Genomic DNA, 57,100 nt, shown 5'->3' with positions numbered 1-57,100 from the left:
TCGAGCAGGTCATCAATCGACTGCTCGGCCAGGTCTTCGCGGGTAACTACGCCGCGCACCGCCAGTTCCATCGCCAAATCCTTGTCCATACCCTCAAGCGAGAGCAGGTCTTCGGCCGGATGGGCGTCTGCCAGCTTTTCCTCAGTAGCGATGGCTTTGGTCAACAGGCGATCCTTGGCGCGAGCACGAAGCTCGTTGACGATGTCTTCGTCAAAGCCGTCGATGTTGAGCATTTCTTCCAGCGGTACGTAGGCAATCTCTTCCAGGCTGGTGAAGCCTTCATCGACCAGCACCTGTGCCAGCTCTTCGTCGACTTCCAGCTCGTCGATGAAGTTGCGCAGGATGTCACCGGTTTCAGCTTGCTGCTTGGCCTGGATGTCCGATTCGGTCATCACGTTCAGGGTCCAGCCGGTCAACTGACTGGCCAGGCGTACGTTCTGGCCACCACGGCCAATAGCCTGGGCCAGGTTGTCGGCACCCACGGCGATGTCCATGGCGTGGGCGTCTTCATCGACGATGATCGCCGCGACTTCAGCCGGCGACATGGCGTTGATGACGAACTGTGCAGGGTTGTCATCCCAAAGGACGATATCCACACGCTCGCCACCCAGTTCGCCGGACACTGCCTGGACACGCGAACCGCGCATGCCGATACAGGCACCTTGCGGGTCAATGCGTTTGTCCTTGGAGCGTACGGCGATCTTGGCGCGCGAACCCGGATCACGGGACGCGGCCATGACTTCGATCAGGCCCTCGGCGATTTCCGGCACTTCGATGCGGAACAGTTCGATCAGCATCTGTGGCGCGGTACGCGACAGGATCAACTGCGGGCCGCGGTTCTCGGTGCGGATTTCCTTGAGCAGTGCACGCAGGCGCACACCGACGCGGAAAGTCTCGCGGGAGATGATGTCTTCACGGGCCAGCAACGCTTCGGCGTTGTTGCCCAGGTCAACGATGACGTTGTCACGGGTGACCTTCTTGACGGTACCGGAGATGATCTCGCCCAGACGCTCGCGGTAGGCATCTACCACTTGAGCGCGCTCGGCTTCACGGACCTTCTGGACAATGACTTGCTTGGCGGTCTGGGCGGCAATGCGGCCGAACTCGATCGACTCGATCTTCTCTTCGATCACGTCACCGACCTTGGCTTCAGGATGAGTGTCCTGAATCTTCGCTGGCCACACTTCGATCGCCGGATCGTCCAGATCCTTTTCTTCGACGACAGTCCAGCGACGGAAGGTTTCGTAGCTACCGGTGTGGCGGTTGATTTCCACACGCAGGTCGACTTCGTCGTCAAAACGTTTTTTGGTTGCAGTGGCCAGGGCCACTTCCAGCGCTTCAAAAATTACGCCGGCCGGTACGCCCTTTTCGTTGGATACCGACTCAACAACCAGCAGTACTTCTTTGCTCATCGTACGCCTCGCCTTTCGCAAGCCATTGGATCCGCGCAGTCCGCGGGATCCGGCACGTCTCAGTCAAAACTGGGAATAATGTTGGCCTTGTCGATCGAATCGATCGGCAACAGGAATTCGTTGTTATCCACCTGGACCACAACATCCTGCTCCTCCACGCCACGGAGAAGGCCCTGAAAGTTACGACGACCTTCAAAGGGCGTACGCAGCTTGATCTTCACTTGTTCGCCGGCATGCGAAGCAAACTGTTCCAAGGTGAACAGTGGGCGATCCATGCCAGGAGAGGACACTTCAAGGGTATATTCGGAAGTGATCGGGTCTTCGACATCGAGAATCGCGCTAGCCTGGTGACTGACTTTTGCGCAGTCATCAACCAGCACGCCATCTTCTTTATCGATATAAATCCGCAGGACCGAATGTTTGCCTTGAGAGATGAATTCGATCCCCCAGCATTGATAGCCAAGAGCCTCGACCACCGGGGCCAACAAGGCCTGCAACTGTTCTAGCTTGCTCGACACCTGAACCCCCTCGTGCATGCTATGCAAATAAAAAATGGGCAAAGCGCCCATCCCTGATACGCCGTTGAATACCGGCGTTATGACTGTTCAGCCAAGAAAAAGCCCCTGCAAAAGGGGCTCCGCTGAAACTGGTTGCGGGGGCTGGATTTGAACCAACGACCTTCGGGTTATGAGCCCGACGAGCTACCAGACTGCTCCACCCCGCGACAAAGCTGGGGCGAAAGTATACGACCGAACCCCGACAGGGTCAATCTAACCTCCACCTACAAGAAAGCCCGCTGTAGCGGGCTGTCTTGTTTCAATTGGTACCGAGAAGGGGACTCGAACCCCTACACCCTATGGGCACAACCACCTCAAGGTTGCGTGTCTACCAATTCCACCACCTCGGCAATACTACTTTGAAACCCGTTACTTCTGCTCTTGAGCGGGAGGAACATCGCCAGTGTTAGTGGCTTCGCTCTTCTGCTCCTGGAGCACCGGTACATCATCTGTTGCCGGCTTTTGCTGCTTCACTTCCAAGACCGCTGGATCTGGCAACCCTACTTGAGTCAGCTCGTGAGCTTTCTCCTTAGCAAAGTATCCTAACCCAAGAGCAGTTAAGAAGAAAGAGGCAGCTAGTATAGCAGTAAACTTACTCAGAAAGGTAGCAGAACCTTGGCTTCCGAACACAGTATTTGAAGCACCTGCGCCGAAAGATGCACCCGCTTCCGCACCTTTACCCTGTTGCAGCAACACCAGCACTACCAAACCCAGCGCGCCCAACAGATGCAAAACAACGATCACTGTTTCCAGCATTTTTCAGTTTCCTGCGGCGCGACAAATTGCACCGAATTCGTCTGCGTTCAGGGAAGCCCCACCAATCAGGCCCCCATCGATATCCGGCATGCCGAACAGTTCAGCCGCATTGGCCGCCTTCACGCTGCCGCCGTATAGAAGCCGCACATTCGCTGCGACTTCCGGGTTCTTTGCCGCCAGCTGCTCGCGAATGGCCTTATGCACATCCTGAGCCTGCTGTGGCGAGGCCGTCAGCCCTGTACCGATGGCCCATACAGGCTCATAGGCAATCACCGCTTGGGCGAAGACTTCGACACCGAACGCTTCGATGACGCTGTCCAGCTGACGCCCGACAATCTCAAGCGTTTTACCCGCTTCGCGCTCTTCGAGGGTTTCCCCTACACAGAGCACCGGCTTCAAACCACAAGCCTGTGCCGCAGCGAACTTGCGATTGAGGACTTCGTCGTTCTCGCCAATGATTTGGCGGCGCTCGGAGTGCCCAATCAGTACCAGCTCGCAACCTGCCTCGGCCAGTTGACTCGGTGCAATTTCACCGGTCAGTGCGCCTTGCTCAGGCTGTACCGCAGAATTCTGAGCGCCGACAGCGATCGCCTTGCCTTGTACGCCATCAATTACCTGATTGATGTACAGGGCGGGGGGAAACACCGCGACCTCAACACCGCTCGGCAGGGCGAGATTACTCAAGCCCTTGATCAGCTCAGCGACGCTGGCGCGGGTACCGTGCATCTTCCAGTTACCAGCTACCATAGGGCGACGCATGCTGTACCTCGTCGGTCAAAGAGGGCGCAGATGTTACCCAACCCGATCATCTCTGGCAAGCGTAAATCAAACGCAAACGTCACTTACCAGTTTTGCCAGGGTTTCGGCATGGCTACGGACCTGACTTTCGTCCTCGCCTTCGACCATTACCCGCACCAGAGGCTCTGTCCCGGACTTGCGCAGCAGCACACGGCCACGACCCGCCAGGGCCTCGGTAACCTTGGCACTGGCCTCCTGGACAGCCGGATGCTCCAGCGGGTCGACCTTGCTCGCGCCGAAGCGCACATTGATCAATACCTGCGGGCATTTGCGCAGGGCCTGGCGGGCCTGGGCCAGGGTTTCCTCACGGCGCTTGAGGGCCATGAGCACCTGCAGCGCGGCGATGATCGCATCACCCGTGGTGGTGTGGTTGCAGCACACCACGTGCCCGGAGTTCTCGCCACCGATCACCCAGTCGCGAGCCAGCAACTCGGCCATCACGTAGCGGTCACCGACCTTGGCGCGTACGAACGGGATGTCGAGGTCCTTCAAGGCCAGTTCCAGGCCCAGGTTGCTCATCAGGGTGCCTACCACCCCGCCCTGCAGCTTGCCGCGCTCATGCAGATCACGAGCGATGATGAACAACAGTTCGTCGCCATCGACGATGGCACCGGTGTGATCGACCATCAGTACGCGATCGCCGTCACCATCGAAGGCGATACCGAGGTCGGCATGACCAACCAGCACCGCCGCCTGCAGCGATTCGATGTGGGTCGAACCGCAATTTTCGTTGATGTTCAGGCCATCAGGTTGCGCCGACAGCACAGTGACGTCAGCACCTAGCTCGCGGAACACGCTTGGCGCCACCTTGTAGGTTGCACCATGGGCGCAGTCGACCACCAGTTTGAGGCCGGCGAAATCAGTGCTGCTCGGCACGCTGCTCTTGCAGAATTCGATGTAACGCCCAGCCGCATCGTTGATGCGCGAAACCTTGCCCAGCTTGCTCGATTCGACCACGGTCATGGGCTGATCAAGCAACTCTTCGATCATCAGCTCGATTTCGTCCGGCAGCTTGGTGCCTTGGCCAGAGAAGAACTTGATGCCGTTGTCGTCATGAGGATTGTGCGACGCACTGATGACGATGCCCGCTTCGGCATGGAAGGTGCGAGTCAGGTAAGCGATGGCCGGGGTCGGCATCGGCCCGAGCAGCATCACATCGGCGCCGGCGGCAGACAGGCCAGCCTCCAGAGCCGACTCGAACATGTAACCGGAAATTCGCGTGTCTTTACCCACCAGCACCCGGCAGGCACCCTGCTTGCGAAAGGCCATGCCTGCCGCCCAGCCGAGCTTGAGCATGAAGTCAGGGGTGATGGGGTATTCGCCGACACGGCCACGAATACCGTCGGTACCAAAATATTTTCTGCTCATAGATGCTCCATCACTCTTATTCGGCGGCTTGCACCGCAGCAATCATCCGCACTACATCGGCGGTTTCGGCGACATCGTGAACGCGCAATATGCTCGCGCCCTTGGTCATCGCCAGCGCAGCCAGGGCAAGGCTGCCATAGAGCCGCTCACCGACCGGACGGCCCAGGGCCAGGCCGATCATGCTCTTGCGTGAAACGCCCACCAGCAAGGGACGCCCCAAACGGTAAAGCGCTTCCATATGCTTGAACAGGCTGAGATTGTGCTCCAGGGTCTTGGCAAAGCCGAAGCCCGGATCAAGGATGATCCGTTCAGCCTCGATACCGACCACCGCACACGCCGCCATTCGCTGTTCAAGATAGCTCGCCACCTCGGCAGTGACATCCTCGTAGTGAGGATTGTCCTGCATGTCGCCCGGCTCGCCGCGCATATGCATCAGGCACACCGGTAACCCGGTGGCTGCGGCGGCATCCAGGGCGCCATCGCGACTGAGCGAGCGCACATCGTTGATCAGCCCGGCACCGAGCCTGGCCGACTCACGGATCACCGCTGGCGTCGAAGTATCGACCGAGATGATCACATCGAGTTCGCGATTGATGGCTTCGACGATCGGCGCAACGCGCTCCAGCTCTTCAAGCGCGGACACCACGCGTGCGCCAGGGCGAGTGGACTCACCACCGACATCGATCAGGGTCGCGCCGGCATCCACCATCGCCCCGGCGTGGCGCAAGGCCGCATCACGCTGGGTGAAGCGACCGCCATCGGAGAAGGAATCGGGGGTGATATTGAGGATACCCATGACATGGGTACGGGACAAATCAAGAACCCGGTTGCCGCAAGGCAACCGGGTCGGGTACTGCTGCAAAGTCATAGATGCCCTTAGACTTGTGCCGCCGGACCGCCGATCGGCGACTCTGGACGTGGAGCAGAGGCGTCTGGAGTGCCTGACCCACCTTCCCAGTCACGCGGCTCGCGTGGCTCGCGACCGGCCATGATGTCGTCGATCTGATCGGCATCGATGGTCTCGTACTTCATCAGCGCATCGGCCATGGCGTCGAGTTTGTCGCGGTTTTCGGTCAGGATCTGCTTGGCCGTGGCATAGCACTGGTCAATGATGCTGCGTACTTCGGAATCGATCAGCTTGGCGGTTTCACCAGAGACGCTGGCGTGCTGGGAACCGGCACTGCGACCCAGGAACACCTCGCCCTCTTCCTCGGCATACATCAGTGGACCGAGTTTTTCCGACAGGCCCCACTTGGTGACCATGTTACGGGCAATCTGGCTGGCACGCATGATGTCGTTGGAAGCACCGGTGGTAACACCATCGAAGCCCAAGGTCATTTCTTCGGCGATACGGCCACCGTACAGCGAGCAGATCTGGCTGATCAGTGCGCGCTTGGACAGGCTGTAGCGGTCTTCCTCGGGCAGGAACATGGTCACACCCAGGGCCCGGCCGCGAGGAATGATCGAAACCTTGTAGACCGGATCGTGCTCGGGCACGACGCGACCGACGATGGCATGACCGGCTTCGTGATAAGCGGTGTTCTGCTTCTCTTTCTCGGACATGACCATGGTCTTGCGCTCGGCGCCCATCATGATCTTGTCTTTGGCCAGCTCGAACTCTTTCATCTCGACGACGCGCTTGCCGCCACGGGCAGCGAACAGCGATGCTTCGTTGACCAGGTTGGCCAGGTCCGCACCGGAGAAGCCTGGAGTACCACGGGCAATGACCGCTGGATTGACGTTGTCGCCAATCGGCACCTTGCGCATGTGCACCTTGAGGATCTGCTCACGGCCACGGATATCCGGCAGGCCAACGACAACCTGACGGTCGAAACGGCCAGGACGCAGCAGCGCCGGGTCGAGTACGTCCGGACGGTTGGTCGCGGCGATGACGATGATGCCGTCGTTCATTTCAAAGCCGTCCATCTCCACCAGCAACTGGTTGAGGGTCTGCTCGCGCTCATCGTGACCGCCACCCATGCCGGCGCCACGATGGCGACCAACGGCGTCGATCTCGTCGATGAAGATGATGCACGGTGCGTGCTTCTTGGCCTGTTCGAACATGTCGCGAACACGGCTGGCGCCGACACCGACGAACATTTCGACGAAGTCGGAACCGGAGATGGTGAAGAACGGCACCTTGGCTTCGCCGGCGATGGCTTTGGCCAGCAGGGTTTTACCCGTACCTGGCGGGCCAACCATCAGCACGCCGCGCGGAATCCGACCGCCCAGACGCTGGAACTTGCCCGGGTCACGCAGGAATTCGACCAACTCGCCCACTTCTTCCTTGGCTTCGTCGCAACCGGCAACGTCGGCCAGGGTGGTTTTCACCTGGTCTTCGGAGAGCAGGCGTGCCTTACTCTTGCCGAAGCTCATCGGCCCGCCCTTGCCACCGGCGCCGCCTTGCATCTGGCGCATGAAGAACATGAATACGGCAATGATGACCAGGATCGGGAAGCTGGCGACCAGCAGTTGGGTCCAGATGCTCTGCTGCTCTGGCTGCTTGCCTTCGACCACGACGTGGTTGTCGACCAGGTCGCCGATCAGGCCGTTGTCCTGAATGGCCGGACGGATGGTCTTGAAGCTGTCGCCATCGGTACGTTTACCGGTAATGACGTAGCCGTCGACCGCAACGCGCTCGACCTTGCCATCCTTGACCTGCTGAATGAAGTCGGAATAGTTGAGGGTCTGCGGCTCATTCGGGCTGGAGAAGTTGTTCATCACCGTCACCAGGACAGCTGCGATGATCAACCACAGGATCAAGTTCTTTGCCATATCGTTCAATTAGCTACCCTCTGAAGCCGGCTGACGGCGCAGCCGTGCCTCGCATGATATTCACCGGCTTAACTTACTACATAACCTACACATCTGCAGGCGCCGTCTGTAACCCTTTGTGAAACCTAGACTACACGAAGTACATCCAGGTCAGGCAGGACAGCCGATTGGAAAAAACTATCGGACACCCTGGAAGCCGCCGGCCTGACGCCCCTACTCGCCGCGATAACCCCGCGCCAGCAAGTACTGCTCGCGGGAGCGGTCCCGCGAAGAATCGGGCTTGAGCATCTGGACCTTGTCGAATTTCTGACGAGCGTCCTTGAGGTATACGTCAAACCCTTCGCCCTGGAAAATCTTGATCAGGAAATCACCGCCCGGCTTGAGTACCCGGGTCGCCAGATCAAGGGCCAGCTCACAGAGAAACATGGCCTTGGGAATATCCACGGCAGGCGTACCACTCATATTGGGGGCCATATCGGAAATCACAAGGTCCACGTGCGAATTACCCACCGCCTCGAGAATCTGCGCCAGCACTTCGTCCTGGGTAAAGTCGCCCTGGATGAAGGTAACGTCGGGAATACTGTCCATTTCGAGGATGTCGGAAGCGATCAAGCGGCCCTGACCGCCGATCAGACGACTGGTCACCTGCGACCAGCCACCGGGCGCCGCGCCGAGGTCGACGACGCTCATGCCTGGACGGATAATCCGGTACTTTTCCTGAATTTCCAGCAATTTATAGCTCGCACGCGAGCGGTAACCATCCTTTTGCGCCTTTTTAACGTAAGGATCGTTGAAGTGTTCTTTCAGCCAGCCAAGGCTTGTCTTGGAACGCGCCATTGGGCACCTCGATGATAAGGGTCGTGATTAACTGGGCGGATCCACGGGCCCTCGGGTAAAATGGCCGCCATTTTTACAGAATCAGACAAAGGGTCAGATTATGCCGCTCAATAACGAGCAGAAGAAACAGTACAAATCCATTGGCCACGATCTGAAACCAGTTCTGATTGTGGCAGGCAATGGGCTGACTGAAGGGGTTATCGCCGAACTCGAACGCGCCCTGGTCGATCACGAACTGATCAAGGTCGAGATTCGCTCCGAAGACCGTGAAGAACGTGCCGCCGCAATTGCCGCGCTGTGCAAGGCCGGCCGCGCCGAACTGGTACAGACCATTGGCAAGAAGGCGCTGATCTATCGCAAGAACCCACAGCCGAACAAACAGCTGTCGAACATCCACCGCTACAAGTGATGTTCGCCGCGGTCAGTGGCGCGCATGGCGCGCCCTGCCCGGCACGGGTTGCATGACCAGCAGCAAGCCGGTCAGGCCCAGCACCAGGTAGCAGAACAGCTGCCAGCGCAATTCTTCCGGCATGCCCACGCGCAAGGCGAAATACACCACGCACGCCAACATCGCCATCGACAGCAACTGCCCCCGCATGTCCCGCCACACACTGGCCAGGCCCTGAGCCTGGATCAGCACCAGTGCCTGCACGCCTGCGCAAAACGCCGCAAACGCTACCAGCAAAGATGCCATCAGACTGCCGATATCCTCGATCAGCAGCGGCGCCAGGCCAATCTTGCCCAACGCCGGCAGCAAACCGAAATGCAACATCCACAGGCCACCGACCCAGAACACCTGGGTCAGTTGCCAGATCACCTGGGCCGCAGCAAAGCCGCGGCGTCGGTCAGATGTGTTTGACTTCGACAATCTCGTACTCGACCGTACCGCTTGGCGTCTTGATCACCACGGTATCACCCTCTTCCTTACCAATGATGGCACGGGCGATCGGCGCACCGACCGAGAGCTTGCCATTCTTCACGTCGGCTTCGTCCTCGCCAACGATCTGGTAGGTTACCTGGTCACCGGTCTCGGTGTTTTCCAGGTCCACGGTGGTACCGAAGATCACCTTGCCGGTATGGGCAATAGTGGTGACGTCGATCACCACCGAGTTCTGCAGACGGCCTTCGATATCGCGGATACGCGCCTCGACCATGCCCTGCTCTTCACGGGCAGCATGGTACTCGGCGTTTTCCTTGAGATCGCCCAGCTCGCGAGCCTCACCAATAGCCTGACTCAGGCGCGGACGCTCGGTCTTGCTCAGGAAAAGGTGCTCTTCCTCCAGGGCGCGAGCGCCCTGGACGGTCATCGGGTACTTGGTAATGCTCATGCTTTGAGTCCTGCATGCAGATCCTGCAAGCGGCGAACGGTCTTTTCCGGACCAAACTTCAGCGCTTCGCAGATGGCTTCACCGGCCGCAATGGTGGTGGTGCAGTAGATCTTGTGCTGCAACGCATTGCGACGAATCGAGTAGGAGTCAGCGATCGACTGACGACCTTCGGTGGTATTGATGATCAGCGACACTTCGTCGTTCTTGATCATGTCGACCACGTGCGGACGACCTTCGGTCACCTTGTTCACGCGACGCACTTTCAGGCCAGCCGCTTCGATAACCTTGGCGGTACCGACGGTGGCAACCACTTCGAAGCCCAGGGCGATCAGGTCGCGGGCAACGCCAGCCACTTGTGGCTTGTCGTCGTCACGCACGCTGATGAACGCGGTACCGCCAGTCGGCAGCACTTCGCTGGCACCCATCTGGGCCTTGGCGAAAGCTTCACCGAAGCTGTCGCCGACACCCATGACTTCACCGGTGGACTTCATCTCTGGACCGAGGATCGGGTCAACACCCGGGAACTTGGCGAACGGGAACACCGCTTCCTTGACGCTGTAGAAGTTAGGAATGATTTCCTTGGTGAAACCGATTTCTTTCAGCGATTTACCAGCCATGACGCGGGCGGCAATCATCGCCAGCGAGGTGCCGATGCACTTGGAGACGAACGGCACGGTACGCGAGGCGCGCGGGTTGACTTCGATCACGTAGATCTTGTCGCCCTGCAGGGCCAGCTGCACGTTCATCAGACCGACTACACCCAGCTCCAGGGCCATTTTCTTGACCTGTTCGCGGACTTCGTCCTGAACATGGGCCGGCAGCGAGTACGGTGGCAGCGAGCACGCCGAGTCACCGGAGTGAACGCCGGCCTGTTCGATGTGCTGCATGATCGCGCCGATCACCACGTCGGTACCGTCGCAGACCGCATCCACGTCCATCTCGATGGCGCAGTTGAGGAAGTGGTCGAGCAGCACCGGGCTGTCGTTGGACACTTGTACCGCTTCACGCAGGTAGCGCTTGAGCTCGTCCAGTTCGTAGACGATTTCCATCGCGCGGCCGCCCAGTACGTAGGACGGGCGCACCACCAGCGGGTAACCGATCACGCCGGCAGCACGAATCGCTTCGTCTTCGCTGCGCACGGTGGCGTTTGGCGGCTGCAGCAGGTTCAGGCGCTGAACCATCTGCTGGAAACGCTCGCGGTCTTCGGCGCGGTCGATGGCGTCCGGGCTGGTACCAATGATCGGCACACCAGCTTCTTCCAGGGCACGGGCCAGTTTCAGCGGAGTCTGACCGCCGTAGTGGACGATCACGCCTTTCGGCTTCTCGACGCGAACCACTTCCAGCACGTCTTCCAGGGTCAGCGGCTCGAAGTACAGGCGATCGGAGGTGTCGTAGTCGGTGGAGACGGTTTCCGGGTTGCAGTTGACCATGATGGTCTCGTAACCGTCTTCACGCAGGGCCAGTGCCGCGTGCACGCAGCAGTAGTCGAACTCGATGCCCTGGCCGATACGGTTAGGACCGCCACCCAGGATCATGATCTTGTCGCGGGTCGACGGGTTGGCCTCGCACTCTTGCTCGTAGGTCGAGTACAGGTAGGCGGTGTCGGTGGCGAACTCGGCGGCGCAGGTGTCAACGCGCTTGTACACCGGGAACACTTCCAGCTTGTGACGGTGACGACGCAGGTTCTTGTCAGTGATACCCAGCAGCTTGGCCAGACGCTGGTCGGAGAAGCCCTTGCGCTTGAGGCGCAGCATCAGGTCCTTGTCGATCGCCGACAGGGCCAGGGTCTTGACCTTGTCTTCTTCCTTGATCAGATCTTCCATCTGCACCAGGAACCAGTGGTCGATACCGGTCAGGGCGAAGATTTCGTCGCAGGTCATGCCCGAACGCATGGCGTCGGCGACATACCAGATGCGCTCGGCACCCGGCACGGTCAGCTCGCGCTTGAGGATGCTGGCAGCGTCAGGGCTTGCCAGGTCGACTTTCGGGTCCAGGCCGCACACGCCAACTTCCAGACCACGCAGGGCTTTTTGCAGCGACTCCTGGAAGGTCCGGCCGATGGCCATGACTTCACCCACGGATTTCATCTGGGTGGTCAGGCGGGCGTCGGCTTTCGGGAATTTTTCGAAGGCAAAACGCGGCAGCTTGGTGACGACGTAGTCGATCGACGGCTCGAAGGACGCCGGGGTACGGCCGCCGGTGATGTCGTTCTGCAGTTCGTCGAGGGTGTAACCGACCGCCAGCTTGGCGGCGATCTTGGCGATCGGGAAGCCGGTGGCTTTCGATGCCAGGGCCGAAGAACGCGAAACCCGCGGGTTCATCTCGATCACGACCATGCGGCCGGTGTCCGGGCAGATGCCGAACTGCACGTTGGAGCCGCCGGTCTCGACACCGATTTCACGCAGCACCGCCAGCGAGGCGTTGCGCATGATCTGGTATTCCTTGTCGGTCAGGGTCTGTGCGGGTGCCACGGTGATCGAGTCACCGGTATGCACGCCCATCGGGTCGAAGTTCTCGATCGAACAGACGATGATGCAGTTGTCCTTTTTGTCGCGGACCACTTCCATCTCGTACTCTTTCCAGCCGATCAGCGATTCGTCGATCAGCAGTTCCTTGGTCGGCGACAGGTCCAGACCACGGGCGCAGATTTCTTCGAATTCTTCACGGTTGTAGGCGATGCCGCCACCGGTGCCGCCCATGGTGAAGGACGGACGGATGATGCACGGGAAGCCGAGCTTCTCGAGGACCGCGTTGGCCTCTTCCATGCTGTGGGCGATACCGGAGCGCGGGCACTCGAGGCCGATGGCCTTCATGGCGGTGTCAAAGCGCGAACGATCTTCGGCCTTGTCGATGGTGTCGGCGTTGGCACCGATCATCTCTACGCCGAACTTTTCCAGGACACCTTCGCGCTCCAGGTCCAGGGCGCAGTTCAGGGCAGTCTGGCCACCCATGGTCGGCAGCAACGCGTCAGGGCGCTCTTTTTCGATGATCTTGGCAACGGTCTGCCACTTGATCGGTTCGATGTAGGTCGCATCAGCCATGGCCGGGTCGGTCATGATGGTGGCCGGGTTGGAGTTCACCAGGATGACGCGATAGCCCTCTTCGCGCAGGGCTTTGCAAGCCTGGGCGCCGGAGTAGTCGAACTCGCAGGCCTGGCCGATCACGATCGGGCCAGCGCCGAGAATCAGGATGCTTTTAATGTCTGTACGTTTTGGCATGGGTTGTCACTCAATTCCGCAGGTCAGTCGGCAAGCCGCATTGAACAATCTTGGGGGCGGCACCTGAACGCGGCTTGCACCGGTCCAGGGCCTTCTCGCCAGATGCTCAGCGGCGCTTGGCCATGGCATCGATGAAACGGTCGAACAGTGGCGCGACGTCGGTCGGGCCCGGGCTGGCTTCAGGGTGACCCTGGAAGCTGAACGCGCTCTTGTCGGTACGCTCGATACCCTGCAGGGTACCGTCGAACAGCGACTTGTGGATGGCGCGCACGTTGCCCGGCAGGGTCGCTTCGTCAACCGCAAAGCCGTGGTTCTGGCTGGTGATCATGACCACGCCGGTGTCCAGGTCCTGGACCGGGTGGTTGGCGCCGTGGTGACCATGACCCATTTTCACGGTCTTGGCACCGGAGGCCAGGGCCAGCAGCTGGTGACCCAGGCAAATGCCGAACACCGGGATCTCGGTTTCGAGGATGTCCTTGATCGCCTGGATCGCGTAGTCGCAAGGCTCCGGATCACCAGGGCCGTTGGACAGGAACACGCCATCGGGGTTGAGCGCCAGTACTTCGCTGGCCGGCGTTTGCGCCGGTACGACGGTCAGGCGGCAGCCGCGGGCAACCAGCATGCGCAGGATGTTCAGCTTGACGCCGAAGTCGTAGGCAACCACGTGGTATGGCAGCTCGGCAGCTTCGCGGGTGGCGTGGCTGTCGGTCTTCAGTTCCCAGACGCTGGAGCGCCATTCGTAGCTGCTCTTGGTGCTGACGACTTTCGCCAGGTCCATGCCCTTCAGGCCCGGGAAACCGCGAGCAGCGGCGATTGCAGCCTCTTCGCTGATGTTGTCGCCGGCAAGGATGCAGCCGTTCTGCGCGCCCTTCTCACGCAGGATGCGAGTCAGGCGACGGGTGTCGATACCAGCGATCGCCACCACGTTGTTGGCCTTGAGGTAATCAGGCAGGGATTGCTTGTTGCGCCAGTTGCTCGCGATCAGAGGCAGGTCGCGAATCACCAGACCAGCCGACCAGACGCGGTCGGATTCGGCGTCTTCCGGCGTGGTGCCGGTGTTGCCGATGTGCGGGTAAGTCAGGGTAACGATTTGCTGCGCATAGGAAGGGTCAGTCAGGATTTCCTGATAGCCGGTCATTGCGGTGTTAAACACCACCTCACCAACGGTTTGTCCGTCGGCTCCAATGGCTTCACCGCGAAAAATGCTGCCATCGGCAAGGGCGAGTATGGCTGGCTTAGTCAAGAAGACCTCCCGTAAATCAAGCCTGAAGGGGCGATCGCAGGTTGCAAAAAAGCGGAATGACGTATAGACACGTCACCCCGCTTTCTTCGTCGAATTATCTGCGCGCTTTTAGTGGACACACTAAAGCTGTAGCTTACAGAAAAACGCTTTTTTGGTCTACCACTGATGTGCCTGAAAGACGCAGGAATGCGACAGGGCGCATTGGGAGGGCATTGTGGGTGCGGGCTCGACCCGCGATAGCGATGTGACAGGCAAACCGCAATCGCGGGTCAAGCCCGCTCCCACAAGGGATGTGACGCAGGTCAACGCAGGTCGAGCACGTCCTGCATGTCGTACAGGCCAGGCTCGCGTCCGTCCAGCCACAGGGCGGCACGCACCGCACCCTTGGCGAAGGTCATGCGGCTGGAGGCCTTGTGGGTGATCTCCAGGCGCTCACCTTCAGCGGCGAACAACACGGTGTGATCACCAACCACATCGCCGGCACGCACGGTGGCAAAACCAATGGTCTTGCGATCACGCGCACCGGTCTGGCCTTCACGGCCATACACCGCCACTTCCTGCAGGTCGCGACCCAGCGCATTGGCAACCACTTCCCCCATGCGCAGCGCGGTACCCGACGGCGCATCGACCTTGTGCCGGTGGTGCGCCTCGATGATCTCGATATCGACATCATCACCCAGCACCCGCGCAGCCATGTCCAGCAGCTTCAGGCTGAGGTTCACGCCGACACTGAAGTTGGCGGCAAAGACGATCGGAATGTCCTTGCCCGCCTCGGCCAGCAGCTGCTTCTCCTCGACACTGAAACCCGTGGTGCCGATGATCATGGCCTTGCCTGCCTTGCGGCAGAACGCCAGGTTTTTCAGGGTCACCGAAGGGTGAGTGAAGTCGATCAGCACGTCGAACTCGTCGGCGACCTTGGCCAGGTCATCCGACAACAGCACACCGATCCGACCCAGCGCCGCCAATTCACCGGCATCGGCACCGACCAGCGAGCTGTCCGGGCGATCGATCGCCGCGGTCAGCCCGGCACCCGGGGTTTGCTGTACCGCTTCGATCAGGGTCTTGCCCATGCGCCCTGCCGCACCCATTACCGCTATACGTCGCATGCCCTATTCCTTCTTACAGATCGCCGAAGAAGCGTTTCACGCCTTCGAACCAGCCATTGGCTTTCGGCGAATGGGAACTGTCGCCTTCCAGCGAATCACGCAGCTCTTCGAGCAGCTCGCGCTGACGACGGCTGAGGTTGACCGGGGTTTCCACCGCGACCCGGCACATCAGGTCACCGGCACCACCACCGCGAACCGGCGCCACACCCTTGCCGCGCAGACGGAACTGCTTGCCGGTCTGGGTGCCTTCCGGGATCTTCAGCTTGACCCGACCATCGAGGGTCGGCACTTCCAGCTCGCCACCCAGGGCGGCGTCGGTGTAGCTGATCGGTACTTCGCAGTACAGATGCTTGCCGTCGCGCTGGAAAATCGAGTGTTCGCGCACGTTGATGACCACATACAGGTCACCGGTCGGGCCACCGTGAGAGCCTGCCTCGCCTTCGCCAGACAGACGGATGCGATCACCGGTGTCGACACCGGCCGGCACCTTGACCGAGAGGGTCTTGTATTCTTCGATGCGCCCCTCACCGTGGCAGGAACCGCATGGATCAGTGATGATCTTGCCCTGGCCATGGCAACGCGGGCAGGTCTGCTGGACCGAGAAGAAGCCCTGCTGCATGCGCACCTGACCAATACCACCACAGGTCGGACAGGTTGAAGGCGACGAACCTTTCTTGGCCCCGGAACCATCACACGGCTCACAATTGACCAGCGTCGGCACACGAATGTTGACCGTTGTACCGCGTACGGCTTCTTCCAGGTTCAGCTCCAGGGTGTAACGCAGGTCGCTGCCACGCTGGGCGCCACCACGCGAACCACCACGGCCACCGCCGAAGAAATCGCTGAACACATCACCGAAGATATCCGAGAAGTTCGCGCCGCCGAAACCGGCACCGCCACCACCCATGCTCGGATCCACGCCGGCATGACCATACTGGTCGTAGGCCGCACGCTTGCTGGCATCGGAGAGCACTTCGTAAGCCTCGTTGGCTTCCTTGAATTTCTCTTCCGAGTCCTTGTCATCAGGATTACGGTCCGGGTGATGCTTCATCGCCAGGCGGCGATAGGCCTTCTTCAGGTCCGCTTCACTGGAGCCGCGCTCAACTCCCAGAACTTCGTAATAGTCACGCTTTGCCATAAGTCTTTGCACTCTTGAGGACGTTCGGCAAACCTCTGCGCATTCCGCGCTGTGCCGCCAGCACCCGCCCCACCGACCCTGCGGGCGGCTGACAGATGCTGTAAAAATTCGGGTATTCCAGACACGCCAACGCGGGAGCAAGCCCCCGCGCGGCGACATCCTACCAGCCAACCATCAAAAAACAGTCAACTGGCCGACAACCTGTAGCAATTACTTGTTGTCTTTGACTTCTTCGAACTCAGCGTCGACGACGTCGTCGTGCTTGGCTTCAGGCTCAGCCTGTTGCGCGCCGCCCTGAGGCTGTTCGGCCGACTGCTCGGCGTACATCTTCTGGGCAACTGGAGCCGACACTTTCGACAGCTCTTCGACCTTGGCGTCGATGGCAGCCTTGTCGTCGCCCTTGATGGCGGCTTCCAGGGCAACCACGGCAGCTTCGATCGCAGTCTTCTCGTCGGCAGTGACCTTGTCGCCAGCGTCAACGACCATCTTGCGAGTCGAGTGAACCAGTGCGTCGCCCTGGTTACGGGCAGCGGCCAGCTCTTCGAACTTGCGGTCTTCTTCCGAGTTCGCTTCGGCGTCGCGGATCATCTGCTGAATTTCTTCATCAGACAGACCGGAGTTGGCCTTGATCACGATCGACTGGGTCTTGCCAGTGGCCTTGTCTTTGGCGCCGACATGCAGGATGCCGTTGGCGTCGATGTCGAAGGTCACTTCGATCTGTGGCACGCCACGTGGTGCTGGTGGAATGTCAGCCAGGTCGAACTTGCCCAGGGACTTGTTCTGAGCAGCCTGCTTACGCTCACCTTGCAGCACGTGAATGGTCACGGCGCCCTGGTTGTCATCGGCAGTCGAGAACACTTGCGATTTCTTGGTCGGGATAGTGGTGTTCTTCTCGATCAGCGCGGTCATCACGCCACCCATGGTTTCGATACCCAGGGTCAGCGGGCTCACGTCCAGCAGCAGTACGTCCTTCACGTCACCGGCCAGTACCGCACCCTGGATGGCAGCACCCATGGCAACCGCTTCGTCCGGGTTGACGTCTTTACGGGCTTCTTTGCCGAAGAAGTCGGTAACCGCTTTTTGCACCAGCGGCATGCGGGTCTGACCGCCGACCAGGATCACGTCGTCGATCTTGCTGACGTCGATACCGGCGTCTTTCATGGCGATGCGGCATGGCTCGATGGTGCGCTGAACCAGGTCTTCCACCAGCGATTCCAGCTTGGCGCGGGAGATCTTCACGTTCAGGTGCTTAGGACCGGTGGCATCTGCAGTGATGTACGGCAGGTTGACGTCGGTCATCTGGCTCGAAGACAGCTCGATCTTGGCTTTTTCAGCGGCTTCTTTCAGGCGCTGCATGGCCAGCGGGTCACCCTTGAGGTTCATGCCGCTTTCTTTCTTGAACTCGTCGACGAGGTAGTCGATCAGGCGAATGTCGAAGTCTTCACCACCGAGGAAGGTGTCACCGTTGGTGGCCAGAACTTCAAACTGGTGCTCGCCATCGACTTCGGCGATTTCGATGACCGAAACGTCGAAGGTACCGCCACCCAGGTCATAAACGATCACGGTGTGATCGCCCTTGGCCTTGTCCATACCGTAGGCCAGAGCAGCCGCGGTTGGTTCGTTGATGATACGTTTTACATCCAGGCCAGCGATGCGACCGGCATCCTTGGTGGCTTGACGCTGGCTGTCGTTGAAGTAGGCCGGAACGGTGATGACCGCCTCGGTGACAGGCTCGCCGAGGTAGTCTTCGGCGGTCTTCTTCATCTTCTTCAGGATTTCAGCCGAGATTTGTGGCGGAGCCATTTTCTGGCCGTTCACTTCAACCCAGGCATCGTTGTTGTCAGCTTTGACAATTTTGTACGGAACCATCTGGATGTCTTTCTGCACCACTTCTTCTTCGAAGCGACGACCGATCAGACGTTTTACCGCGTACAGGGTGTTGTGCGGGTTGGTGACCGCCTGGCGCTTGGCCGACTGGCCAACCAGGATTTCGCCATCGTTGGCGTAGGCAATGATCGACGGCGTGGTACGAGCGCCTTCGGCGTTCTCGATTACCTTGACGTTGCCGTTTTCCAGAATGGAGACACAGGAGTTGGTGGTCCCCAGGTCGATACCGATGATTTTACCCATGTTAACTCTCCCGAAACTTGAATTTGGTTGCCGCAGCAGTGGTGGCTAACTGCGGTAATACTTGAATGCTTGACACCTAGATGGGGGCGCCGAAAACGATTTCAAGCCTGCTCGTCAATCGACGGCGAAACCGCTGCCGGAGCCTTGCTGACCACGACCATGGCCGGGCGCAGCAGGCGACCGTTGAGCTGGTAGCCCTTCTGGAACACCTTGAGCACGCTGTTGGGCTCGACCTCGGCGCTTTCCTGCATGGCCATCGCCTGATGGTGCTCGGCATTGAACGGTTCGCCGTGCGGGTCGATGGCCTCGAGGTTGTAGCGCTTGAGGGTGTCGTGGAACATTTTCAGGGTCAGCTCGATGCCTTCGCGCATCGGGCGAATGCTCTCGTCGTCCGGGCTGGACAGTTCCAGGCCGCGCTCGAGGCTATCGATGACCGGCAGCAGGTCACCGGCAAATTTTTCCAGGGCGAATTTGTGCGCCTTTTCTACGTCCTGCTCAGCGCGGCGGCGCACGTTCTGCAGGTCGGCGGCGGTGCGCAGGGATTGATCCTGGGCCGCCGCCAGCTGCTCTTCGAGCACCTGCACGCGGGCGTTCAGCTCTTGGTCGCCAGTCGCTTCGGCGTTCAGATTCTGTTCATCCAGCTGTTCGTCAGCCATAAAATCTCTCCTCTCGAATAAGGTCTGCGAGCATTACTCGCGCGTCTGCCGGCTATATGGGGTCGCAAAACCCAGGTTCAAGGGCCGGCAAGGCAGCTTGCGCACATTCGCTCATAACCCATGGCAATCAGAACGACGCGCTGATAACCAAATTGAACTAAACACCAGCATTGTCAGCGGATTTGAAAACACTGTATAAATAACCAGACCTAACGCCTGGGAGCCGCCCCAATGCTGGTGCACCTGTCCGTACACAATTACGCCATCGTCGAACACCTGGACCTTGAGCTCGCCCGCGGGATGAGCGTCATCACCGGTGAAACCGGGGCCGGTAAATCGATCATGCTCGACGCCCTGGGCCTGACCCTGGGCGATCGCGCCGACAGCGGCGTGGTGCGCCCCGGGGCCGACAAGGCCGACATCCTCGCCACCTTCGACCTGGTGGACATCCCCGAAGCCCGTACCTGGCTGGCCGAACGCGACCTCGACAGCGACGGGCCGTGCATCCTGCGCCGGGTGATCACCGCCGAAGGCCGCAGCCGTGGCTATATCAACGGCACGCCCTGCCCGCTCGGCGACCTCAAGGCCCTGGGCGAGCTACTGATCGATATCCACAGCCAGCATGAGCATCAGTCGCTGCTGAAAACCGACACTCACCGCCGTTTGCTCGACGAGTATGCCGGCGCCACCGACCTCGCTCGCCAGGTTCTGCTCGCCGCCCAGCGCTGGCGCCAGACCCGCCAGGAGCTGGAGCGCTTGTCCAATTCCGGCGATGAGCAGCGCGCGCAGCACCAGTTGCTCAGCTACCAGCTCGAAGAACTGGACAACCTCGGCCTGGGCGAGAACGAACTGGAGCTGCTGGAACAGGAACACAAGAACCTGACCAACGCCGAAGCGCTGTTCGGCATCTGCCGCCAGGTTATCGACCACTGCAGCGAAAACGATTCGGGCAACGTGCTCAATGCCCTGACCGCCAGCCTCAACCGCCTGACCGCCGTGCACAACGCGCCCAAGGCCCTGGGCGAGGCGGCCACCCTGATCGCCAGCGCGCAAATCCAGGTAGAAGAAGCCGTTGGCGAGCTGAACCGCTTCCTCGACAACTTCGACGCCGACCCGGCGCGCCTGCAGCAGCTCGAAGAGCGCCTCGACACCATCTACACCCTCGCCCGCAAGCACCGGGTGCACCCGACCGAGCTGGCCGGCCTGCAGCAGCGCTTGATGGAAGAGCTGGAAAACCTCAACGCCAACGACGAATCGATCGAGCGCCTGGGTGAAGAGCTGGCCGCCTATGCCCGTCACTACCAGGACAAGGCCGGCGAACTGAGCGCCTTGCGCCAGCAAGCCGCCAGCCAGCTGGCCAGTGCGGTAGAACAGGAAATCCAGCGCCTGGGCATGCCGGGCGGGCGCTTCAGCATCGAGCTGCGCGCCAACAGCAGCGACGACCTGCAACCCCAGGGCCTGGAACAGGTCGAACTGCTGGTCAGTGCCAACCCCGGGCAACCACTCAAGGCCCTGGCCAAGGTAGCTTCCGGTGGTGAGCTGTCGCGCATCAGCCTGGCGATCCAGGTGATCACCGCGCAGACCTCGCGCATCCCGACCCTGGTGTTCGACGAAGTCGACGTGGGTATCGGCGGACCCACAGCAGAGATCGTCGGCCAATTGCTACGCCGGCTAGGCGAGCGCGGCCAGGTGCTGACCGTAACCCACCTGCCGCAAGTGGCCGCCCAGGGCCATCACCACCTGTTCGTGCACAAGGTCCGCGACAGCGATGCCACCCACACCGCCGTGGCCAACCTGGGCAAGCGCGAGCGCGTAGAAGAGGTTGCGCGCATGCTCGGCGGCATCGACCTGACCAAGGAATCCCTGGCCCACGCACGCAAGATGGTGGTCACCAGCAAGGCCTGAAGTGCGCAGCTATATAAAGCAAGCGAGCAGAAAGCACGAAGGCGACCCCAGGGTCGCCTTCAGTACTTATGCAGCGATGTAACAATTGCTTACTTTTTCTTGCGTACGTACAGAACCAGATTGTGATCAACCAGCTCGAAGCCGTGTTCGGCAACGATTTCCTTCTGACGCTTTTCAATTTCACTGTCGAAGAATTCGATGACTTCGCCGGAGTCGACGTTGACCATGTGGTCGTGGTGACCACCATCAGCCAGCTCGAATACGGCGTGGCCGCCATCGAAGTTGTGGCGTACAACCAGGCCAGCGGCTTCGAACTGGGTCAGAACACGGTAAACCGTGGCCAGACCGACGTCCTCACCCGCCTCCATCAGCGCCTTGTAAACATCCTCGGCACTCATGTGACGCTGCTCGGTAGAATCGAGCATCTGTAGAATTTTCACTCGAGGCAGTGTCACCTTGAGACCGGCTTTGCGCAGTTCGCTATTTTCAACCATGGTCAGCTTTCTCGCCGATGCTGCTTCGCAGCTTCTCTGAATACGGGTATGATCGGGGTTTACGTTGTCCAGCCAAGATAGTGGAAGTCGCCCACCGATGCAAAACACCAAGCTCTTGCTAACCAGCCTCACCTTCGTGGGACTGCTCGCACTCGCCGGTTGCTCGTTCCCCGGGGTTTACAAAATCGACATCCAGCAGGGCAATGTCGTCACGCAAGACATGATAGACCAATTGCGCCCCGGAATGACCCGTCGGCAAGTAAGGTTTATCATGGGTAATCCGCTGATTCAGGATACCTTCCACACCAATCGTTGGGATTACCTGTACAGCCTGCAGCCAGGTGGCGGCGAGCGCCAGCAGGAGCGCATGAGCATCTTCTTCAACGAGAACGATCAGCTCAGCAGCCTGTCCGGCGACTTCATGCCGGGCGTCAGCCGCGACCAGGAAATCCTGGGCGGCAGCGGCGACACCACCGTCAGCCCGACCGGCAGCAGCGAACCCGCAGCGCAGGAAAAACCTGCCAAGCCAGGCTCGCTGGAAGACACCATCCAGAAAGACGTGGATACCATCGAGGTCATCCCGGTACCGCTGCCAGAACCGCTGGACACCTCGGCGCAGTAAGCCTGCAGCGCACACAAAAAAGCCCGGATCAGTCCGGGCTTTTTCTTACCTGTAATTCAGCGTTTGGCTTTCTTGAACACCCGAGCGACCTTGGCCGCTCGCTGCTTGCGCACCTCTTTCGGATCCGCCAGCAATGGTCGGTAGATCTCGATACGATCACCCGCCTCGACCGTCTGTTCGCCGGGATTGGCAATCACCCGGCCAAAGATACCGAACTGGCAGGCCTGAACATCTGCCTCGGGAAAATGCGCGGCGATTTCCGACAGTTTTACCGCCTCATTGATCGTCGTGCCTGCTGGCACCTCGACGCTGAGCAGCACCTGGCGCTCGGCCAGCGCATACACCACCTCGACCGTTAGCAAGGTTTCAGACATGGAGTTGCTTGGCGCGCTGGCAAAAGGCGTCAACCAGGGTATTGGCGGCCTGGTTGAACAGCGGCCCCAAGGTGGCACGCACCAGTGGACCGGCGTAATCGAACGACAGGTCGAGGCTGATCTTGCAGGCTTTCTCGCCCAATGGCTTGAATACCCAGACGCCATGCAGTTGGGTAAAAGGCCCCTCTTCAAGGTTCATTTCAATGGACTGGCCAGGCACCAGCACATTGCTGGTAACAAACTGCTGGCTCATCCCTCCCTTGGCCACTTCCAGGCGCGCACGCATGTGCGTGTCGCTTTCTTCCATCACGGTGCTGGACGAACACCAGGGCAGAAACTCCGGGTAGCGCGCTACATCATTGACCAGGTCGTACAGGGCCTGGGCGGGATATGGCAGCAGCGCCGAACGTTGAATATGGGTAGTCATCCAGGGGTCAATTCCAAAGCTGAGCGGCAAACGCAACCCGAATGCCGATGGGCGCCATAGAGCGCATCAAGTGCGCGCATTGTCCGGGATTCACGGCAATGGCTCAAGCGCACTGCTACCCCGTAGCCGACAGCGCGGCGACTGCCTATAATGCCGCCCCTATGGCTAAACAAAAGAAACATCCGACAGGGACTATCGCGCAGAATAAAAAGGCGCGTCACGATTACTTCATCGAACACAAGTTCGAGGCCGGATTGGTCCTGTCCGGTTGGGAAGTAAAAAGTCTGCGTGCCGGCAAGGCGCACCTGACCGACAGTTACGTGGTACTCAAGGATGGCGAGGCCTGGCTGATGGGCAGCCATATCACGCCGCTGACAGCCGCCAGTACTCACGTCATCGCCGACCCGACACGTACCCGCAAACTGCTGCTCAACCGTCGAGAGCTGGAACGCCTGCATGCGGCCGTCCAGCAGAAGGGCTACACCTGCGTGGCCTTGTCGATCTATTGGAGCAAGCACTTGATCAAGTGCGAAATCGCACTGGGCAAGGGCAAGAAGGAATACGACAAGCGCGATACCCAGCGCGAGCGCGATTCCGACCGCGAATTGCAGCGCGCGGTGCGCAACAAGGGCAAGGAAGACTGATCCCAGTCTGACTTTGGCTCATCGCGGGGCAAGCCCGCTCCTGCAGGAGCGGGCTTACCCCGCGATTGCATCTGCGCGATTGCTAGCGCCCGCTACGCCGCTGCGCCCGTGCCACCCGCTGAACCTCCTGACGCACTTCATCGAGCACTTCCTGCACATAAGTGATGTGCCGGCTGGACACTTCGCGAGCATCCTCCGCCCGCCCTTCGACAATCGCCAGGTACAACTCACGGTGCTGGCTGATGAGCATGTCGCGGGTTTCGGCGCGCTGCTTGTACATGCCGCCGATGTTGGTGACCACGTTGCGCTTGAGCAGGTCGAACAGGCCACGAATGGTGTGCAACAGCACCGCGTTATGGCTGGCCTCGGCGATCGCCAGGTGGAAGCGCGCATCTGCCGCGCCCTCCTCGGCCCGGTCCACTTCATCAGCGCGGGCGTAACAATCCTGCAAGGTATCGAAGGCCGCCTTGAGCCGCTGACGATCCGGCTCGGTGGCGCGGATCGCCGCATAATAGGCGCAGGATGCCTCCAGTGTATGCCGGAACTCCAGCAAGTCGCGCTGCGCTTCGGGGTTGCTTTCAAGCAACTGCAGCAGCGGGTCACTGAAGGTCGAGCCAAGCGATTCGGCCACGTAGTTGCCGCCGCCCTGACGACTGACCAACAAACCTTTGGCCACCAGTTTCTGGATCGCTTCGCGCAACGACGGTCGTGACACGCCGAACTGCTCGGCCAGCGCCCGCTCGGCGGGCAGGCGCTGACCGGCCGTCAAGGTGCCCTCAAGAATCATCCCCTCCAGCCGCTCGACGATATCGTCGGACAAACGGCGTTGGCGGACCTGATCAAAAACCATCACATGCTCTCCACAATCCCGAGTGCGTTCGGGGCTGTCTATTCTGGCGCATCCGCGCCCCGCCGACACTAATCAGTTGGCAAATTTCCCTGCCGTTCAGGCCCGTGTTCCTGCACCCCTGCGACAAAAGTTTTTCCTGGGACAAATTGACACAGCCGCAGCGAGGCTTTTAACCTAGCGCCTCGACATTGTAAATTGGTCTTACCAATTATCCAATGCCAGTGCCTGACCAACAACAATTAGGGGCCACCCCATATGCAAACCTGGCAACAGCTTTACAGTCCGCTTGGCAGTCTTGGCCTGTCCGCGCTCGCGGCAGTCATCCCGATCGTGTTCTTCTTCCTCGCGCTGGCGGTGTTCCGCCTCAAGGGTCATGTGGCTGGCAGCATCACGCTGGGCCTGTCGATCCTGGTGGCGATCTTTGCCTTCCAGATGCCTGCCGACATGGCGCTCGCCGCCGCCGGATACGGCTTTGCCTATGGCCTGTGGCCGATTGCCTGGATCATTGTCGCCGCTGTCTTCCTGTACAAACTGACAGTCAAGAGCGGCCAGTTCGAAGTGATCCGCAGCTCGGTGCTGTCGATCACCGATGACCAACGCCTGCAAGTGCTGTTGATCGGCTTCTGCTTCGGCGCCTTCCTCGAAGGTGCGGCAGGTTTCGGCGCACCGGTGGCGATTACCGCTGCCCTGCTGGTGGGCCTGGGCTTCAATCCGCTCTACGCCGCCGGCTTGTGCCTGATCGCCAACACTGCACCGGTGGCCTTCGGCGCCCTGGGCATTCCGATCATCGTTGCAGGTCAGGTTACCGGTATCGATGCGTTCAAGATCGGCGCCATGACCGGTCGCCAACTGCCACTGCTGTCGCTGTTCGTGCCGTTCTGGCTGGTGTTCATGATGGACGGCCTGCGCGGCGTCAAAGAGACCTGGCCAGCCGCGCTCGTAGCCGGCTTGAGCTTCGCCGTGACCCAGTACTTCACCTCGAACTTCATCGGCCCGGAACTGCCGGACATCACCTCAGCCCTGGCCAGCCTGATTTCCCTGACCCTGTTCCTCAAGGTCTGGCAGCCCAAGCGCTCGTTCGCCGCGGCCCCCGGCAGCGTCGGCGCCGCAGTGGTCCAGAGCAGTGGCAGCCAGCCTTCGCCGTACAGCTTCGGCGAGATTTTCAAGGCCTGGTCGCCGTTCCTGATCCTTACCGTGCTGGTCACCATCTGGACCCTCAAGCCGTTCAAGGCCGCTTTCGCCGCCGGCGGTTCGATGTACAGCTGGGTGTTCAACTTCGCCATTGCGCACCTTGACCAACTGGTGATCAAGACCGCACCGATCGTCGCCACCCCGACAGCGATCCCGGCGGTGTTCAAGTTCGACCCGATTTCCGCCACCGGTACCGCGATCTTCTTCTCGGCGCTGATTTCGATGCTGGTGCTGAAGATCAATTTCAAAACTGGTCTGACCACTTTGAAAGAGACCTTCTTCGAACTGCGCTGGCCGATCCTGTCGATCGGCATGGTGCTGGCCTTCGCCTTCGTCACCAACTACTCGGGCATGTCTTCGACCATGGCCCTGGTGCTGGCCGGCACCGGCGCGGCGTTCCCGTTCTTCTCGCCGTTCCTTGGCTGGCTGGGCGTGTTCCTGACCGGTTCCGACACCTCGTCCAACGCCCTGTTCAGCTCGCTGCAGGCCACCACTGCGCACCAGATCGGGGTCAACGACACCCTGCTGGTTGCCGCCAACACCAGCGGCGGCGTGACCGGCAAGATGATCTCGCCGCAATCGATCGCCGTGGCCTGCGCCGCCACCGGCCTGGTCGGCAAAGAGTCGGACCTGTTCCGCTTCACCCTCAAGCACAGCTTGTTCTTCGCCACCATCGTCGGCCTGATCACCTTGATCCAGGCTTATTGGCTGACCGGCATGCTGGTTCACTAAAGTGTCAGGGGCCGGGCGCGTTGTGGCGCGCCCGGCAGCTCCCCTTTAACCAACGCTGCGAGACCCCATGATCATTTCTGCCTCTACCGATTACCGCGCAGCTGCCCAACGCAAGCTGCCGCCATTCCTGTTCCACTACGCCGACGGCGGTGCCTACGCCGAGCACACGCTGCGCCACAACGTTCAGGACCTGGCCGGCATCGCCCTGCGCCAACGCGTATTGAAGAATATGTCCGAGCTGAGCCTCCAGACCCAGTTGTTCAACGAAACCCTGAGCATGCCAGTAGCCCTGGCCCCGGTCGGCCTGACCGGCATGTACGCACGCCGCGGCGAAGTTCAGGCGGCCCGTGCCGCGGCGGCCAAAGGCATTCCGTTCACGATGTCGACGGTGTCGGTGTGCCCGATCGAAGAAGTGGCGCCGGCCATTGACCGGCCGATGTGGTTCCAGCTCTACGTGCTCAAGGACCGCGGCTTCATGCGCAACGCCCTGGAGCGCGCCAAGGCGGCTGGCGTCACCACCCTGGTGTTCACCGTGGACATGCCGGTACCCGGCGCCCGCTACCGCGACGCCCACTCCGGCATGAGCGGCCCGAATGCGCCGCTGCGCCGCGTCTGGCAGGCCATGACCCACCCGCAGTGGGCCCTGGATGTCGGCCTGCTGGGCAAGCCCCATGACCTGGGCAACATCTCCGCCTACCGTGGCAGCCCCACGGGCCTGGCCGATTACATCGGCTGGCTGGGTGCCAACTTCGACCCGTCGATTTCCTGGAAAGACCTGGAGTGGATCCGCGAGTTCTGGGAAGGTCCGATGGTGATCAAGGGCATCCTCGACCCGCAAGATGCCAAGGATGCGGTGAAATTCGGCGCCGACGGCATCGTCGTTTCCAACCACGGTGGCCGCCAGCTCGACGGCGTGCTGTCCAGCGCCCGCGCCTTGCCGGCGATTGCCGACGCGGTGAAAGGCGACCTGAAGATCCTCGCCGACTCCGGCATCCGCAGCGGCCTGGACGTAGTGCGCATGATTGCCCTGGGCGCCGACACCGTGCTGATCGGCCGCGCATTCCTCTATGCCCTGGCCACCGCCGGCGAAGCCGGGGTGAAAAACCTGCTGGACCTGTTCGAAAAAGAAATGCGCGTGGCCATGGTGCTGACTGGCGCCAAATCGATCAGCGAAATCACCCGCGACTCGCTGGTCCGCGAACTGGGTGCCTGATTGCCGCGCCTTCGAATCACAGCCTGATTGACCGGGGCACGCGGCGCATCAGATGCCACTGCCCCACGAGGAGATTGCATGAGTCTGCCCACCGCGTTCCTCGACTCGGTAGCACGCCTGATACCCGCCGAGCGACGTTTCGACGATCCGCTGTCGACCCTGGCTTTCGGCACTGATGCCAGCTTCTACCGGCTGATTCCCAAGCTGGTGGTGCGGGTCGAATCCGAAGACGAAGTGGTCGCCCTGCTCAAGCTGGCCCAGCGCGAGCACGTGTCGGTCACCTTCCGCGCCGCCGGCACCAGCCTGTCCGGCCAGGCCATCAGCGACTCGGTGTTGATCGTGCTCGGTGATAACTGGAACGGTCGCGAGATTCGCGATCAGGGCCAGCAGATCCGTCTGCAACCGGGGGTAGTCGGCGCCCAGGCCAACGCCTGGCTGGCCCCGTTCGGACGCAAGATCGGCCCGGACCCTGCCTCGATCAACGCCTGCAAGATCGGCGGTATCGTTGCCAACAATGCCAGCGGCATGTGCTGCGGCACCGCGCAAAACACCTATCACACCCTGGCCGGCATGCGCCTGGTGCTGGCCGACGGCACGCGCCTGGACAGCGAAGATCCGGCCAGCGTCGCCGCCTTCGAGCAGAGCCACGCCAGCCTGCTCGGCGAGCTCGCGCGCCTGGCTCGGGAGACCCGCGCCAACACCGAACTGGCAGCGAAGATTCGCCACAAGTACCGCCTGAAGAACACCACCGGCCTGTCGCTCAATGCACTGATCGACTACGACCAGCCTCTGGATATCCTCAGCCATCTGCTGGTTGGCTCCGAGGGCACCCTGGGTTTTATCAGTGCCGTGACCTACGACACGGTGATCGATCACCCGAACAAAGCCTCGGCCCTGATCGTCTTCGCGGATGTGCAAACCTGCTGCAACGCCGTCACCGTGCTCAAAAGCCAGCCGGTTTCGGCCGTGGAACTACTCGACCGGCGCAGCCTGCGCTCGGTGCAGGACAAGCCCGGCATGCCGGCCTTTGTCCAGCAACTGTCCGACGGTGCCTGCGCGCTGCTGATCGAATCGCGCGCGGCAACCCAGGCGCTGCTGCACGAGCAACTGGCGCAGATCATGGTCTCGCTGGCGGGCTTCCCGGTGGAGAAGCAGGTCGACTTCACCGAAGACGCCAAAGAGAACGCCAAGCTCTGGGCCATCCGCAAGGACACCTTCCCCGCCGTCGGTGCGGTGCGTAAAACCGGCACCACGGTGATCATCGAAGACGTGACCTTCCCGGTCGAACAACTGGCCATCGGCGTCAATCGCCTGATCGCCCTGTTCGACAAGCACCACTATGACGAAGCGATCCTGTTCGGCCATGCCCTGGAAGGCAACCTGCACTTCGTCTTCACCCAGGGCTTTAACAACGCCGAAGAAGTCGCCCGATACCAAGCCTTCATGGACGATGTGGCGCAACTGGTGGCGGTGGAATTCGGCGGTTCGCTCAAGGCCGAACACGGCACCGGGCGCAACATGGCGCCCTTCGTCGAGCTGGAATGGGGCAGCGATGCCTACCAATTGATGTGGCAGCTCAAGCGTCTGCTCGATCCCAATGGCATCCTCAACCCGGATGTGGTGCTCAGCGAAGACCCGCAGATCCACCTGAAGAACCTCAAGCCGCTACCGGCAGCCGACGAGATCGTCGACAAGTGCATCGAATGCGGCTTCTGCGAGCCGGTCTGCCCGTCAAAAGGGCTGACCCTGAGCCCGCGCCAGCGCATCGTCATGTGGCGCGATATCCAGGCGAAAAAACGTGCCGGCAGCGATACCCGCGAGCTGGAGCGCAACTACCAGTACCAGGGCATCGATACCTGCGCCGCCACCGGCCTGTGCGCCCAACGCTGCCCGGTGGGTATCAATACTGGCGAGCTGGTGAAAAAGCTGCGCGCCCAGGCCGCCGATCATGTGAAGACCGCCGACTGGCTGGCCGACAATTTCCACACCGCCCTCAGCGGCGCACGCTTTACTCTGCAAGCCGCCAATGGCGCCCGCCGCTTGCTCGGCGTGCCGCGCTTGAGTCGCTTGAGTGCAAGCCTGAGCAAACTCAGCCATGGCCGCGTGCCGCAGTGGACCCCAGCCATGCCGCAACCGCTCAAAGCGGTGCAGTTGAGCCCGACCAGCAACGATACGCGGCCACGGGTGGTGTACCTGGCAGCCTGTGTTTCACGGGTGATGGGCCCGGCGGCGACAGATCGCGAGCAAACCTCATTGCTCGACAAAACCCGCGCCCTGCTGGAAAAAGCCGGCTATCAGGTGGTATTCCCGGACAACCAGGACAACCTTTGCTGCGGCCAGCCATTTGCCTCCAAGGGCTACGCCGAGCAGGCCGAACACAAGCGCCAGGAACTGATCAACGCTCTGCTCCACGCCAGCCGCGGCGGCCTGGACCCGATCTATTGCGACACCAGCCCGTGCACCTTGCGCCTGGTCCAGGACCTGGCCGAGACGCGCCTGGACCTGTATGACCCGGTACGTTTCATCCGCACCCACCTGATTGACAAACTGGAGTTCACCCCCCAGGACGAGCCGATCGCCGTGCACGTGACCTGCAGCACCCAGCACCTGGGCGAAAGCCAGGCGCTGATCGACCTGGCGCGGCGTTGCAGCAAGCAGGTGGTGATCCCGGAAGGCATTCACTGTTGCGGCTTTGCCGGCGACAAAGGCTTTACCACCCCGGAGCTCAATGCCCATTCGCTGCGCAGCCTCAAGGACGCGGTGCAGTACTGCAGCGAAGGGATTTCCACCAGCCGCACCTGTGAGATCGGCCTGTCGAACCATGGCGGGATCGATTATCACGGTCTGGTTTATCTGGTGGACCGCGTGACCCGGGCGCGAACAATCTGAACCCCAGGCAAGCAGTGCAGTCCATCCTTTTAGGCCCCTTTTCCCGAGGCCTTACCCGCCAAGGAGATTCACATGAAGCGTACTGCGATTTCCGGACTGTTCATTGCCGCCGCACTGCTTGCCTCCCCTGTGTTCGCGGCCGACGACCTGTGTACTACTAACCTGCAGAAAATCGATGACAACATGGCCACTAGCGGGGCTACCTCCGAAGGCCTTGACGATACGATCGCCGAGCACGTGAAAGATGCCAAGGCCGCGCAGGCGGCGGGCAACACCGAGGACTGCATTGCCATCACCAGCAAGATCCTTGAGCGCCAGGAAAAAACCGAAAAAGGCAGTAACGGCCAGTAGACCTTGTGCCGGGCGATGTCAGACCAACAGTCGACGTCGCCCGACCGATGGCGTATACTGGACCTCGAGCGTTGAAAAACGCTTACAGCTAGAGCGCAACAAATGGGGCCGATTAGGATTCGACGCCGGTAGTGAAACTCTAGGTGCATGCCGAGTTGGTAACAGAACTCGTAAATCCACTGTTGCAACTTTCTATAGTTGCCAATGACGAAAACTACGAGGGTTACGCTCTCGCTGCGTAAGCAGCTGAGCCCGCTCTCCTGGTAGCTTCGGCTCCAGCAATCACTAGGGGATGCCTGTAAACCCGAAGTGATTGTCATACAGAACAGGATCGCCGTGCAGTACGTTGTGGACGAAGCGGCTAAAACTTACACAACTCGTCCAAAGCACCCTGCCCGTCGGGCGGCTGCGGATTAACTCAATAGACACGGCTAAGCATGTAGTACCGACAGCGGATCACTGGCGGACGGGGGTTCAAATCCCCCCGGTTCCACCAAATACGCAAAACGAAAAAGGCATCTGGCGCTTGCGCCGATGCCTTTTTTGTTGCCTTCTCGAAAGCATTGCTCAAGGACGAAGCCCATGCGCCCACTGATTACCCTGGCCCTGCTCCTACTCTGTGGCGCACTACAGGCCGCGCCACAGTGCCAGGACTTCCTCGGCGCATTGGGCACCTACCCCAAGAGCATCGAGTACCTGGGCTGCCATCAGGAACCCGAACTGCAGACGGCGCCCTTGATCGCGACCTACAGGGTCAAAGGCGCCGAAGCAGCGGCGGCCGAGGCCTACCTGCAGCAAACCTATGGCATGGGCCACTTGCAGTTTTTTTGCTGCATGTGGGACTCGCTGCGCCGTTTCCACCGTGATCGACAGAGCGGCATCGGCTACGAATTCCTCATGACTTCCGAAGAGACGCCGGTCAACCAGCGCCCACAATGGCCACAGATCACGTTCTTCTACATCACCGTCAGCGTCAATACCCTCGAACCCTGACCGGCCATCAGCCTTTGGCGTATTGCAGCAGCACCTCCAGCGGATGACGCAACTGGCGGTCAGCCATGCGTTTGACCTGGCTGCGGCACGAATAGCCGGTGGCCAACGCCTCCCCCTGCTTATCCAGCTTGCCGGCCCAGGATTGCTCGAAGATGGTCCGCGAGGTGTCCTGGTTGCGCGCTTCATGGCCGTAAGTGCCGGACATGCCGCAGCAGCCGGTGGCTTCGGTGACCAGTTTCAGCCCCAGGCGGGCAAATACCTGCTCCCACTGGCTAGTGCTGGCCGGCACGTTGGTTTTCTCGGTGCAGTGGGCCAGCAGGCGGAAGGTTTCGCTGGCGCCCGCGGCCTGTTCGGGCAGCACGTCGACCAGCCATTCCTGCGGTAACAGAACCTTCGGGCAATCGCTCAGGCCTTCGACCTTCGGGTATTCCTGGCGGTACACCAGGGTCATGGCCGGGTCGAGCCCCACCAGCGGCACGCCGCAATCGGCCAGGGCCTTGAGCTGGGTGGCGTTGCGAATCGCTGCCTTGCCAAAGGCACCGAGAAAGCCCTGGACATGCAAGGGTTTGCCGTTGGCGCTGTAGGGCGCGAGGAACACCTTGTGACCCAGACGGTGGGCCAGTTCGATGAACGACGCCAGCAACGGTGTTTCGAAGTAGCGGGTGAAGGCATCCTGGACCAGCACGATGCTACGCTCGCGCTGGGCCGGGGTCAGTTCGCGCAGCGCCGGCACGCTGGCCGCGCGCACGTTGCAACGGGTCAGGGTGTTCTGCAGGTTGTAGCGGCTGATCAACGGGCTGTCGAGCATGCCGACATGACGCTCAAGCAGGCGGCTGACCCATTTCGAGCCCATCACCGCGTTATACAAGCCTGGCGCATAGGCCATATAGGGAATGCTGAACTCCAGCGAGCCGATCAGGTAATCACGCAGCGGGCGCTGGTAGCGACCGTGGTACAGCTCCAGGAAACGCGAGCGAAACTCCGGCACATTGACCTTGATCGGACACTGCCCCGCGCAGGATTTGCACGCCAGGCAGCCAGCCATGGCTTCGTAGACTTCGTGGGAAAAGTCAGCCTCGCCACGGGAACGCGCCTGGTTGTTGCGCAGGCGTTGCGGCAGCTCCTTGAGCCAGGAAGTCTTGTTCTTTGCCGCCGCCAGCACATTGATGCTGGCCGCCCCCTGCAGGCGCAACCATTCGCGGATCAGCGAGGCGCGCCCCTTGGGTGAATGCTGGCGTTCGCGGGTAGCTTTCCACGAGGGGCACATGGCGTCGTTGGGATCGAAGTTGTAGCAGGCGCCGTTGCCGTTGCAGTGCACGGCGCTGCCGAAGCTCTGCCAGACCCGCTCATCGATCTGCCGGTCAAAGTCGCCGCGCATCGGTGCTTCGTTGACCTTGATCAGGCCCTGCTCGCTGTCCGGCGGGGTGCAGATCTTGCCGGGGTTAAGCTGGTTGTAGGGGTCGAATGCACCCTTGAGCGATTGCAGCGCCGGGTACAGTGCACCGAAGAAATCCGGCACGTATTCCGAACGCAGACCCTTGCCGTGCTCACCCCAGAGCAGGCCGCCGTAACGATGGGTCAGCGCCGCTACGGCATCGGAAATCGGCTTGACCAGCGCCGCCTGGGCAGGGTCCTTCATGTCCAGGGCCGGGCGCACGTGAAGCACGCCGGCATCGACGTGGCCGAACATGCCGTAGGTCAGGCCGTAGCTGTCGAGCAAGGCTCGGAAGTCGGCAATGTAGTCGGCCAGTTGCTCGGGCGGCACTGCGGTGTCTTCAACGAACGGCTGTGGGCGCACTTCGCCTTCGACGTTGCCCAGCAGGCCCACAGAACGCTTGCGCATGGTGTAGACCCGGGTCACCGCCTCGGCGCCTTCGGCCAGGGTGTGGCCCAGGCGCTCGACGCCGGTATCTGCCTGCAAATGCGCGACGAAGGCTTGCACCCGCGCGTTCACCTCTGCCGGATCATCACCACAGAACTCCACCAGGTTGATACCCAGGGTCGGGCGCTCGGCTTGCGCCGGGAAGTATTCGGCGACGCTGTGCCAGACGATGTCCTTCATCGCCAGCATCAGCACCCTGGAGTCCACCGTCTCGATCGACAGCGGCTTGTGCGCCATCAGCGCATTGGCGTCGCGCAGGGCATCCATGAAGCTGCTGTAGCGCACGTTGACCAGCACTGCGTATTTGGGGATCGGCAGCACATTGAGCTTGGCCTCGACCAGGTAACCCAGCGAGCCTTCGGCGCCGCACAATACGCTGTTAAGGTTGAAACGCCCCTGCTCGTCGCGCAGGTGTGCCAGGTCGTAACCGGTCAGGCAGCGGTTGAGCTTGGGGAAGATGGTTTCGATCAGCTCGGCCTGGGTTTCCTGGATCTGCCGGGCCGTGCGGTACACCTCGCCGCTGCGCCCTGGCTGCGCGCAGGCCTGCTCCAGCGCCTGGTCATCGATCGGCAGGCTGTGCAAGCGCTCGCCACCGAGCAACACGCTGTGCAGTTCGAGCACGTGGTCGCGGGTCTTGCCGTAGGTGCAACTGCCCTGGCCGCTGGCATCGGTGTTGATCATGCCGCCGACGGTGGCACGGTTGGAGGTCGACAGCTCCGGGGCGAAGAACAGCCCGTGGGGCTTGAGCGCGGCGTTGAGCTGGTCCTTGACCACCCCGGCCTGCACGCGCACCCAGCGCTCCTCGACGTTGATCTCAAGGATGTTGTTCATGTGCCGCGACAGGTCGACGACGATGCCGTCGGTCAGCGACTGGCCGTTGGTCCCGGTGCCGCCCCCACGCGGGGTGAGCTTGATCTGGCGAAAACGCGGCTCGGCCATCAGCGCCGCAACCCGCGCGACGTCCTCGGCATCCAGCGGGAACACCGCTGCTTGCGGCAGGCGCTGGTAGATCGAGTTGTCGGTGGCAAGCACCGTGCGGGTAGCGTAGTCGGCGCTGAACTGACCACGGAAACCGCTGTCACGCAGGGCGGCGAGAAAATCGGAATAGTCGGCAGCAGGGGCGCTGGTCGGCAACTGGGCGATCATCAAAGGATGGCCTCTTTAATTTGGCTAATCACGGGAATATCGGAACACTTGCTGGCTGAGCATAATTAGGTCAGCCTCAAGACACTGATATGCCAATGATCCCGGAGCACGCCGCCGCGGACAACTGGATATTTCTGCCGCTATTGATGACTTTTACGAATGAATTACCGCCATCTCACGCCATCAATGTCATTGCTGCTGGCGTTCGAAGCCGCCGCCCGGCATGAAAGCTATACCCGCGCCGCCACCGAGCTGTCACTAACCCAGAGCGCGGTGAGCCGCCAGGTGCAGGCCCTGGAGCAGCAACTGGGCCTGACGCTGTTCCGCCGCGAAGGCCGTCAGGTGCGCCTGACCGATGTCGGCCGGCTGTATCAGCGGGAGATGAGCGAAGCCCTGGGCCGGATCCGTAGCGCCACCTTGCAGGCCATGGCCTATCAGTCCGGCGAAGGCAGCCTGCGCCTGGCGACCCTGCCAACTTTCGGTTCCAAGTGGTTGCTGCCGCGCCTGCATGAGTTCTACAAACTGCACCCCGGCATGCTCGTGCATATCAATTCACGCATCGAAGCCATCGACTTTGAAACCAGCGGCATCGACGCGGCCATCGTCGTCGGCAATGCCGATGTGCCGGGGCTGGTCTGTCATCGCCTGCATGCCGAAGAGTTGCTGGTGATCCTGTCGCCGGACACCGCCGCCAGCCAGGTCGACTGGTCACCGGCACGCCTGCGTGAGCAGTTGCTGCTCAATGTGGCCAACAACCCCAATGCCTGGGGCGAATGGTTTTCCCATCATGGCCTGGCGCACCGCAGCATGCGCCTGGGGCCGAGCTTCGAGCTGACTTCGCACCTGATCCAGGCCGTGCGCGCCGGCATCGGCATCGGCCTGGTGCCGCGCATTCTGGTGGCCGACGAGCTGGCCAGCGGAGAGCTGGTCAGTGTCGGTGCGCCCTTTGCCAGCCAGCGCAGCTATTACCTGATCTACCCGCCGCGCAACCAGTCGCTGGCGTCGTTGACGGCGTTTCGCGGCTGGTTGCTGGGGCAGATCTGAAGCGCGGGTTCAGATGCTCAGGCAGATCTTGCCGAAGTGCTGGTTGCTTTCCTGGTAGCGGAAGGCTTCGACGATCTGTTCCAGGTCGAAGGTCTTGTCGACCACCGGGCGCAGGCCATTACCATCGATGGCGCGAATCATTGCCTGCTGCTGGGCGCGGCTGCCGACCAGCACGCCTTGCAGGCGGATCTGCCGTACCAGCGCCTGGACCAACGGCAGGTTGCCCGCCACACCAGAGAGGATGCCGATCAGCGACACATGGCCACCAATACGTGCAGCGATCATCGACTGCTCCAGGGTCGCCGGGCCGCCCACTTCGATCACATGATCGACACCGCGGTCGGCAGTGAGCTGGCGCACCTTCTCGCCCCAGGCCGGGGTTGTGCGGTAGTTGATCAGGTGGTCGGCGCCGAGGGCCTTGAGGCGTTCGAGCTTATCATCGCTGGAGGACGTGGCGATCACCGTGGCCCCCGCCAGCTTGGCAAACTGCAGGGCGAAAATCGACACGCCACCGGTGCCTTGCACCAGCACGGTATCGCCCGGCTTGAGCGAGTCATCGGCCATCAAGGCACGCCAGGCGGTGAGGCCGGCGGTGGTCAGGGTCGCCGCTTGCGCGTGGCTGTACCCCTTGGGCGCATGGGTGAAAGAAGTTGCGCGGGCGGTGACCTGTTCGCGGGCGTAACCATCGATGCCGTCGCCCGGCACCGTGGCGAAACCTTCGACCAACGGCTGGCCGTCCAGCCAGTCAGGGAAGAAGGTGCTGACCACCGAATCGCCCACGGCGAATTCGCTCACGCCAGCGCCCACCGCGGTCACCACGCCAGCACCGTCGGCCATGGGAATACGCGGCGCAGTGGGCCCCCACATGCCGCTGACCACGGCGAAGTCGTGATAGTTGAGTGAGTTGGCGTGCAGGCGCACGCTGATTTCGCCAGCCTGCGGGGCGGCTGCCTCACGGGTGCCTACTTGCACCTTGTCGTAACCACCGCCGGTCTGGACGATAATGGCCCTGCTGGTCATGGAAATCTCCTGAGTCGATTAGGCAAAGAGCTGACCAGTCTTTGCCTGCCCCTGTCCCAGGTCAAGCACCAGCGCTTGCATAGTGCGTCAGCAAACCACAATAATGCGACTAATTATCAATTACTCGATATTGCCCCACCATGCCCGCTCCCGATCATGCTGCCCTGCACGCGCTCTACAGCGAACATAACGGTTGGTTGAAAAACTGGCTGCGCGCCCGCCTGGGCAACGCCAGCGATGCCGCCGACCTTGCCCAGGACACTTTTATCCGGGTATTGAACGCGCGCAATGCAGACACCATTCGCGAGCCGCGCAGCTACCTGGGCGCCATTGCCCATGCCCTGATGATCGACAAGTTTCGCCGCAAAGCGCTCGAACAGGCCTACCTGGACGAATTGGTGCTGCGCCCGGAACGGGTTGCCGAATCGCCGGAAAGCCGCTTGCTGATTCTCGAAACCCTGCTGGCGGTGGACCAGATGCTTGATGGCCTGGGCGAGCGCACGCGTAACATCTTCCTGGCCGTGCAGCTCGAAGGCCTGAGTTATGTAGCCACCGCCGAGCGCCTGGGGGTGTCGGTGACCACGGTGAAAAAGCACCTGATCCGCGCCATGACCCACTGCCTGCTGCTGACGGACGACTGACATGGCCCAGCCGCTGGACTATCGCACCCTCGAAGCTGCCGCCACCTGGTACGTGCAGCTCAATGCTGCGCCACCCAGCGATGCGCAGTTGCAGGCCTGGCAAGACTGGCTGGGCAAAAGCCAGGCCCATGCCCAGGCCTGGGCGCGGGTCGAAAAGCTGCAGCGTCAGCTGGGCCGCCTGCCGGCCGATGTCGCCCTGCCGACCCTGACCGGCGTACGCGCCAGGCGCCGCGCCGTGCTCAAGACCCTGGCCCTGCTCATGGCCGTCGGCGCAACCGGCTGGGCCGTACGGCAAAGCACCCCGGGCCAGGTGTGGATGGCCGAGCTGCGCACCGGTAAAGGCCAGCGCCGCCAGGTACGCCTCGACGATGGCAGCCAACTTGAACTGAACACCGACAGCGCGGTGGATATCCGCTACGACGGCCAGCAACGCCTGCTGCGCCTGTACAGTGGTGAAATCATGGTGCAGACCGCCCGTGACAGCGCGGCTCGCCCATTCATCGTCGAAACCGCTGAAGGCCGGGTGCGCGCCCTGGGCACACGCTTCAATGTGCGCAGCGACAATGGCCTGAGCCGGGTCAGCGTGCTCGAACACGCGGTAGAGGTACGCCCCCTCGACCAGCCGCTGTTGATGCTGCGCCTGGAGGCCGGGCAAAGCGTCAATTTCGATCGCAGGCAGATTGCCGCCGCCAGCACCGCCCTGCCCGGCACCGGCGCCTGGACCCAAGGCATGCTGACGGTGATCGAATGGCGCCTGGGTGATTTCATCAGCGAACTGCGCCGCTACCGCCCCGGCATATTGCGCTGCGCCGAGGGCATCGCCGACTTGCGTCTGTCTGGCGCCTTTCGCCTCGAGGACACCGACACCATCCTGGAAAACCTCGATGCGTCGTTGCCGGTCAGGGTGCGCTACATGACCCGCTACTGGGTCAGCATTGAAGCTGTCTGAAGAAATTTCGCACAAAGGGTTGCCGATTTTCATTCTCATTCGGCTACGCAGTTAAAGCGGCAAATTTCGACCGCACCTCTGCCCAGCCAATCGAAGGAAATCCTGCATGACCCCGACTTGTCCGCGCGCACCCCGCCCTCTGGTTCGCGCTGTCCACCTGGCGCTGTTCGGCCTGACCCTGGCGCCCCTGCCACTGCTCGCGCTGCTACCGGCCCAGGCCATGGCGCAGAGCGCCAGCACGCAGTTCCAGATCGCCCCGGGCCCGCTGGGCACCACCCTGAGCCTGTTCGCCACGCGCGCCAACATCACCCTGTCGTTCGATGCGCGCCAGACCCAGGGCCAGCAGTCGGCCGGCCTGCAAGGCAACTACTCGGTCGAAGAAGGCCTGGCCCGCCTGCTCAGCGGCACCGGTCTGCAGGCCCAGCGTCAGTCCAACGGCGGCTACGTGCTGGTGCCCGTTAGCAGCGGCGCAACGATGGAACTGGGCGCCACCAGCATCAACGCCCAGGGTCTTGGTGAGACCACCGAGGGGACCCATTCCTACACCACGGCGGCGACCCGTACCGCGACCAAGCTGCCGCTGTCGATCCGCGAGACGCCACAAACCATCACCGTGGTCACCCGCCAGCAGATGGACGACCAGGGCGCCCAGAGTATTTCCGATGTGCTGCGCAATACCCCCGGCGTGTCGGCGCAAACCTATGACAGCGACCGTACCGAGTTTTCCAGCCGTGGCCTGGTGATCACCAACTACCAGTACGACGGCGTCAACACCGTATATGACGGTGTGTACGGCGAAGGTACCGCGCATGTCGACATGGCCATCTATGACCGGGTGGAGGTGCTCAAAGGCGCGACCGGCCTGATGACCGGCTCCGGCGACCCGTCGGCCACGGTCAACCTGATCCGCAAAAAGCCTACCGCGCAGTTCCAGGGTTCGCTTACCGGCAGCGCCGGCAGCTGGGATAACTACCGTGGCGAAGTCGATGTCTCCGGCCCGATCAACAGCAGCGGCAGCGTGCGCGGGCGCTTCGTCAGCGCCCAGCAGGACAAAAAGGGCTACCAGGACCATTACCAGCAGAGCAAAGAGGTGTACTACGGCATCCTCGAAGCCGACATCACCCCAGACACCCTGCTGACCGTCGGCATCGACCAGCAGACCACCACGCCGCGTGGCAGCTCCTGGACCGGCAACCCGGTGTACTACACCGACGGCGGCCGCACCGATTTCTCCCGCTCGTTCAACCCGGGCGCCGACTGGAGCCGCCGCGACTTCCAGAACCGCACCTACTTTGCCTCGCTGGAACAGGCGCTGGCCAACGACTGGTCGCTCAAGCTCAGCGTCAACCAGCTGCAAAGCGACCACGACACCCGACTGGCCTCAGCCAGTGGCGGTGCGCCGGATCGCAATGGCGACGGCATGTACTTCTTCTGGGGCCGCTGGGAAGGCCATCGGGTGCAGAACAGCGCCGACCTGAACCTCTCCGGCCCGTTCACCCTGTTCGGTCGCCAGCATGACCTGGTCGTCGGCCTGGACACCAACCATTCACGCCAGACCGGCGCCACCTGGGACACCAGCGAATTCACCATGGTGCCAGGCAGTATCTTTGACTGGGACGGTCACATCGGCGTGCCGAACTTCCCGAAAAACGGCAAGTACGAGCAAAAGAAAAGCCAGAACGGCGCCTACATCGCCACCCGCCTGCACCCGACCGACGACCTCTCGGTGATCCTCGGCACCCGGGTCAGCACCTTCAAGTACAGCGACAACTACGATTACGACGGCCTCAACCCGACCTTCGCGGACAGCCAGTCCGGCTACAAGCAGCACGGTGTAGTGACTCCGTACGCAGGTGTTGTCTATGACCTGGACGACACCTACTCGGTGTACGCGAGCTACACCTCGATCTACCAACCACAGAGCAACAAAGACATCAACGGCGCCACCCTCGACCCGGTCGAAGGCGACAGCTACGAAACCGGCCTGAAAGCGGCCTACTTCGATGGCAAGCTCAACGCCAGCCTGGCGCTGTTTCGCATCGAGCAGGACAACGTTGCCGAGTCGATCGGCACCAACCCTGCGACCAACGAAGGCATCTACAAAGCCACCAGCGGCGCCACCACCCAGGGCATCGAACTGGAAGTTGCCGGTGAATTGCAGGAAGGCTGGAACCTCTCGGCAGGCTATACCTATGCCCGCTCGCGCGATGCCGACGAGCAGCGCATCTATGGCTTCCCGATGAGCACCAGCAAGCCCGAGCACCTGGTGCGGATGTTCACCACCTATCGCCTGCCGGGGGTACTGGACAAGGTGACCGTGGGCGGTGGGATCAACTGGCAGAGCGCGTTCTACGGCAAGATCTACAACCGTTCGGTGAACGACTACACCTTCATCAAGCAAGGCGGCTACACCCTGGTCGACCTGATGACCCGTTACCAGTACAACGAACAGCTGAGTTTCACGGTCAATGCCAACAACGTGTTCGACAAGCGCTACCTGACCGGGCTGGGCAACTTCGATACCACCTACTACGGTGATCCGCGCAATGTGATGCTGACTACGCGCTGGGAGTTCTGAGGCCGCTTCGCGGGTCAAGCCCGCTCCTGCACACAGAATGTGGGAGCGGGCTTGACCGGCGATGAATTCAACTCAATTGTCGAGCATCACCTGCAACGCCCGGCAATCCGCCGCATGCCAGTCGGCCAGTTCCGGCCACGGGTTGTCCGGCAGGTTGACCAGAATCGTCCGCGCTCCCGCTGCCCGGCCGCAGTCCAGGTCAAAACGGTAGTCGCCGACCATGACCATCTCGGTCGGCGCCACGTCCCAGGCTTGGGCCAGCTTCAACAAGCCACCCGGGTGTGGTTTGGGCGGTGCTTCATCGCGACCGACGATATGCTCGACGGCAAAGCAGTCGGCCAGGCCGATCGCCTCCAGGGTGATATGCGCAAGCTCCCGGGCATTGCGGGTAAGGATGCCTAGCTGGCACCCACGCGCAGCCAGATCGCGAACCAACTCCACAGCCCCTGCGGCCGGGCGCGAACCAATCGCCAATTCACGCTCATGCTCCAGCAACCAGGCATGCTTGGCCGCGGCTTCAGCAGCCGGCAAGGCAGCCAGGTGAGTAAGGATGTCATGGTTCTGGGGAATTTCCAGCGCCTCCTTGATCGCCGCAAAATCATGCACGGCAACGGTCAGGGTGCCGTCCATGTCGAACACCCAGTGGCGAATCTGCTGCAGGCTCATTGCCAATCCTGGCGATGACGAATCAGGCCTTCCTGGCACGACGAGGCCACCAGTTGTCCGGCTTGATTGTAGATACTGCCGCGGGCAAAACCACGGGCATTGCCGGCCCACGGGCTGTCCATGGCGTACAACAGCCACTCATCGGCGCGCAGGTTGCCGTGGAACCACAGCGCGTGATCAAGGCTGGCGATCTGCATGTCCTTCTGCCACACCGATTTGCCATGGGGCAGCAGCGAGGTGGTCAGCAGACCAAAGTCCGAGGCGTAGGCGAGCATGTACTTGTGCAAGGCCGGCACATCCGGCAGGTTGCCATCGGCGCGGAACCAGACGTACTTCACCGGGTCACCCGGCTTGGGGTTGAACGGGTCTTCGGCGGTCACCGGGCGCATTTCGATCGGCTTGGCGCAGAGCATCTTGTCGCGGATGGCTTCAGGCAGGCGGTCGGCCATGCGCTTGGCCAATTCGACTTCCGACGGCAGGCTCTCCGGGCCGACCACCTTGGGCATCTGGCTCTGGTGCTCGAAGCCTTCTTCGTCGTACTGGAACGAGGCGCTGCAGGTGAAGATGGTCTTGCCCTTCTGGATCGCCGTCACCCGCCGGGTGCTGAAGCTGCCGCCATCGCGCACCCGGTCGACCGAATAGACCACCGGCATGCTGGCATCGCCCGGGCGCAGGAAGTATCCGTGCAACGAGTGCACGTGGCGCGCCTCTTCGACGGTCTGGCTGGCCGCCGACAACGACTGGCCCAGCACCTGGCCACCGTACAACTGGCGGAAACCCAGGTCCTGGCTTCGCCCGCGGAACAGGTTTTCCTCGATCGATTCCAGGCTCAGCAGGTCAACCAGATCGTCCAACACGTGGCTCATTCAAGATTCTCCAAGGCAATGCGCAACTGCGGCAAATAATACAGGGTTTGTCATTGCCAGCCTGTATGTTGTGCAATTCAGCCGCGCAGGGTGGCCTGCCACTGGGCACGGTCGATGCGGTACAGCACATGCGGTCGCAAGGGGTCGCCAGGCTCTAGCTTGGGGTGTTCGAAGCTGCCGGCCAGGTCCTGCTGCATGCCAATGGCCTGCATGACTTTTTGCGACGGCAGGTTGCTCTCGGTGGTGAATGACACCACCTGTTCCAGGCCCAGTTGCGCGAAGGCGCAACGCAGGCTGGTCCAGGCCGCTTCACTGGCGAACCCCAGCCCCCAATGACGCCGGGCCAGGCGCCAGCCGATCTCCACCGCCGGGGCGAAGTCGGCGGCAAAACTCACATTGAGCAGGCCGGTCATGCCGATGAACGCGCCGGTATCCTTGCGCTCCAGGGCCCACAGGCCATAGCCGTATTCATTGAAGTGGCCGCGAATCCGGCCGATCAGCGCGGCGCTCTCGACTCGGGTCAAGGGTGCGGGGAAGTAGCGCATCACCATTGGGTCGGCGCACATCGCGGCAAATTCCGTGAGGTCGTCATCCTGCCATTGGCGCAGCAGTAGCCGTGCGCTTTCCAGTTGCAGTATCGGGGTCATGCTCGGCTCCTTATCCACAGCCTGCAGTTTACAGCGTAGGCTGTTCATCGGCTGCAGGCGTCGCACTGCGGGTAGCACAACCGGGCAAGGAGCTGGCAAGATCAATGCGTGCTCTAACCAAGACCCTGCCATGCCCCTGCCGCTGATCTACCACGACGACTACAGCCCGGACTTCCCCGCCGAGCACCGCTTTCCGATGGACAAGTTCCGCCTGTTGCGCGATCACCTGGTCGCCAGCGGCCTGACCACGGACGCGGCGCTGCTACGCCCCGAGATTTGCCCCAACGACATCCTCGCCCTGGCCCATGACCGCGCCTATATCGAGCGCTACATGCACGGCGAGCTGTCGCGTGAAGACCAGCGCCGCCTCGGCCTGCCCTGGAGCGAAGCCCTGGCGCGGCGTACCGTACGTGCGGTGGGCGGCTCGCTGCTGGCTGCAGAACAGGCGCTGGAGCATGGCATCGCCTGTCACCTGGCAGGTGGCACCCATCACGCGCACTACGATCACCCAGCCGGTTTCTGCATCTTCAATGACCTGGCAGTGATCAGCCATTACCTGCTGGAAGCCGGGCGGGTGCACAAGGTGCTGATCTTCGATTGCGACGTGCACCAGGGCGACGGTACTGCGCGTATCCTCCACGACACCCCTGACGCCATCACCGTGTCGCTGCATTGCGAGCAGAACTTTCCGGCGCGCAAGGCCGAGAGTGACTGGGACATCCCCCTGCCACGCGGCATGGGCGACCAGGCCTACCTGAAGGTGGTCGATGACGCGCTCAACTACTTGCTGGCGCTGTATCGCCCGGACCTGGTGCTGTACGACGCCGGGGTCGATGTGCACAAGGACGACGCCCTGGGTTACCTGCAACTCACCGATGAAGGCGTCGCCGCGCGTGACGAGAGCGTGTTGCGCCACTGCCTGGGGCGGGACATCCCGGTCGTCGGGGTGATTGGCGGCGGCTACAGCAAGGACCGCGAGGCCCTCGCCCGCCGTCACGGGATACTGCACCACAGCGCCAGCCGCGTGCTGGGTTACTCACAATGACTGTGGAACCGCCTGTGGATAACCTGCGGGAAAGCCGATCAAAGCCTTTATCCACCTGGCCTTGGGAGCGCTGTACATTTTTTGAACAGTGTTTCCTCGCGCCCCGCTAAGGTAGAATGCCGGCTCTTTTTCCCAGCTTGCAGCCGACCATGACCGACACCCGCACCACCGACCGCCCACACGTTGCCATTATCGGAGGCGGGCCGGCCGGGTTGATGGCCGCCGAAGTGCTGAGCCAGGCCGGGATCGCTGTCCAGTTGTACGACGCCATGCCCTCGGTGGGCCGCAAGTTCCTCCTGGCCGGGGTCGGTGGCATGAACATCACCCATTCCGAGCCTTACCCGGCGTTCATCGCCCGCTACGCCGAGCGCACTGATGAAATTGCCCGCCTGCTCGAAGGCTTCGATGCCGACGTGCTGCGCCAGTGGATTCACGACCTGGGTATCGAAACCTTCGTCGGCAGTTCCGGCCGGGTGTTCCCCCGCGACATGAAAGCCGCGCCGCTGCTGCGCGCCTGGCTTAAGCGCCTGCGCGACGCCGGAGTAGTTATCCACACCCGCCATCGCTGGCTGGGCTGGAATGCCGATGGTAGCTTGCGGATCGCTTATCCACAGGGCGAGCTGGCGCTCAAACCGACAGCCACCGTTCTGGCGCTGGGCGGCGGCAGCTGGGCGCGGCTGGGTTCCGATGCGGCCTGGCTGCCCTGGCTGCAAGCGCAAGGTGTGCAGATCGCGCCCTTGCAGGCGGCCAACAGTGGCTTCGAGGTCGAGCACTGGAGCGCGCTGCTCAAGGACAAGTTTGCTGGCGCACCGCTAAAGAACATCGCCCTGAGCCTTGCCGGCCAGGCGCCGCGCCTGGGCGAGTGCGTGCTCACCGCACAAGGGCTGGAAGGCAGCCTGGTGTACGCCTGGTCGGCGCAGATCCGCGAAGCGATCAACCGCGATGGCAGCGCCAGGGTGCTAATCGACCTGCTGCCCAACCGGCCTGTGGATAAAATCCAGCAGGCCCTGGCCAAGCCCCGGGGGTCGCGCTCGATGGCCAAGCACTTGCACAGTCAACTTGGCCTGGACGGGGTCAAGGCGGCACTGCTGCGCGAGCAGACCGATCAACAGACCTTTGCAGACCCAACGTTACTGGCGCAGGCGATCAAGGCCTTGCCAATCACCCTGGTGCGCCCTCGCCCGCTGGATGAAGCGATCAGCAGTGCTGGCGGGGTGACCTTCGAAGCGCTGGATCAGCGTTTGATGCTCACGCAGATGCCCGGCGTGTTCTGTGCCGGTGAAATGCTCGACTGGGAAGCGCCGACGGGCGGCTATCTGCTGACGGCCTGTTTTGCCAGTGGGCGCAAGGCCGGGTTGGGGCTGCTGGAGTGGCTAAACGGTTGAACAATCGCCGGTCAAGTCGGAGCGGCGGTGCGACGCCTCGACTTGACCCGCGATGGCGTCTTCAAGGCTTGCGCTTGCGCGGCCCGGTATTGAAGGTCGGCACCTTGCGCACCGGCTTGGCCTGCGGCGCTGCCGCGGGCGTTTCAGCGCTGTCCATCCAGCGCCCGAGGCTGCGTTTGCTGCTGCTTTCCTTGGGCTTCTTCGGCTTTTTCGGCTTCTTCAACACCTGGCCGCTGGCGTCGGTCATCGGCACCTTGTGGTCCGGAATGAAATCCGGCTCTTCATGGCGCGGCAAGGTCTTGCGGGTCAGGGTTTCAATCGCCGAGAGCAACTGCACTTCATCGGCGCACACCAGCGAAATCGCCTCACCCGTGTTGCCCTTGCGCCCGGTACGGCCGATACGGTGAATGTAGTCCTCGGCCACGATCGGCAGGTCGAAGTTGACCACCAGCGGCAAGTCGTCGATATCCAGCCCGCGCGCCGCCACGTCGGTGGCGACCAGGATCTGGATCTCGCGGGCCTTGAAGCTGTCCAGTGCACGCTGGCGGGTGGCCTGAGGCTTGTCACCGTGGATACCATCGGCATTGACGCCCTGGCCGCGCAGGCGCTCGACCAGTTGGTCAACGCCATTACGGGTCTTGGCGAACACCAGCACCTGCTTCCAGCGCTGCTTGCGCATCAGGTGGCTGAACAGCTCCGGCTTGCGCTTCTTGTCCACCGGCACGATCCACTGTTTGACCGTGCTGGCGGTGACGTTGCGCGGGCTGACTTCGATGCTCAGCGGGTCATTGAGGGTCTGCGCGGCCAGTTGGCGGATCTCGTCGGAAAAGGTCGCCGAGAACAGCAGGGTTTGCCGGCGTGCCGGCAAAGCGGCGTACACCGCACGCAGCTCTTCGGCAAAGCCCAGGTCGAGCATGCGGTCGGCTTCATCAAGCACCAGCGCCTGCAACTGGTTGAACTTGACCGCGTTCTGGCGAAACAGGTCGAGCAGCCGACCCGGGGTGGCCACCAGCAGGTCGACGCCCTTGCGCAGCTTCATCATCTGCGGGTTGATGCTGACGCCGCCGTACACCGCATAGGTGCTCAGCGGCAGGTGCTCGGCGTATTCACGAATGTTGGCGTGAACCTGTTCGGCCAGCTCACGGGTCGGCACCAACACCAGCGCGCGCACCGAGTTGCTGGCGACCTTGGCCCCTTCCAGGGTCAGGCGCTGCAGCAGCGGCAGGGCAAAACCTGCGGTCTTGCCGGTGCCGGTCTGGGCGGCGGCCATCAGGTCGCGGCCGGCCAGTACGGCAGGGATGGCCTGGGCCTGGACCGGCGTCGGGGTGTTGTAGTCCAGGCGCTCGAGCGCGCGCAGCAAGGGTTCGATCAGGCCGAGTTTGGCGAAAGTCATGGCAATACCGTCAGGGGAATTCAGCAATGGCGGCAGTTTACCTTGTTCAGGCCCGGCGCGTGCCGCCATTGCTATCAGCCTGGCGGTTGAAAGCGCACCTTGAGCAGGCGATCGACGCCTTCACCCAGGTAGAACGAAAAGGGCCTGCCGCTCTGGTAGGCAACCCCGCGACAAGCGTCGAATGCCTCGGGGTCGCTGCGGATGAAATACATATAAGGCTGATACCTGACGGTGCCAATCGAGCCAAACTCGAACACCAGCCGGTCTACCGCGTCAGGGCGCTGGATGCGCACCCGCATGCCGCCCATTTCCAGACGTTCGAGCAACTGCTGATCATCGAACAACAACTGCGCCGGCGCCTGGATCTGCTCACCGCTGGCCATGCGCAGTTTCATCTCGCCGCGCAGGTCGCTGCCACTGACGTCGAAATCGGTCACCTCGAAAGGCAAAGTGGCATGCAGCCTGGCGTTGGCTTCACAGATCATATCGGCCTGCAGCTTTTGCGCAGTCGCCAGTTCGTTGCGCCGCAATTGCACATCGATTTGCGAGAGAAAACTGAAGTACAGGGGTAGCGACATCTCGCCGAGCGCGACGACCTCTTCGGACGCCGGGCCGAAGTCGTAATAAGCCCCCACACCCAGCTTGCGCGCCTGGTGCATGTCAACCAGCAGCCGGCCACTGAGCCGGGCGGCTTCACGAGCCGGTTCGAATGACTCGAACAACGCCCGCAGATCCTGGCGCTGCCTGGCATCCAGGGCATCATCGGCAAAGCGCACCTGCAAGGCCCGGCGGCTGTCGGGATCGAGCACCAGGTCGATCTTTTGCGTATCGATGCGCTGTGCGGCCATGATCTGCTGCAGCGCCTGGACATAGCGCGGATCGATCTCGTCACTGGCGCTGTTGAGGGTGACCGACTCCTGAAAATACAGGGTCATGAAGGTGCGTCTGTCGTCGCGCAACATGACCATGCACACCACGATCACTGCCACACACCCCACGATCTTCACTGCCGTCCTGGCAAAACGTCCTTTCATTTACAGAGTTCACCTTCCACTTCGCCAACAGGTTTGGCTTTTTCCACTGCCGGCCGGCGCCACTGCGGCACTCCGATCAGCACAACGGCGCCAATGATAACCGCCATTGCCACGCATTCCTCGAAACCGATCTGCTCACCGGCAAAAACGATCCCCAGCAACACCGCCACCGCCGGGTTGACGTAAGCATAGCTGGTGGCCGCGGCCGGGCGCACATGCTTGAGCAAGTACATGTAGGCACTGAAGGCCAGAATCGAGCCGAAGAACACCAGGTAGGCCAGCGCGCCCCAACCGGCGGCGGTGGGCATCTGGGTCATGCGTTCACCGCTCAACGCACTGCCGAGCAGTAAGACTACGCCGCCTACGAGCATTTGCGCGGCGCTGGCCATCGGCCCCTGGGGCAGCGGCAGGCTTTTGCTCCATACCGAGCCGAAGGCCCAGGAGGCCGCGGCAAACAGGATCAGCGCGGCACCGAAGGGACTGGCCTGCAGGTTGGAACCGAGGTTGAGCAAGGCGATGCCACCCAGGCCCAGGACAATCCCGGCCCATTCCAGGCGGGTGTTGCGATGGCCCCAGAGCAGACCGAACATCAAGGTGAACAGCGGTACCGTGGCCACCGCCAGCGCGGCCACACCCGAGGCCACGCCTGCATGTTCGGCCAGGGTCACGCCGCCGTTGCCGCAGCTGAGCAGCAACACGCCGATGACACCCGCAGCACGCCATTGCGGCCAGGTTGGGGCCGGCGCACCGCGCCAGCGCAAGAAGCCGTAGAGCAAGGACCCGGCAATGACAAAACGCACCCCGGCCATCAGCAGCGGCGGCCAGGATTCAACACCGATGCGAATCACCAGGTAGGTCGAGCCCCAGACCAGGTACAAGGCGAGAAAGGCGCCGATCAAGACTAACGGGAAGCGACGGGAGGCAGGCATGGGGGACTCGAATTATGGGTGTCGGGCAGTTAGTTTAGAAAGGCAGCACAGTAAACATAAGTTACAAAACCTGTTTAAAGGAACCGTACACTTTTGAAACAACGGATCTTTTGGTCTTTTACCTTTGAATCAACAACCACCCAATGGAAACCCATGGACAAGTACGATCGCATGCTCCTCAGCGCCCTGCTGGACAACGGCCGCGCCTCCTTCGCCGAGCTCGCGCGCAAGGTCAACCTCTCCGCCCCGGCGGTGGCCGAGCGGGTGGCCAAACTTGAGGCCAGCGGGGTGATAACCGGCTATCAGGCCAAGGTCGACCTGGAGAAGATCGGCCTGCCGATCCAATGCGTGATCGAGTTGCGCCTGGCCAGCCATGGCAACCAGCAGACCTATGAAGAACTCACGCAGATCCCGCAACTGACCGAGTGCCACCGGGTGACCGGCGACCCCTGCGTGATCATGCAAGCGGCGGTGGGTTCGATGCCGGAGCTCGAAGAGCTGATCAACCGGATTGCCCAGTTCGGCTTCAGCAAGACCTCGATCATTCTCTCCAGCGCCGTGGAGCGGCGCCTGCCGCTGGGGCACCTGGAGCACAACGGCAAGAAGGCCTAGCGATAGGTTTTCAGCGCTTCGCCGATTTTCGCTGCGGGGACTTTTTGCAGGCTGCAGAACAGCTGGTGCGAGACCGCATTGATGCCCTGCTGACGCAGTTGCCCAGCCAGGTGCTGGGCGAGGTTGGCGGCCATTTGTGCATCGGCCATGGCCCGGTGAGCGGTGCCGGTGTCGGGCAGGCCAGCCCAACGGGTCAGGGTGCCGAGTTTGTGGTTCGGCGCCGATGGCATCAGGCGCCGCGCCAGCAACATCGAACAGGCAAACCGCTGACTGCGGCTACGGCCGATCTGCGCCAGCTCATAGTCCCAGAACTTCTGGTCGAACGAGGCGTTGTGGGCGAGCATCGGCGTATCACCGACGAACTCGGCCACCTCGTTCATCACCCGGGCAATCGGCGGTGCGCTGCGCAGCATGGCGGTGGTGATGCCGGTCAGGCCGGCGACAAATGCCGGTACTGGCACCCCGGCATTCATCAGGCTTTGATAGCGCTCGACGATGCGCCCGCGCTCCAGCATGACCACCGCCACTTCCGTGGCCCGGCAACCGGCGCCGGGTGAAATACCGGTGGTTTCAAAGTCGATGACAGCGATACGTTCCAAAACGACAACCTCAGAAATCTTAATGCTTGAGCAGCAGGCTGCCCTCGATGGGCACATAACGACTGGCAGCGCGAATCAGTGAATTGGCGGTCAGCCCCGGCACGCCATAGGCGACGGCCTGAATGCCGTGACGGCTGATGACCCGCTCGAGCAGCAGGTCGAAATCGCCATCGCCGGAGGCCAGCACCACCTCATCGACCCGCGCGGCGGCGTCGATTACATCAAGGGTGATGCCCACGTCCCAGTCGCCCTTGGCCGAGCCGTCGCTGCGCTGGATATAGGGTTTGAGTTTGACCGTGAAACCGAGGTTGCGCAGGATCTGCTGAAACTGCTGCTGCTTGCTGTCGCCGCGGTCGATGGCATAGGCCACCGCTTCGACGATCTGCCCGTGCTGGCTGATGTCGGCCCACAGCGCCGCGTAGTTGAAGTGGCAACCGTAGGCCTGGCGCACGGTGTAGTAGAGGTTTTGCACATCGGCGAATACCGCGATCTTCTTCACCGCTTTTCCTCATGGCGCCACGGCGCTGTTGCCGGCCGCCGCACACCGGGGCCGTTTCGGCGCCCAGTATGCCAGCCCACGAGCCATGCGGGTAAGCGCAGTCAGACGAAGCTGTCGTCGTCGCCGCCGAAGAAGCCACCGTCGTCGCTGCCGTAGTCGGTGTCCATAAAACCGCCTTGATCATTGCCATAGCCACCGTTGTCGGCCGTCAGGCGTTGCTCGTCGTTGCTGCCCCAGCCGCCCGTATCGCTGGCAGGCGCCGGTTCTTCCTTGATCACCTCGACCACTTCTTCAGGCTGCGAGCGATGGTTGAACAGGCTACTGATGCCTTGGGCGAGCATCACCCCGCCGGCCACGCCAGCGGCAGTTTGCAGCGCGCCACCGAGGAAGCTGCTGGCACCGCCACGGGCCGGAGCCTGGGCGGGAGCTGCGTTGAAACCCTGCTGCTGGGCAGGCGGGCTGAATGACTGGCGCGACGGTTCGCGCCAGCCACCGCCACTGGCGGGAGCGCCGGCGGCTGCCGGGTTCTGCACGGACTGTGGGTCGCGGGTACCGCTGCCGAAAATGCTCGACAGGAAGCCGCCGCTGCTGCTCGGCGCGGTGGCGGCAACCTGGGCCTTGGCCTGCTTCAACTCGACCTGCAACTGCTTGTTCTGTTCATCCAGGCGCTTGAGCGCCGCTTCCTGCACCAGGATCGCCTGGGCCATGTAGTAAGGCGCCGCCGGTTGCTGCTGCAGGTGTTCGGCAATGCGTGCCTGGGCCTGAACATCGCGCGGCACGGCCGGGTCCTCGGCTTGCTTGAGCCGACCGAACAGGCCGTCGATCAGGGTTTGTTCTTCACTGTTCATGGGCAACCTCACTGCAAAAGCGGAAAAATCGAGTACAGGTAAAATGGGGTGCCCGGGCGGTGGATTCAACACAAGCCGGGATTAAACTTTCTTCAGGTTGGCCAGCGCCTGGGCTAAAGTGACGCCCTGCTTTTCTTCAATTGCGATATCGACCGATGAATCCGCTTAGTGTTCTGCGCGACTCCCTGTATTTCTTTCGCCGCCACCTGCTGAGCATTGCCCAGCTTTGCCTGCCGCTGGTGGTGCTGGAAACCCTGTGCACCCAGCTGTTGTACCAGCAACTGGGCGAGGAAGCCTCGCCAGGCTATGGCATGCTGGTCAGCCTACTGTTCTACCCGCTGTACAGCGCCGCGCTGATCCTCTACCTCGACACCCGCAGCAACGGCTACACCCCGCTCAAGCGTAACCTGCTGGCCATGGCCTTGCGCCTGTGGCCATCGTTCGCCCTGATGGTGATGCTCAGCTCACTGCTGATCATGGCCGGCGTGGCACTGTTCATCATCCCTGGCATCTGGGTCATGATCCACCTGGTGTTTGCCGAGTATGCGCTGGTGCTGCGCGGCCTGCCGCCGATCGAAGCCATGCGTACCAGCTTTCAGATGACCACCGGCAATTTCTGGCGCATCTTCAGCTGCATCCTTGGTGTGCTGGCGCCGTTGTGGCTGATCGACGGCCTGAGCATGATGCTGGTGCCCGAGCCTACCGCGCTGGTGCAACTGGCCATGGACAGCACCAACAGCTTCCTGCAGTTGTTCAGTACCGTGGTGATGTTCCGCCTGTACATGCTGGTCAGCGAACCGGTGGCTGCCCCCCCGGCATCCTGATCTGGTGATCGGACGAACGGCTCGGGTATGCTTGGCGGTGACCTGCCAAGCCAAGCCGAGCCGATGATCCGACTACTGCGCAACGCCCTGCTGACCCTGCTTGTTCTGTTCGCCCTGCTGTGGGTGCTGGCCAGCCAGTTGAGCTGGCAACCCGAGCCGCGCGAAACCCTGCCGGTCAGCTGTCGTGCCAGCAATGCGGCGCTGGTGCCGGGCCAGGTGCTCAAGGTGATGACCTGGAACGTGCAGTACCTGGCCGGCAAACGCTACGTGTTCTGGTACGACCAGGGCCATGGCGACGACACCCGCCCCACCCCTGAAGACCTCGCCTTCAACCTCGACGAAGTGGCTCGGGTGATCCGCACCGAGCAGCCGGACATCGTCCTGCTCCAGGAACTGGACAACAATGCCAAGGCCAGCGGCTACCAGGACCAGTTGACGCTGCTGCGCGAACGGCTGGTGGATATCTACCCCTGCGCGGTGCAGGCCTACGACTGGAAAGCTGATTTCGTCCCCGACTGGCACATCTTCGGCAGCGTCGGCCGTACCCTTGCGACCCTGAGCCGCTACCCGATCAAACAGGCCGAGCGCCTGCAATTGCCGGTCGATGCCAGCAATGCTTGGCAGCGCTTGCTGCAACCGCAGCAGGCGATTCTTGCCAGTTACTTGCCGTTGCGTGATGGTGGCCAGTTGGCGGTGCTCAACACCCGCCTGGCGGCTTTTGCAGCCGGTAGCGACATTCAGCGCCAGCAGGTACAGCAGCTAACCCATCTGCTCGACAAGCTCGAAAGCCAGGGCACGCCCTGGTTGATCGGCGGCGACTTCAACCTGCTGCCGCTTGGCCAGTACCGCCGCCTGCCAGCCGAACTGCGCGGCCAGTACAGCGCCGACAGCGACCTGCACCTGCTCTGGGACAAGTACCCGATGATCCCCAACAATGCCGAAGCCAGCGGCGCCGAGCGCGCGACCTGGCTGACCCACTACCCCAACGACCGCAACCTGCAAGGGCCGGACCGCACCCTCGACTACCTGTTCCACAGCCCGAAACTGCAGCGCCTGGGGGCGCAGGTGATCCAGCAGGACACCCTGGAGATTTCCGATCACCTGCCAGTGACAGCGCGCTTGCTGTTGCCTGTGCAGCCGTGACTATTTGCGCGGCTTGGCCCGTGCCGTAGCTTCGGCCACCAGCGGGTCATCCGGCCAATAGTGCTTGGGGTAGCGCCCCTTCAGATCCTTCTTCACCTCTGTATAGGTACTGCGCCAGAAGTTGGCCAGATCCTGGGTCACCTGCACCGGCCGGCGCGCTGGCGACAGCAGGTGCAGCAAGACTTGCTGACGGCCCTGGGCGATGCGCGGGGTTTCGGCCAGGCCGAACAATTCCTGCAAGCGCACAGCAAGGATCGGTGGGGTTTCGCTGTAGTCCAGGCGGATGTTCGAACCCGAGGGCACGCCCAGGTGAACCGGCGCCCATTCATCCAGGCGCTGGGGCAGCGGCCAGGGCAGCAGGTTACGCAGGATCGACGAGAGATCGAGCTGGGCGAAATGGCTCAAGCGGGTGACCTTGCCCAGGTAGGGTTGCAACCAGTCGGACAGGCTCGCCAGCAACGCGGCATCGCTCAAGTCCGGCCATTGGCTTTCGCCACTGCTTGCCAGGTCGAGTTGGCGCAACAGCGCCACTCGTGCCTGCCACTGGCGCAGCTCGGGGGTCCAGGACATTAGCTCCAGGCCCTTGCGCCGCACCAGCTCCAGCAACGCCCGCGCGCGGGCATCCTCATCCAGGCCGGTCAACGGCTCTCGGCTTAGCACCAGCTCACCCACCTTGCGCTGACGCTCGGCGCGCAGGACGTTTTCGCGTTCGTCCCAATCGAGGATATCCAGGCTGCGCACCTGTTCGGCCAGTACCCCATCGAACAACGCCGGCTCGAAGTCGGCGGCAAGATAAATGCGCTCCTCACGCTGGCCCTGGCGGCTGCCCAGGTCGGCAATCACCAGCCACGAATGTTTCATCAAGGCATCGGCTTCGCCGAACAGTGCGGCGCGACCGTTGGCCAGGCGATATTGCGCACCGCCGGCACGCCGCTGTTGCGCGACCCGGTCGGGATAGGCCAGCGCCAGCAAGGCGCCCAGCCAGCGCGAATGGTCAGGGTCGGCTACGGCTGATACAGCTTTGCCCCGCAGGTAACCACGGTACTGGCGGGCCAGTTGCCGGGCGCGCTGCACACCGCCCTGCCCGCCTTTGGCCGCGCGGGTTTCGCCGCTGAGCAGGGCCAGGCGGCTGTGCAGGTCGGCACCGCCGCCGCGCAAAATGTCACGTTCAGCGAGCAATGCGGCGACGTCGCAGGCCATGTCGGCCAGGCCCAGGTCCTGGCCGCGCAACAGCAAATGGGCGATGCGCGGATGCGCCGGCAATTCGGCCATGGCCTGGCCATGAGGGCTGAGGCTGTCCTGACTGTCGGCCTTGAACGCCCCCAGGCGTTGCAACAGGTCCAGCGCCTGGCCGTAGGCGGCGGCAGGCGGCTGGTCGAGCCAGCGCAGTTGCGTAGGCGTGACGCCCCAGCGCGACAGCTGCAAAGCCAGCCCAGCCAGATCGGCCTGGAGAATTTCGGCCGCGCCATACGCCGCCAGTTGCTCGTGCTGGGCTTCGGACCACAAGCGATAGCAGACACCGGGCTCCAGGCGCCCGGCACGACCGGCGCGCTGGGTGGCACTGGCACGGGAGATGCGCTGGGTGTCCAGGCGGGTCATGCCGCTGCCTGGGTCGAAGCGCGGTACCCGGGCAAGGCCGGCGTCGACCACCACGCGCACGCCGTCGATGGTTAAGCTGGTTTCGGCGATATTGGTCGCCAGCACCACCTTGCGCAGGCCGGCTGGCGGGGTGTCGATGGCCGCGCGTTGGGCATTGAGGTCGAGCTCGCCATGCAGCGGGCACAGGAGGATATCGCGGCGATCGCCGAGGGCGTCCTGCAACGACTGATGCACGCGGCGAATCTCTGCCTGGCCCGGCAGGAACACCAGCACACTGCCCGATTCGTCAGCGATGGCCTGAAGCACCGTATCGACCACCCGCGGCTCGATGAACTCGCCCGGCTGAAACGGCCGGCCCCAACGAATATCGACCGGGTACATGCGCCCTTCGCTGCTGACTACCGGGGCATCGTCGAGCAGGCTCGACAGACGCTCGCCTTCAAGGGTGGCCGACATCAGCAGGATCTTCAGCGGCGGCTCGTCACGCAACAGTTCACGACCATTGAGGCTCAGGGCCAGGGCCAGATCGGCATCGAGGCTGCGTTCATGGAACTCATCGAAGATCAGCAGGCCCACACCGTCCAGCGCCGGGTCGGCCTGCAAACGACGGGTGAGAATCCCTTCGGTGACCACCTCGATGCGCGTGTTCGGCCCGACCTTACTGTCCAGGCGAATGCGGTAACCGACCGTTTGCCCGACCTGCTCACCCAGCTCGCTGGCCAGCCGTTCGGCCGCCGCCCGCGCCGCCAGGCGCCGCGGTTCGAGCATGAGAATGCGCTGCCCGGCCAACCACGGCTCATCGAGCAGCACAAGCGGTACACGGGTGGTCTTGCCGGCGCCGGGCGGCGCTTCGAGCACCGCTTCGTGGCGCTGATTCAAGGCGGCGCGCAAGGCTGGCAGTACGGCATCGATCGGTAATGATTTCATGGTGGTCCTCAAGCAATCCGCCGAGTATAACGGCGAACCGAGCCTGCCTTATCATGGTCTTAGCTATAGATACAGGCTCTTTGCCTGTATCTTTGTCGCCTTCATTCCGGAGATTTCCATGCGTATTCCCTCCCGTGTCATTGGCGGCGTCGTAATCGCCACCCTGCTCAGCCAACTGACCGCCTGCGGCACCCTGTTCTTCCCCGACCGGCGCGGCCAGATCGAAGGCAAGATCGACCCCGTGGTCGCTGCCCTCGACGCCATCGGCATCCTTTTCTACGTGATCCCGGGCCTGATCGCCTTCGGTATCGACTTCGCCACCGGCGCCATCTACCTGCCAGGCGGCACCACTGCCCAGATCGCCCCCGAGAAGCTCAATGAAGCCATCAGCGCCGACGGCAAGGTCGACAACCTCAAGCTGCAGGCTATTCTCGAAAGCGAACTGGGCCAGCGCCTGCCGCTCAACGATCCGCGCCTGATCCAGCACAAGGGCAGCGTCGAACAACTGGCCATGTACGGCCTCAAGCCCGCCGCTTGATCTATGACAGGAAGCCACCTTCGGCATGACTCCCTCGGCTGAACACCAACGCCTGCTGCGCCTGGCCACTCGCGCATCCTTGGCGGTGGCCACTATTCTGATCCTGACCAAGGCGGTGGCCTGGTGGCTGAGCGGGTCGATCAGCCTGCTGGCCGGGCTGACCGACTCGGCCCTCGATGGCGTGGCCTCGTTCCTCAATCTGCTGGCGGTGCACTATGCCCTGCGCCCGGCCGATGATGACCACCGCTATGGTCACGGCAAGGCTGAAGCCATGGCCGG

52 protein-coding genes, 2 tRNA genes and 1 other RNA gene (2 of these 55 only partly in view) are annotated in these 57,100 nt (G+C 62.1%); 21 read left to right on the top strand and 34 right to left on the bottom strand.

The annotated features are described in order from the left end of the window. The 10 genes from nusA to rlmE all read right to left on the bottom strand — a co-directional run. A protein-coding gene (gene nusA / locus F8N82_RS01145) for a transcription termination factor NusA (RefSeq protein WP_010222981.1) crosses the window boundary here: on the bottom strand, positions 1-1,412 show its 5' portion. It extends 70 nt beyond the left edge of the window; the window shows 1,412 of its 1,482 coding nt (coding positions 1-1,412); the start codon lies at positions 1,410-1,412; its stop codon lies beyond the left edge, outside the window. 59 nt (positions 1,413-1,471) lie between these two features. Continuing rightward, positions 1,472-1,930, bottom strand: a complete 459-nt coding sequence (rimP, locus tag F8N82_RS01140; protein WP_038999709.1) for a ribosome maturation factor RimP — start codon at positions 1,928-1,930, stop codon at positions 1,472-1,474. Positions 1,931-2,059: 129 nt separating this feature from the next. Beyond that, positions 2,060-2,136: transfer RNA gene (locus tag F8N82_RS01135), tRNA-Met, on the bottom strand. A 97-nt stretch (positions 2,137-2,233) separates the two neighbouring features. Beyond that, positions 2,234-2,319 (bottom strand) — tRNA-Leu (locus F8N82_RS01130). A gap of 19 nt (positions 2,320-2,338) precedes the next feature. After that, positions 2,339-2,725 carry a preprotein translocase subunit SecG gene (gene secG, locus F8N82_RS01125; protein ID WP_038998663.1) on the bottom strand — a complete coding sequence of 129 codons (387 nt, stop codon included), beginning with the start codon at positions 2,723-2,725 and terminating at the stop codon, positions 2,339-2,341. A gap of 3 nt (positions 2,726-2,728) precedes the next feature. Continuing rightward, entirely contained in the window at positions 2,729-3,484 is a 756-nt protein-coding gene (tpiA, locus tag F8N82_RS01120) for a triose-phosphate isomerase (RefSeq protein ID WP_038998662.1), read from the bottom strand. Positions 3,485-3,550: 66 nt separating this feature from the next. Further along, positions 3,551-4,891: a phosphoglucosamine mutase gene (glmM, locus tag F8N82_RS01115; protein ID WP_038998660.1), complete on the bottom strand. Its 1,341-nt coding sequence runs from the start codon at positions 4,889-4,891 to the stop codon at positions 3,551-3,553. 16 nt (positions 4,892-4,907) lie between these two features. Beyond that, a complete protein-coding gene (gene folP / locus F8N82_RS01110) occupies positions 4,908-5,759 on the bottom strand; it encodes a dihydropteroate synthase (RefSeq protein ID WP_038998659.1) in 852 nt (283 codons plus the stop codon). Positions 5,760-5,767: 8 nt separating this feature from the next. Then, the gene (gene ftsH / locus F8N82_RS01105; RefSeq protein ID WP_038998658.1) at positions 5,768-7,666 is read right to left on the bottom strand and encodes an ATP-dependent zinc metalloprotease FtsH; all 1,899 of its coding nucleotides are present in this window, start codon (positions 7,664-7,666) and stop codon (positions 5,768-5,770) included. A 213-nt stretch (positions 7,667-7,879) separates the two neighbouring features. Next, a complete protein-coding gene (rlmE, locus tag F8N82_RS01100) occupies positions 7,880-8,503 on the bottom strand; it encodes a 23S rRNA (uridine(2552)-2'-O)-methyltransferase RlmE (RefSeq protein ID WP_010222974.1) in 624 nt (207 codons plus the stop codon). A gap of 100 nt (positions 8,504-8,603) precedes the next feature. Here rlmE and yhbY point away from each other — a divergent pair, with 100 nt between their 5' ends. Continuing rightward, complete coding sequence (yhbY, locus tag F8N82_RS01095) at positions 8,604-8,912, top strand: ribosome assembly RNA-binding protein YhbY (RefSeq protein ID WP_038998657.1); 309 nt, start codon at positions 8,604-8,606, stop codon at positions 8,910-8,912. Between the two features lie 12 nt (positions 8,913-8,924). Here the strand turns inward: yhbY and F8N82_RS01090 are convergent, their stop codons facing one another. From F8N82_RS01090 to grpE, 8 genes are all read right to left on the bottom strand, one after another. Then, positions 8,925-9,320 carry a hypothetical protein gene (locus F8N82_RS01090; protein WP_038998656.1) on the bottom strand — a complete coding sequence of 132 codons (396 nt, stop codon included), beginning with the start codon at positions 9,318-9,320 and terminating at the stop codon, positions 8,925-8,927. 28 nt (positions 9,321-9,348) lie between these two features. Then, on the bottom strand, positions 9,349-9,831 hold the full coding sequence (gene greA / locus F8N82_RS01085; protein WP_080764833.1) for a transcription elongation factor GreA: 483 nt from the start codon (positions 9,829-9,831) through the stop codon (positions 9,349-9,351). Further along, entirely contained in the window at positions 9,828-13,049 is a 3,222-nt protein-coding gene (carB, locus tag F8N82_RS01080) for a carbamoyl-phosphate synthase large subunit (protein WP_038998655.1), read from the bottom strand. The genes greA and carB overlap by 4 nt, the downstream gene beginning before the upstream one ends. A 106-nt stretch (positions 13,050-13,155) precedes the next feature. Then, positions 13,156-14,292: a glutamine-hydrolyzing carbamoyl-phosphate synthase small subunit gene (carA, locus tag F8N82_RS01075; RefSeq protein ID WP_038998654.1), complete on the bottom strand. Its 1,137-nt coding sequence runs from the start codon at positions 14,290-14,292 to the stop codon at positions 13,156-13,158. Between the two features lie 302 nt (positions 14,293-14,594). Then, positions 14,595-15,398, bottom strand: a complete 804-nt coding sequence (dapB, locus tag F8N82_RS01070) for a 4-hydroxy-tetrahydrodipicolinate reductase (protein ID WP_038998653.1) — start codon at positions 15,396-15,398, stop codon at positions 14,595-14,597. A 13-nt stretch (positions 15,399-15,411) separates the two neighbouring features. After that, on the bottom strand, positions 15,412-16,536 hold the full coding sequence (gene dnaJ / locus F8N82_RS01065) for a molecular chaperone DnaJ (RefSeq protein ID WP_038998652.1): 1,125 nt from the start codon (positions 16,534-16,536) through the stop codon (positions 15,412-15,414). A 210-nt stretch (positions 16,537-16,746) separates the two neighbouring features. Further along, positions 16,747-18,666, bottom strand: coding sequence for a molecular chaperone DnaK (gene dnaK, locus F8N82_RS01060; protein WP_038998651.1), 1,920 nt, complete (start codon positions 18,664-18,666; stop codon positions 16,747-16,749). Between the two features lie 101 nt (positions 18,667-18,767). Continuing rightward, positions 18,768-19,322: a nucleotide exchange factor GrpE gene (grpE, locus tag F8N82_RS01055; protein ID WP_038998650.1), complete on the bottom strand. Its 555-nt coding sequence runs from the start codon at positions 19,320-19,322 to the stop codon at positions 18,768-18,770. 231 nt (positions 19,323-19,553) lie between these two features. Between grpE and recN the strand changes: the two genes are divergently transcribed. Further along, complete coding sequence (gene recN, locus F8N82_RS01050) at positions 19,554-21,227, top strand: DNA repair protein RecN (protein ID WP_038998649.1); 1,674 nt, start codon at positions 19,554-19,556, stop codon at positions 21,225-21,227. 89 nt (positions 21,228-21,316) lie between these two features. On the opposite strand, the gene fur is transcribed toward recN, so the two are convergent. Then, positions 21,317-21,721: a ferric iron uptake transcriptional regulator gene (gene fur, locus F8N82_RS01045; protein WP_038998648.1), complete on the bottom strand. Its 405-nt coding sequence runs from the start codon at positions 21,719-21,721 to the stop codon at positions 21,317-21,319. A gap of 97 nt (positions 21,722-21,818) precedes the next feature. Between fur and F8N82_RS01040 the strand changes: the two genes are divergently transcribed. Continuing rightward, positions 21,819-22,343, top strand: coding sequence for an outer membrane protein assembly factor BamE (locus F8N82_RS01040; protein WP_038998647.1), 525 nt, complete (start codon positions 21,819-21,821; stop codon positions 22,341-22,343). Between the two features lie 56 nt (positions 22,344-22,399). Here F8N82_RS01040 and F8N82_RS01035 read toward each other — a convergent pair whose 3' ends face one another. Then, the gene (locus F8N82_RS01035) at positions 22,400-22,717 is read right to left on the bottom strand and encodes an RnfH family protein (RefSeq protein ID WP_038998646.1); all 318 of its coding nucleotides are present in this window, start codon (positions 22,715-22,717) and stop codon (positions 22,400-22,402) included. Continuing rightward, entirely contained in the window at positions 22,710-23,144 is a 435-nt protein-coding gene (locus F8N82_RS01030; RefSeq protein ID WP_010222960.1) for a type II toxin-antitoxin system RatA family toxin, read from the bottom strand. The genes F8N82_RS01035 and F8N82_RS01030 overlap by 8 nt, the downstream gene beginning before the upstream one ends. A 161-nt stretch (positions 23,145-23,305) precedes the next feature. Here F8N82_RS01030 and smpB point away from each other — a divergent pair, with 161 nt between their 5' ends. After that, complete coding sequence (gene smpB / locus F8N82_RS01025) at positions 23,306-23,788, top strand: SsrA-binding protein SmpB (RefSeq protein WP_028944546.1); 483 nt, start codon at positions 23,306-23,308, stop codon at positions 23,786-23,788. Positions 23,789-23,870: 82 nt separating this feature from the next. Here the strand turns inward: smpB and F8N82_RS01020 are convergent, their stop codons facing one another. Beyond that, positions 23,871-24,638: a GntR family transcriptional regulator gene (locus F8N82_RS01020; RefSeq protein ID WP_038998645.1), complete on the bottom strand. Its 768-nt coding sequence runs from the start codon at positions 24,636-24,638 to the stop codon at positions 23,871-23,873. A gap of 255 nt (positions 24,639-24,893) precedes the next feature. Between F8N82_RS01020 and F8N82_RS01015 the strand changes: the two genes are divergently transcribed. From F8N82_RS01015 to F8N82_RS00990, 6 genes are all read left to right on the top strand, one after another. Then, positions 24,894-26,561, top strand: a complete 1,668-nt coding sequence (locus F8N82_RS01015; protein ID WP_038998644.1) for a lactate permease LctP family transporter — start codon at positions 24,894-24,896, stop codon at positions 26,559-26,561. 67 nt (positions 26,562-26,628) lie between these two features. Further along, on the top strand, positions 26,629-27,774 hold the full coding sequence (lldD, locus tag F8N82_RS01010) for an FMN-dependent L-lactate dehydrogenase LldD (protein ID WP_038998643.1): 1,146 nt from the start codon (positions 26,629-26,631) through the stop codon (positions 27,772-27,774). Between the two features lie 78 nt (positions 27,775-27,852). Continuing rightward, on the top strand, positions 27,853-30,663 hold the full coding sequence (locus F8N82_RS01005) for an FAD-binding and (Fe-S)-binding domain-containing protein (protein WP_038998642.1): 2,811 nt from the start codon (positions 27,853-27,855) through the stop codon (positions 30,661-30,663). A 72-nt stretch (positions 30,664-30,735) separates the two neighbouring features. Beyond that, positions 30,736-31,014 (top strand): hypothetical protein, encoded by a 279-nt coding sequence (locus tag F8N82_RS01000; protein WP_038998641.1) that lies wholly within the window; start codon positions 30,736-30,738, stop codon positions 31,012-31,014. 104 nt (positions 31,015-31,118) lie between these two features. Beyond that, positions 31,119-31,510: a transfer-messenger RNA gene (gene ssrA, locus F8N82_RS00995) on the top strand. Between the two features lie 86 nt (positions 31,511-31,596). Beyond that, positions 31,597-32,007 (top strand): DUF4952 domain-containing protein, encoded by a 411-nt coding sequence (locus tag F8N82_RS00990; RefSeq protein WP_038998640.1) that lies wholly within the window; start codon positions 31,597-31,599, stop codon positions 32,005-32,007. Between the two features lie 7 nt (positions 32,008-32,014). On the opposite strand, the gene ydiJ is transcribed toward F8N82_RS00990, so the two are convergent. After that, positions 32,015-35,035: a D-2-hydroxyglutarate dehydrogenase YdiJ gene (gene ydiJ / locus F8N82_RS00985; RefSeq protein WP_150776965.1), complete on the bottom strand. Its 3,021-nt coding sequence runs from the start codon at positions 35,033-35,035 to the stop codon at positions 32,015-32,017. Positions 35,036-35,194: 159 nt separating this feature from the next. Between ydiJ and F8N82_RS00980 the strand changes: the two genes are divergently transcribed. Beyond that, the gene (locus F8N82_RS00980) at positions 35,195-36,079 is read left to right on the top strand and encodes a LysR substrate-binding domain-containing protein (RefSeq protein ID WP_038998638.1); all 885 of its coding nucleotides are present in this window, start codon (positions 35,195-35,197) and stop codon (positions 36,077-36,079) included. 9 nt (positions 36,080-36,088) lie between these two features. On the opposite strand, the gene F8N82_RS00975 is transcribed toward F8N82_RS00980, so the two are convergent. Next, a complete protein-coding gene (locus F8N82_RS00975; protein WP_038998637.1) occupies positions 36,089-37,099 on the bottom strand; it encodes a zinc-dependent alcohol dehydrogenase family protein in 1,011 nt (336 codons plus the stop codon). Between the two features lie 140 nt (positions 37,100-37,239). Here F8N82_RS00975 and F8N82_RS00970 point away from each other — a divergent pair, with 140 nt between their 5' ends. From F8N82_RS00970 to F8N82_RS00960, 3 genes are all read left to right on the top strand, one after another. Further along, positions 37,240-37,740 carry a sigma-70 family RNA polymerase sigma factor gene (locus F8N82_RS00970; protein ID WP_038998636.1) on the top strand — a complete coding sequence of 167 codons (501 nt, stop codon included), beginning with the start codon at positions 37,240-37,242 and terminating at the stop codon, positions 37,738-37,740. Between the two features lies 1 nt (position 37,741). Continuing rightward, positions 37,742-38,689, top strand: a complete 948-nt coding sequence (locus tag F8N82_RS00965) for a FecR domain-containing protein (protein ID WP_038998634.1) — start codon at positions 37,742-37,744, stop codon at positions 38,687-38,689. Between the two features lie 106 nt (positions 38,690-38,795). Next, positions 38,796-41,267, top strand: coding sequence for a TonB-dependent siderophore receptor (locus F8N82_RS00960; RefSeq protein ID WP_080764831.1), 2,472 nt, complete (start codon positions 38,796-38,798; stop codon positions 41,265-41,267). A 72-nt stretch (positions 41,268-41,339) separates the two neighbouring features. On the opposite strand, the gene F8N82_RS00955 is transcribed toward F8N82_RS00960, so the two are convergent. The 3 genes from F8N82_RS00955 to F8N82_RS00945 form a co-directional block, all read right to left on the bottom strand. Continuing rightward, on the bottom strand, positions 41,340-41,933 hold the full coding sequence (locus F8N82_RS00955) for an HAD family hydrolase (protein WP_038998632.1): 594 nt from the start codon (positions 41,931-41,933) through the stop codon (positions 41,340-41,342). Continuing rightward, entirely contained in the window at positions 41,930-42,799 is an 870-nt protein-coding gene (gene tesB, locus F8N82_RS00950; RefSeq protein ID WP_038998631.1) for an acyl-CoA thioesterase II, read from the bottom strand. The genes F8N82_RS00955 and tesB overlap by 4 nt, the downstream gene beginning before the upstream one ends. Before the next feature lie 77 nt (positions 42,800-42,876). Continuing rightward, positions 42,877-43,446 (bottom strand): GNAT family N-acetyltransferase, encoded by a 570-nt coding sequence (locus F8N82_RS00945; protein ID WP_038998630.1) that lies wholly within the window; start codon positions 43,444-43,446, stop codon positions 42,877-42,879. A gap of 130 nt (positions 43,447-43,576) precedes the next feature. Here F8N82_RS00945 and F8N82_RS00940 point away from each other — a divergent pair, with 130 nt between their 5' ends. Further along, positions 43,577-44,491: a histone deacetylase family protein gene (locus F8N82_RS00940; protein ID WP_038998629.1), complete on the top strand. Its 915-nt coding sequence runs from the start codon at positions 43,577-43,579 to the stop codon at positions 44,489-44,491. 149 nt (positions 44,492-44,640) lie between these two features. Next, a complete protein-coding gene (locus tag F8N82_RS00935; RefSeq protein ID WP_162195918.1) occupies positions 44,641-45,876 on the top strand; it encodes a TIGR03862 family flavoprotein in 1,236 nt (411 codons plus the stop codon). A 61-nt stretch (positions 45,877-45,937) separates the two neighbouring features. Here F8N82_RS00935 and F8N82_RS00930 read toward each other — a convergent pair whose 3' ends face one another. The 3 genes from F8N82_RS00930 to yedA form a co-directional block, all read right to left on the bottom strand. Continuing rightward, on the bottom strand, positions 45,938-47,269 hold the full coding sequence (locus tag F8N82_RS00930) for a DEAD/DEAH box helicase (RefSeq protein ID WP_038999706.1): 1,332 nt from the start codon (positions 47,267-47,269) through the stop codon (positions 45,938-45,940). Between the two features lie 74 nt (positions 47,270-47,343). Next, a complete protein-coding gene (locus F8N82_RS00925) occupies positions 47,344-48,303 on the bottom strand; it encodes a hypothetical protein (protein ID WP_141231081.1) in 960 nt (319 codons plus the stop codon). Further along, entirely contained in the window at positions 48,300-49,232 is a 933-nt protein-coding gene (gene yedA, locus F8N82_RS00920; RefSeq protein WP_038998626.1) for a drug/metabolite exporter YedA, read from the bottom strand. Before yedA ends, F8N82_RS00925 begins: the two co-directional genes overlap by 4 nt. A 153-nt stretch (positions 49,233-49,385) precedes the next feature. Here yedA and F8N82_RS00915 point away from each other — a divergent pair, with 153 nt between their 5' ends. After that, positions 49,386-49,844 (top strand): Lrp/AsnC family transcriptional regulator, encoded by a 459-nt coding sequence (locus F8N82_RS00915; protein WP_038998625.1) that lies wholly within the window; start codon positions 49,386-49,388, stop codon positions 49,842-49,844. On the opposite strand, the gene F8N82_RS00910 is transcribed toward F8N82_RS00915, so the two are convergent. The 3 genes from F8N82_RS00910 to F8N82_RS00900 form a co-directional block, all read right to left on the bottom strand. Next, positions 49,841-50,443 carry a 3'-5' exonuclease gene (locus F8N82_RS00910; RefSeq protein ID WP_038998624.1) on the bottom strand — a complete coding sequence of 201 codons (603 nt, stop codon included), beginning with the start codon at positions 50,441-50,443 and terminating at the stop codon, positions 49,841-49,843. The two genes, F8N82_RS00915 and F8N82_RS00910, sit on opposite strands and share 4 nt — an antisense overlap. A 19-nt stretch (positions 50,444-50,462) precedes the next feature. Then, positions 50,463-50,942 carry an NYN domain-containing protein gene (locus F8N82_RS00905; protein ID WP_036996945.1) on the bottom strand — a complete coding sequence of 160 codons (480 nt, stop codon included), beginning with the start codon at positions 50,940-50,942 and terminating at the stop codon, positions 50,463-50,465. 101 nt (positions 50,943-51,043) lie between these two features. Further along, positions 51,044-51,790 (bottom strand): DUF2076 domain-containing protein, encoded by a 747-nt coding sequence (locus F8N82_RS00900; protein ID WP_038998622.1) that lies wholly within the window; start codon positions 51,788-51,790, stop codon positions 51,044-51,046. Between the two features lie 155 nt (positions 51,791-51,945). On the opposite strand from F8N82_RS00900, the gene F8N82_RS00895 reads away from it, so the two are divergent. Next, positions 51,946-52,614 (top strand): membrane protein, encoded by a 669-nt coding sequence (locus F8N82_RS00895; RefSeq protein WP_038998621.1) that lies wholly within the window; start codon positions 51,946-51,948, stop codon positions 52,612-52,614. Between the two features lie 63 nt (positions 52,615-52,677). After that, entirely contained in the window at positions 52,678-53,757 is a 1,080-nt protein-coding gene (locus F8N82_RS00890; protein WP_038999705.1) for an endonuclease/exonuclease/phosphatase family protein, read from the top strand. Here the strand turns inward: F8N82_RS00890 and hrpB are convergent, their stop codons facing one another. Then, a complete protein-coding gene (hrpB, locus tag F8N82_RS00885) occupies positions 53,758-56,283 on the bottom strand; it encodes an ATP-dependent helicase HrpB (protein ID WP_038998620.1) in 2,526 nt (841 codons plus the stop codon). 118 nt (positions 56,284-56,401) lie between these two features. Between hrpB and F8N82_RS00880 the strand changes: the two genes are divergently transcribed. Next, positions 56,402-56,821, top strand: a complete 420-nt coding sequence (locus F8N82_RS00880) for a hypothetical protein (RefSeq protein ID WP_038998619.1) — start codon at positions 56,402-56,404, stop codon at positions 56,819-56,821. Positions 56,822-56,846: 25 nt separating this feature from the next. Then, on the top strand, positions 56,847-57,100 hold the 5' end (the start) of the coding sequence (locus tag F8N82_RS00875; protein ID WP_038998617.1) for a cation diffusion facilitator family transporter. Its footprint extends 619 nt past the window's final position; only the first 254 of its 873 coding nucleotides appear in the window; the start codon lies at positions 56,847-56,849; the stop codon falls past the right edge of the window.

The sequence above is a fragment of the Pseudomonas fluorescens genome, from assembly GCF_902497775.2.
Taxonomy (GTDB): domain Bacteria; phylum Pseudomonadota; class Gammaproteobacteria; order Pseudomonadales; family Pseudomonadaceae; genus Aquipseudomonas; species Aquipseudomonas putida_F.
The sequence above is the reverse complement of the archived record's forward strand: the minus strand, read 5'-3'. Positions and strand labels throughout refer to the sequence as shown.

Excerpts from the sequence above, each read along its gene's own strand:
- secG (WP_038998663.1), bottom strand. The coding sequence starts at position 2,725 with ATGCTGGAAACAGTGATCGTTGTTTTGCATCTGTTGGGCGCGCTGGGT.
- tpiA (WP_038998662.1), bottom strand. The coding sequence starts at position 3,484 with ATGCGTCGCCCTATGGTAGCTGGTAACTGGAAGATGCACGGTACCCGC.
- glmM (WP_038998660.1), bottom strand. The coding sequence starts at position 4,891 with ATGAGCAGAAAATATTTTGGTACCGACGGTATTCGTGGCCGTGTCGGC.
- folP (WP_038998659.1), bottom strand. The coding sequence starts at position 5,759 with ATGACTTTGCAGCAGTACCCGACCCGGTTGCCTTGCGGCAACCGGGTT.
- ftsH (WP_038998658.1), bottom strand. The coding sequence starts at position 7,666 with ATGGCAAAGAACTTGATCCTGTGGTTGATCATCGCAGCTGTCCTGGTG.
- rlmE (WP_010222974.1), bottom strand. The coding sequence starts at position 8,503 with ATGGCGCGTTCCAAGACAAGCCTTGGCTGGCTGAAAGAACACTTCAAC.
- yhbY (WP_038998657.1), top strand. The coding sequence starts at position 8,604 with ATGCCGCTCAATAACGAGCAGAAGAAACAGTACAAATCCATTGGCCAC.
- greA (WP_080764833.1), bottom strand. The coding sequence starts at position 9,831 with ATGAGCATTACCAAGTACCCGATGACCGTCCAGGGCGCTCGCGCCCTG.
- carB (WP_038998655.1), bottom strand. The coding sequence starts at position 13,049 with ATGCCAAAACGTACAGACATTAAAAGCATCCTGATTCTCGGCGCTGGC.
- dapB (WP_038998653.1), bottom strand. The coding sequence starts at position 15,398 with ATGCGACGTATAGCGGTAATGGGTGCGGCAGGGCGCATGGGCAAGACC.
- dnaJ (WP_038998652.1), bottom strand. The coding sequence starts at position 16,536 with ATGGCAAAGCGTGACTATTACGAAGTTCTGGGAGTTGAGCGCGGCTCC.
- dnaK (WP_038998651.1), bottom strand. The coding sequence starts at position 18,666 with ATGGGTAAAATCATCGGTATCGACCTGGGGACCACCAACTCCTGTGTC.
- grpE (WP_038998650.1), bottom strand. The coding sequence starts at position 19,322 with ATGGCTGACGAACAGCTGGATGAACAGAATCTGAACGCCGAAGCGACT.
- recN (WP_038998649.1), top strand. The coding sequence starts at position 19,554 with ATGCTGGTGCACCTGTCCGTACACAATTACGCCATCGTCGAACACCTG.
- fur (WP_038998648.1), bottom strand. The coding sequence starts at position 21,721 with ATGGTTGAAAATAGCGAACTGCGCAAAGCCGGTCTCAAGGTGACACTG.
- F8N82_RS01040 (WP_038998647.1), top strand. The coding sequence starts at position 21,819 with ATGCAAAACACCAAGCTCTTGCTAACCAGCCTCACCTTCGTGGGACTG.
- F8N82_RS01035 (WP_038998646.1), bottom strand. The coding sequence starts at position 22,717 with ATGTCTGAAACCTTGCTAACGGTCGAGGTGGTGTATGCGCTGGCCGAG.
- F8N82_RS01030 (WP_010222960.1), bottom strand. The coding sequence starts at position 23,144 with ATGACTACCCATATTCAACGTTCGGCGCTGCTGCCATATCCCGCCCAG.
- smpB (WP_028944546.1), top strand. The coding sequence starts at position 23,306 with ATGGCTAAACAAAAGAAACATCCGACAGGGACTATCGCGCAGAATAAA.
- F8N82_RS01020 (WP_038998645.1), bottom strand. The coding sequence starts at position 24,638 with ATGGTTTTTGATCAGGTCCGCCAACGCCGTTTGTCCGACGATATCGTC.
- F8N82_RS01015 (WP_038998644.1), top strand. The coding sequence starts at position 24,894 with ATGCAAACCTGGCAACAGCTTTACAGTCCGCTTGGCAGTCTTGGCCTG.
- lldD (WP_038998643.1), top strand. The coding sequence starts at position 26,629 with ATGATCATTTCTGCCTCTACCGATTACCGCGCAGCTGCCCAACGCAAG.
- F8N82_RS01005 (WP_038998642.1), top strand. The coding sequence starts at position 27,853 with ATGAGTCTGCCCACCGCGTTCCTCGACTCGGTAGCACGCCTGATACCC.
- F8N82_RS01000 (WP_038998641.1), top strand. The coding sequence starts at position 30,736 with ATGAAGCGTACTGCGATTTCCGGACTGTTCATTGCCGCCGCACTGCTT.
- F8N82_RS00990 (WP_038998640.1), top strand. The coding sequence starts at position 31,597 with ATGCGCCCACTGATTACCCTGGCCCTGCTCCTACTCTGTGGCGCACTA.
- ydiJ (WP_150776965.1), bottom strand. The coding sequence starts at position 35,035 with ATGATCGCCCAGTTGCCGACCAGCGCCCCTGCTGCCGACTATTCCGAT.
- F8N82_RS00980 (WP_038998638.1), top strand. The coding sequence starts at position 35,195 with ATGAATTACCGCCATCTCACGCCATCAATGTCATTGCTGCTGGCGTTC.
- F8N82_RS00975 (WP_038998637.1), bottom strand. The coding sequence starts at position 37,099 with ATGACCAGCAGGGCCATTATCGTCCAGACCGGCGGTGGTTACGACAAG.
- F8N82_RS00970 (WP_038998636.1), top strand. The coding sequence starts at position 37,240 with ATGCCCGCTCCCGATCATGCTGCCCTGCACGCGCTCTACAGCGAACAT.
- F8N82_RS00965 (WP_038998634.1), top strand. The coding sequence starts at position 37,742 with ATGGCCCAGCCGCTGGACTATCGCACCCTCGAAGCTGCCGCCACCTGG.
- F8N82_RS00960 (WP_080764831.1), top strand. The coding sequence starts at position 38,796 with ATGACCCCGACTTGTCCGCGCGCACCCCGCCCTCTGGTTCGCGCTGTC.
- F8N82_RS00955 (WP_038998632.1), bottom strand. The coding sequence starts at position 41,933 with ATGAGCCTGCAGCAGATTCGCCACTGGGTGTTCGACATGGACGGCACC.
- tesB (WP_038998631.1), bottom strand. The coding sequence starts at position 42,799 with ATGAGCCACGTGTTGGACGATCTGGTTGACCTGCTGAGCCTGGAATCG.
- F8N82_RS00945 (WP_038998630.1), bottom strand. The coding sequence starts at position 43,446 with ATGACCCCGATACTGCAACTGGAAAGCGCACGGCTACTGCTGCGCCAA.
- F8N82_RS00940 (WP_038998629.1), top strand. The coding sequence starts at position 43,577 with ATGCCCCTGCCGCTGATCTACCACGACGACTACAGCCCGGACTTCCCC.
- F8N82_RS00935 (WP_162195918.1), top strand. The coding sequence starts at position 44,641 with ATGACCGACACCCGCACCACCGACCGCCCACACGTTGCCATTATCGGA.
- F8N82_RS00930 (WP_038999706.1), bottom strand. The coding sequence starts at position 47,269 with ATGACTTTCGCCAAACTCGGCCTGATCGAACCCTTGCTGCGCGCGCTC.
- F8N82_RS00925 (WP_141231081.1), bottom strand. The coding sequence starts at position 48,303 with ATGAAAGGACGTTTTGCCAGGACGGCAGTGAAGATCGTGGGGTGTGTG.
- yedA (WP_038998626.1), bottom strand. The coding sequence starts at position 49,232 with ATGCCTGCCTCCCGTCGCTTCCCGTTAGTCTTGATCGGCGCCTTTCTC.
- F8N82_RS00915 (WP_038998625.1), top strand. The coding sequence starts at position 49,386 with ATGGACAAGTACGATCGCATGCTCCTCAGCGCCCTGCTGGACAACGGC.
- F8N82_RS00900 (WP_038998622.1), bottom strand. The coding sequence starts at position 51,790 with ATGAACAGTGAAGAACAAACCCTGATCGACGGCCTGTTCGGTCGGCTC.
- F8N82_RS00895 (WP_038998621.1), top strand. The coding sequence starts at position 51,946 with ATGAATCCGCTTAGTGTTCTGCGCGACTCCCTGTATTTCTTTCGCCGC.
- F8N82_RS00890 (WP_038999705.1), top strand. The coding sequence starts at position 52,678 with ATGATCCGACTACTGCGCAACGCCCTGCTGACCCTGCTTGTTCTGTTC.
- hrpB (WP_038998620.1), bottom strand. The coding sequence starts at position 56,283 with ATGAAATCATTACCGATCGATGCCGTACTGCCAGCCTTGCGCGCCGCC.
- F8N82_RS00880 (WP_038998619.1), top strand. The coding sequence starts at position 56,402 with ATGCGTATTCCCTCCCGTGTCATTGGCGGCGTCGTAATCGCCACCCTG.